Genomic DNA, 47,906 nt, shown 5'->3' on the forward strand with positions numbered 1-47,906 from the left:
GAGCCATTTGAAGAACGAAAAGGGATTATTTCGGTGGTGAGTGGTTATACTGGAGGATTTGTTGAGGATCCGACTTACGATCAGGTCAGTGGAAAGTATACAGGACATACTGAAGCTGTTGAAATTTTATTTGATTCTGATTTGATTACTTATGAAACGTTGCTTGAATTGTACTGGGATTTGATAGATCCGACAGATGCGCAAGGTCAAATTTATGATCGCGGAGATAATTATCGTCCAGTTATTTTTGTTGAAAATGATGAGCAAAGAAAAAAAGCTATCGCAAGTAAGAATAAATTGGAGGCATCAAAAATCTGGAATGCGCCCATTGTGGTACCCATTGAAGATGCACAAGCATTCTGGCCTGCTGAGGAGTATCATCAGGATTTTTATCTGAAAAATCCAAAACGTGCTCAAGGAATGCATAAAGCACGCAAACGCTACTTAACACTAAAAAAATGGCGCGCAAAATGGCCGTTTTAAAACATAAAAAATGCTAGCGTGCTAGCATTTTTATGCGCGTTCACTGAGATATTCCCACCGTTCATATTTGTCTTCTAATTGGGCTGTGATGTCGTCCATCTCTTTTTGGAGTTGAAGCAAAAGCTCGGTGTTTGATCCGTTTTCATTCATTTCTGTATCGATTGCTTCAATGCGAGATTCTAGTGATGCGATATCGTCTTCGATGGTTTCCCATTCTTTTTTTTCCATGTATGTTAATTTTTGTTTTTGGTTTGTGGAGAGTGAGTTTTCATTTTTGTCAGTACTGACAGCTTTTTTTTCGACTTTGTCAGCACTGACAGGAGTTTTTTCTGCCATTTTGATACTCAAATAGTCACTGTAAGCACCGAAATAATGTCCAATGCTCCCATTTTCAAAGGCTAGGAGTTCATTTGACACTTTGTCTTGAAAATAACGATCATGTGAAACGGTCAACACTGCTCCAGGAAATTGGGAGAGGAAATTTTCAAGCACTGTGAGTGTTGCAATGTCAAGGTCATTGGTTGGCTCATCAAGTAAAAGCACATTAGGTTGCAAAAGTAGAATTTTCAGAAGATATAATCGTTTTTTCTCACCACCGGAAAGTTTTGAAATCAGCGTACCGTGCGTACTTCTAGGGAATAAAAACTGTTCTAGTAAATTGACAACAGAAATATTTTCTCCAGCATTGTTGTGCGCAGCGGCAGCGATTTCTTCGAGAAAATTAATCATGCGTTTATTTTCATCAAGTCCCTTGATTTCTTGGCTGAAATAGCCGACATTTACGGTTTCACCAATCTCTAAACTTCCTTTGGTTAATGTTAATGCTCCAGCGATAATATTGAGTAATGTTGATTTTCCAACGCCATTATCACCGACAATCCCAATGCGTGCATGAGGTTTTACAATCAAATCAAACCCATCAAAAAGGGGACGATCCGGATAGGAAAATGCGGCATTTTTTAACTGGATGACCTTTTTTCCAAGTCGTGCACTTGCGATATTCATGTCCATGTCGCCCGAAGTTTTTGTCGTTTTAAGTTGATCTTTTAAATCCTCAAAGCGTGAAATACGGGCTTGTTGCTTTGTTGCTCTTGCTTGTGGAGATTTTCTAATCCAACTCAATTCTGATTTATAGAGTTGATTTGCTTTGTGTAAACTCGCAACTTCACGCGCTTCATCTGCTGCTTTTTGGGCGAGATAGTCTTGATAATTTCCCTGATATTCTGTGAGTTTGGCGTGGTCCAACTCAAAAATTCGGGTGGCGACTTGATCCAAAAAATAGCGATCATGTGTCACAAATAATACAGAGCGTTTTGCATTTTTCAGATAATTTTGTAACCACAAAATCGTCTCGACATCCAAATGGTTCGTCGGTTCATCAAGCAATAATAAGTCTGACGGATTAACGAGGGCTTGTGCTAATTGGACCCGACGTTTTTGCCCACCTGATAAGGTGCCAATTTTTCTTGTCACTTCTGGTAAATTTAATTTGGACAGGACTGTTTTGACTTCAGCTTCAATATTCCAAGCGTCCAGACGATCCATTTCTGCTTGTAATTGTTCAAATTGGCTCATTTTATTTTCTGTCAGTACTGACAACATTTTTTCATAAGCAATGATTGCACGCATCTGTGGAAGTTGCTCATCTAATACTGTCTCTAAAATTGTTTGCGCATCATCAAAATCAGGATCTTGTGTTAAATAGGTGATTGAAAATTGGTTGGGGCGGTCAAAAGGGGACACGTCTCCATCAAATCCTGATTTTCCAGAAATCACATTCAAAAGCGTTGTTTTTCCTGTTCCATTGATGCCCAAAAGCCCAATCCGATCGAGGGGATGAATGATAAAATTAATGTCATCAAAAACTGTTTTTTCCCCGACACTTTTTGTTAAATGTTGTGCGCTAAAATCTGCCATTTTTACTTATTTCCAGTTCTAATCTTCATACTTATAGTCTATTATAGCACATTTCAAGCTTTCTTTGGACATTGCAAAAGACACGTGTTTAGCGTCTTTGTCATCCCTAAAAAATCAAAGCAAATATTTCTAATCAATAAGAAATTTCCTTTAGTAGGATTTTTTTAAAAAAATATCGAGAGTCATGCTGGATTTAGAGTGCATCACTATTTTTGAGGTAAAAAATTGCGATAAGGTGCTTTGTTACTTGAATTTATGGCATTTGAAATCAAAAATTCGGTGTGTTTGATAAGAAAAGACATTCAAATCTTTCATTTGAATGTCTATATTTCGGAATTCGTCTCAAGTAGAGGCTTTTTTCTTGTTTTTGTTTGTTCACATGCGCAAACGATGAGCGTTAAAATGCACAGCAGTGTCACAATAAAAAAGACATAATGGATGGCATTAAGAATGATTCCTTCAATCTTTTCTCTAATCGCAAAATCAAGGGTGGTTGAGTGGTTTGAGCTGATGAGTTGATTTATTTGAGTCGAGTGTAGTGTGGGAAATTGCGCGCGTCCTTGATTGATTCCTAATGAAAAGGCCAAGCCAAAAATACCTGTTGCCATCGCTTGACCGATCGTTCGCCCCAGAACAATCATGGAACTAGCTAATCCAATGTGCGCTTTTGAGACTAAATTTTGTCCGATTAGAGTGGACATGGTCAAAATGATTCCCATACATGCTCCCATAACGGCTGCAATAAGGTAAAATGAGAGCATTGGAAAATTTGCGTTTACAAAACAAAGGGGCAAACTTATCACCGTAAGAAGTGCTGTGAGTCCGAGAAAAAGATGTTTTGTGACGAATTTTCGCATGAGAATACCAACAAAAAAACCTGCAATCATCCACGTGATGGAACTTGGTGTGAGTGTTAATCCTGCGATAAATGCAGGCACGCGATAAATGGCTTGCAGCCAGATTGGGAAATAGACATTATAGCCCATTAAGGCGCCAGATAATAAGAGAGAAATTAGAATTTGAATCGTAAAAGTTTTATTTTTAAAAAGAGATAATTCAAAAATAGGATCCTTTGCTTTCTTTTCACTTTTGATAAACCAAAGGACTGCAAAAACAAAAATTACAAAGAGCACTACTTGCAAGCTCCAATTGATCACAGGCTCACTTAAAAATTGAAAAATCATAAGCAGAGCCATCAACGAAAAAGACAAGCTGATGAGCCCAGACCAGTCCATTTCTATTTTTTTCGTTTTTTGATGAACATCTTTATATCCAAAAGCGGTCAAAATTAACGTCAAAATTCCAAGGGGGACATTGATGAAAAATACCCAATTCCAGCCCAAAACATCAACAATCCAACCGCCCAACAATGGACCAGCAAGTGCTGAAATCGCCCACGCTGTGTTGTTGAAAGCTAAAATATTAGCGCGCTCATCAAATGTAAAAAGATCAGCGATAATCGTATAAGTCAACGGCAGCACAGCGCCTGCTCCGATGCCTTGAATCAAGCGAAATAGAATCAACAAAAGCATGTTTGATGCAAAGCCACATAAAAATGAACCAATAATAAACATAAAAAGTCCAAACATGAAAATCTTTTTTCGTCCAATGTTATCTGATAATTTACCGTAAAGAGGTGTTGTTATTGCAGAAATCAACAAATAAACCGAAAAAACCCAGCTTTGAATCTCAAGACCGTGTAATTCAGAGATAATTGTGGGCATTGCTGTGGTCACAATCGTAACTTCTACTGACGTCATAAATGTAGCAATAAAAATAGCTGCTAAAATCGCAAAGCGTCCTTTAATTTTCATGAAAAAAATCAACTCCTTTTGTGTACTGATAATAAAACAATATTTCTATTTTAACACATTTGTTTCAAAAAAGATAAGGATGAAAAAATCGCTGTCAAAAGATAGCGACTGGATTCGTTTATGATGGATTCATCCTGTGTATTGGGATTTAGGAGATGTCTTGTGCGACAAAATTTTCAAGTGCTTCAATAGCAGATAAAATTTTAGATCCAGTAACGTCGGGATCAATGAGCCGATAAGATTCTTCTTTACTGGCAGCAAAATCTGCAACAGGCTGAAGTTGTATTGCGTCAAATTTTTTTAGATGCAGTGCTTGGAGCTGTGTTGGTAACTCACTTGATTTATAAAACGGCAATAATTTTTTTATTTCTTCAAAATCATTGGTGTAAGCGAGCTGAACAAGGACGCCATACGCGACTTTTGAGCCATGCAATATCTCATGCGTTTCTGTCAGTAATGACAGCCCATTATGCAGTGCATGTGCGCCTGACATCCGTCCATAAGCGCCCGCAAAACCACCAACCGTACCAGATAATTCAATCACAGTATCTGCAATACGTCCGAACGCTGCTGACGCGTCATGATTTTTTAAATCGCTCAAAGCTTGTGCTGAATCTTCAAAGAGAATTTTAAAAATCACTTTAGCGGCAGCAAATCCAAGATGTACAGATGCAGGTAACGCGTTAAGTGTTTCATGACGAATGATGCCTTCCATTTCGTACCATTTTGCCAAAGTATCTCCAATGCCTGCCACCAAGTAATCATGTGGTGTATCAAGAAGAAAGTCATAATCCACAAGCGTCAAATAACTGACACGTGGAAAATAAGCGACTTGATCAAATGTATGATCTGTATGATACAGTGCACCAATCGGAGTGTAAGCAGCACAATTGGATACCAGTGTTGGAATGATGATCAGTTCACAATTGAGCGCACGCGCCGTTACTTTTGCAGTATCAATCAATCGCCCTCCTCCAATCGCTAAAATCGCATCGGCTGATCCGATGGTGTCTGCTAGCGCTTCTCCATTTTCAACGGAGGCTGTGCCATCATAATGATAGATGGGGTAAGGAAGCATTTTTTTGTAAAATTGACTGAACGCAGCAAAGGATTTTTCTCCTGTCAGTACTGACAACGCTTTAAAATCACTCAAATAATTGGGTAAGTCTTTTAAAATATGATTTCCTGAGACATATCGATTGGCACCGGGCCGAACTTCTGTTGCTATTTTCATACAATTCACTCTTTTCTAAATTTATTACTTAGTATCGTATTATAAACTTTTCATTTGATTTTGTCAACTCAATAAAAAAACAACACGAGGTTGTTTTTGTGCTGTTAATCGTTGAAATCATAACGAAGGTTCATGTGCGCTGAGCCTAAGACAACCATCTTTCCTAAAAGCGCTGTTTGTGCTTGAAAAGCAATCGCTGCGAGCTTTTCGTTGGCTTGTGTCAGCTGCTGTGTGCAATCATCATTTTCTGTCAGTACTGACAATTCTTCATCTGTTTGATTTTGAATTGCTCGCAATTTTCCCATCGTTTCAAGGGCAAAAGAATCACGTAAATCTACAAATAAGTTGTAATTTGAATCCCCAAGTACTGCTGTTGTGGCACTCAGCCAGTACATGTTTGTTGGATCGTAGGTTGTTTTTGCATCACGATAACACGCAGGAGTATCAGAAATAGCGGTGTAAAATGGGACAATGTGATTAAATGTATTTGCACCAAAAGCCAGCCACTGTACACCTGCCGCCTGTTTCACCACATGATTTCTGATTTGCAAAATGTGCATGCTGTGATTCCGATTGATCCCAATCGGACGGAATAACTCACCTTGTGCTTTCGTGTTTGTCGTTGAATAAACATCATATTTAGTGTTTTCAAAATGACTCGAAAGAACAAATTTCACATCTTCCACAGAAATTTTACGCGTTGCTTCACAGATAAATGGAAGCTCAGCATTTTGTGGATCATCTGATTTTTCTCCAAGGAAGTTTTGAGCGTACCACGTTCTTGGATTATTATAAACTGAATCTTTAATCGAACTTGAACCAAAAATATGACGCAGATTATAATGCGTTTCATAACCTCCAAAATCATCTGGATTCAAATGGTTTTTTTCAATCAATGCTTTTAAATCGCTCGAACACAAATAATCTTTATTCTCAAAATCAAAAATATCAATGTTCATCCGATTTGGAGCGACAACATAACTATCATCAGGAATCCGTACCGCAGCCCAATGATGACCACCAATCGTCTCCAACCAATAAACATCATTTTGATCTGAAAATGCAATTCCGTTAGGTTCATAAGTGCCATACGTTTCTAAAAGTTCGCCCAATCGCAAAACACCCTCACGCGCACTCCGAATGTAAGGCAAGACCAGTGTGACGATGTCTTCTTCTCCCAAACCATTTTCAACATAAGGATCAAGTCCCAAAACACGTGAATTCGTTGTAATTGTTTCTGTTGCGGACATGGCAACATTTTCTGAGTTGATTCCCGCTGCAGGCCAAATTCCATCTTTTAAATCTGCATTGGGTGTTGCGGTATAGCGCAGTGGATTTTCTGGTAAATCCAGTGACAATCCAGATAACACTGCTGTGTAATGCCGTGGCTGATCTTCTGGATTCACCACAACAAACCGTTGCGGATCAAGTGCTTCGTGTCCATCATCATTTCTTGCAATCATGGTTGATCCATCCAAACTGGCTTTTTTTCCGACTAAAATTGTGGTACACGATCCTTTTCTTCGCTTATCACTATTCATTTTTTCTCCTTTTTCATTTTTCATTTTTTTCTAATTCAGCACGTGCAAATTCAAAAAGTACATTTTTTTCATTTTTTAATTCATTTTGAACGACTTTTTCTTCGATCGTTTTGAGTAATGCGCCTAATTTTGGTCCTGGATGTAGGGCCGAAAATCTCGATAAAAGATCATTTCCTGAAACAACAAGTTCAGATTTATGATGAATCTGTAAGCATGAATCCAATAGTTTCGCACGATTTTTATCCACCGACTGTCCTTGTCCTTCTTTGAGATCATCAATCAGTAAAACACGCGAAAGTCCATAACGATAAAGACTTTCTAAATCCCATTGTTCTTTTTGATACGCTTTAAAAAGTAATGCAACATCTTTAATAAAATCATTGGGAACTTTCCACTGCTTTAAAAACGCTGGGACGTTAATCTTTTGATAACGTGTCAAAAGTGCAGTCCATGCTTGCTTTGAGGACTTAAAATAAAAATCATCCATAAAATCATAGTGCAAGTGATGAAGCGCTTTTTGATCAAGTCCTGGTAAATAGCGCCACGCTCCTGATGTGCTCAGCGCTGACAGCCCTTTTTTATAGCTCTTTTCTTGCAATAGCTTGTCAAATTCAATAAAAATCCGCTCAATCGATATTTTTTTAAGTAGTGGTGCATGTGATTTCATCGCATTAAATGTTTCAGGAGCAATGGAAAAATCAAGACTTGCTGAAAATCGCATGGCGCGCATGATTCGCAATGCATCTTCATTAAATCGCTCATGCGCATCTCCGACAGCGCGAATCCGACGTTCTTTCAGATCCAAAAGGCCATCAAAACAATCAATAATTTCACCATCTGGACCACACGCAAACGCATTGATCGTAAAATCCCTACGTTTTAAATCTTCTTTTAAATCACGTACAAAATCTACCCGATCTGGTCGCCGAAAGTCTGTGTATTGACTCTCTGTCCTGAATGTTGTCACTTCATAATGCTCCGCTTCTGATTTTCCAGCTAATACAAGGACTGTTCCGTGCTCAATTCCGACATCAATTGTGTGCGGAAATAGGGCTTTGATTTCCTCAGGATACGCACTCGTCGCAATATCAACATCATGGATCGTTCTCCCCAAAAGGACATCACGTACTGATCCTCCTACAAAATATGCTTCATAACCAGCATCAATTATTTTTTCTAAAACCGGCAAAGCTTGACGAAACTCTACCGGGATTTTATCTAATTTCATTTCTATATTATACCAAAAAGGAAGAAAAAATGGGCATATGCCCAAATTTCTATTTTATTTAAAGGGATTGAAAAATCTACCGTGATTCAAAAAATAAAGTCCAATCGAAACAATGATTGCAAAAATGGAGCAAAAAATCATGAAGAAATCACGTTTTTGAAGGGGACGCGTTTTATACCAGGTGCGCTTTTTATTTTTCCCAAATCCTCGAAGTTCCATTGCATTTGTGATGACATCAATGCGATCAAGACTTGTGAACACGAGAGGCATAAGAATTGCGGTCATGTTTTTTATTCTACGACTTAATTTTGCTTTCTTACTGGTATCAATTCCTCTGGCTTGTTGGGTTTGCGAGATGTTTCTGAAATCTCTTTGAATGTCTGGAATATAACGTAATGTCAAAGCAACAGCATACGCAATTTTATAAGAAACACCGATGCGATTGAGTGAGGCGGCAAATTCGCTTGGATCTGTCGTCATGATGAAAATTAATGCTAAGGGTAAAACAGCAAAATACTTTAAAATGACATTTAAAATATAAAAAATTTCTTCAAGAGAAAGGCTGTAAGGTCCAAGGATGTGAAATAAAAGATGTTCACTGCCATAAATGACCGTCCCTTGATTGGGCGAAAACAGAAAAATCACGATGGCATTAATTCCCATAAAAATGGCGATAAAAATGAATAAGACTTTGATTTCACTGAATTTTATTTTTGCTAATTGAAACATCACAAGTGACAAAATGACAATACCAATCAAAAATCGTGTGTCATAAGTCATCATCACTGCAATACTCACAAGCAAAACCATTAAGAGTTTACTTACGCCATTGATGGCATGAATTGGCGTTTGTCGCGCCACATATCCAAAACTTTTAGCCATGCTCTACCTCTTTTTCTGCTTTTTCGGAAATGGCGCGCTCACAATCAATAAAGTGACGAATGAAACCAGAAGCATCTTCAATCTCACAGCGTTTTGCAAGTTCATACAAACTGGTCGTTTTTAAATTGGCCGTTTTGAGTAGTGTTGGATGTGAAAAAAGATCTTCTGGTGTCAGATCCGCTAAACATTTTTGATTGCCAAAAACGAGGACGCGTTTCGCATATTCAAGCATGAGATGCATATCATGTGTGATGATAATGATGGTAATACCGCGGTGATTGAGTGACTCCAAAAAAGTCATGATTTCAGTGTAATGCTTATAATCTTGTCCTGCTGTGGGCTCGTCTAAAATCAATATTTCTGGCTCTAATACAAGAATTGAGGCGATGGTTACTCTTTTTTTCTGTCCAAAAGAAAGTGCAGCGATTGGCCAGTTTCTAAATGGATACAACCCACAAATTTTGAGCGTTTGATTCACGCGTTCTTTTACTTGGTCTTCTGAAAGATGACGCGCGCGTAAGCCCATTGCGACTTCGTCAAAAATCATCGCTTTTGAGATCATTTGGTTAGGATTCTGAAGCACATAGCCAATTTTTTGGGCACGCTCAGCGATTGTCAGTACTGACAGATCTTGATTTTCGAGAGTAATCTTTCCAGTCGCACCTTTTTCGAATCCGCAGATTAATTTGGACAAGGTTGATTTTCCCGCTCCATTTTGTCCGACAATCGCAAGAAATTCACCTTTTTGAATGGAAAAATTGAGATCACAAAGGACAGGTTTGTCTGGTTGATAGGAAAAACTCACATGCTCAATGTTTAAAAAATCAGACTTTTTTTCTTGATCAAGCGGTGTATTACGGGTGGAAAACCAGTGCTGCACTGCATTTTTAGTTTCGTCAGTAATGACAAGCGTCTCAAGTTGTTCTGGATGCATACTTGGAGTGATGGGAATTCCTGCATAAGAAAGCGCGGCAAGATAGAGAGGTTGACGAATCCCATGCGTGACTAAAAGTGGACTAGAGAGCAGGTCATCTGCTGACAAATTGGCCGCTACGGTACCATCAGCAATCAAAATGATTCGATCGACATGACGAAAGAGCACATCTTCTAGTCGATGCTCAACAATCACTGTTGTCGTATTTTTCTCGCGTGACAGCTGATCAATCAAAGCAATCGCTTCTTGTCCAGCTGCTGGGTCAAGATTGGCAAGAGGTTCGTCAAATAATAAAATTTCAACTGCATCAATCAACACGCCGGCTAAACTTACCGATTGTTTTTGTCCGCCAGAAAGTGCATGCGGCTCCTGTGCTAAAAAATCCGCCATTTTTACCAAACGACTGCTCTCAAGAACACGTGCTTTCATTTCTGAGGGACTGATCTGATCATTTTCCAAAGAAAATGCGATGTCTTCTGCAACTGTCAATCCGATGAATTGTCCATCTGTGTCTTGTAAAACTGAACCGATGGTTTTGGAGCGCTCAAATAACGCTTGCTCACTCTGAAAAACGTCTTTTCCCTTGATTAATAATTGACCACGCACATGTCCTTTGTAACTGTGCGGAATCAATCCATTGATACAGGAGGTTAAGGTTGATTTCCCTGAACCTGATGGTCCGATAATCAGCACTTTTTCCCCTTCGTAAATCGTGAGATTAATGTGTTTCAAAGTGGGCTCAGCTTGTGCTAAATACTGAAATGAAAAATCTTTAAATTCTATCGCAACTTTGGGCATTTTATTCTTTCTTTAAACTTCCTGGTTTGACAATTGTTTTACTATAAGCCACTAAAAGTAGCGTTCCGATGACACCAGTTGAAATAATATCTCCAATTGATGCAATCAATCCTTGTGTAAAGACTTTATTTGCTGGCTCTGCATAGATCAAAATATCACCAAATGGGGCAATAATTCCCCAACAGATGATGTTTGCAACGATTTGCCACACATTAAATAAAACGATTTTTTTACGATTAAAGGGTTCAGTTGTAATTTTAATGCGATTGACCAAAAGGCCTAAACTTAATCCCAGTAATCCGTCCGCAATGATCCAGCTCCACCAAGGGCCATAAGTTGTGAAATCATTGAGTGCATGCCCAATAAAGGCAATCAAAAAACCTGTAATTGGACCGAAAATAACAGCAAATAAAGCTAAAATACCATATTGCAATGAAATGGTTGTGTTTGCAAATACGGGAATCGCAGCAAAGCGATTTAAAACGAAAAACAGTGCTGCGCCGATTCCTGCAGCGACAAAAGTTTTTATTGTGACTTTAAACATTCAAATTCCTCTTTCTTTTGGGGGATGAAACGAGAGATTCGTTTCAGTAGTAAAAAATGTCTCACACCACTGGTGCATGTTCTCATTTTAAAACTTTGGATTATAAAATACAAGCAGAAATGACGCGATTGTTCTTTTGTTTTAGCTCAGATCGATCCAATAGCGACAGACCATTCCTCCGTCAGCACTGACAGTATTTTCCAGTTTTCCACCACACGCGACAATTGTTCTTTTACTGGCTTCATTGTTCTCGTGAGCTGAAATCATCACCTTTAAAATGCCTTTTTTGCGATACTCTTCCAATGCAAACTGAACCATTTTTCGAGCAAAATGATGTCCGCGATAAGATGGAGCAACGCCATATCCAATATGGCCGCCCCATTCTAAAAGATTTCCTTTTTCTATCTGCCAGCGACAGCTGATATTTCCCACGATATTTCCATCTAAAAAAGCATAATACTTGCTTGCTGTGGACCAATTTTCTTGTGCCACCTCTGTTTCTTGCGCTTTCATTTTGCACACAAAAGCTTCAAAATCATCTTTTGTCAGTGCTGACAATAGTTTTGTCTCATCAATACTAAATTCCCCCTGATCACGCGCCCAGTCATCACGAAACGCACACACTGCCTCCCAATCCGCTGGTGTCAGCGTTCGGATTTCTAATTTATTCATTGTTATTTTCCCTTTTTATTTTCTGTCAGTACTGACAGAAATGTTAGATTATTTTTTGACAAATTATATCATATTCAAAATCGCCTGTCTATTAAAAAAGCAAATGTTCATTTGCTTTTTTCTTATAATTCCAAAAAATGTTCCAAGCCGTATTTTAGCTCGCTTACGCTCATGACTTCACGCACGCCTAGAGCAACACCAGTCATAAAGCTGATGCGATCATAAGAGTCATGTCTTAGCGTCAATCCTTCACCTTTTGAGCCAAAAATAACTTCTTGATGCGCAACCAATCCTGGCAATCTTACAGAATGAATCCGAAGTCCTTCAAAATCTGCACCGCGCGCGCCCACAAGACTTTCTTCTTCATCGGCAGCACCTTGATGATGTGCTTTACGCACCTGCGCCATCAACTCCGCTGTTTTCACCGCTGTCCCACTTGGCGCATCTTTTTTCTGATCATGATGTAACTCAATGATCTCCACATCAGGAAAGTATTTTGCAGCCATTTTAGAAAATTGCATCAACAACACTGCACCCAATGCAAAATTTGGTGCAATCAATCCACCCAAATGCCGCTCTACTGAAAGTGCATGGAGTGTTTGAATCTGGGATTCTGTAAATCCAGTGGTCCCAATGACGGGACGCATCCCATTTTCTAAGGCAAATTTGGTGTGTTCAAACGCAACATTTGGTTGAGTAAAATCAATCCATACATCCGCTTGAATTTTGGAAAGTTCATTTTTGTCAGTACTGACAGAAACGCCAAACGCTTCTTTTTCTTTAGCACTTGGATCTAATAACCCGACCAACTCAAAATCATCCTGTGCTAAAACCATTTGAACAGCTGTCGCACCCATTTTTCCTTGATATCCAGCAACGACTACTTTAATCATCTATTTACTCCTTTATAAAAAACGCTTCTTTTGTGAGATTACAAAAGAAACCGTCATATTTTTAAACTGTCAATCTTTAGTTTCAAATTTTGGAGAAATTGCACAAGCAATCGCCCCAACACCGAGATGTGTCGCAATGACAGGTCCAAATGTCGTCATCTCAACATCATCAAATCCCTGAGCAATCGCAAAATCATACAATTCCTGTGCCCGATCAAGCGCGCCAGCATTTAACACATAAACTTTAAATGCTCCAGTTTTCGTGTTTTCAAGCACTAATCTCTTCATCTCGCTCATTGCTTTTTTAATCGTTCTGACTTTATCATAGACCACAACTTCGCCCCCGTCTGAAAACTGCAGCAAAGGTTTGATATTCATCAATGTCCCGACAAACGCAGAAGCATTTGACAATCGCCCGCCTTTAGCAAGCCATTTTAAATCATCGACCAACATAAACGCATGATCATGATCCCGTTGCCACTCAAAGTGTGTCAAAATTTCCTCAAATGAATCGCCCTTATCTTTCCCATCCAGCGCCGTCTGAACCATGTATCCCAAAGGACTTGACGTAATAAATGTCTCAGGAAAAAGCACAGACATTCCCTCGAATTCATTTTGCAAATAAAATGCATTCGCATAAAATCCAGAAATTCCGGCTGGTAAAAATAGACCAAGCACGTGTGTGTAGGCTTCATCTTTTAATTTTTTTAGCAAAAGGGATAATTCTGCAACAGAAGGTTGTGAAGTCTTTGGCGCATCTTTTGCTGCTTTCATTAAATCAAACCACGCTTCATGCGTCATTTTTGATGGCTCATAATCGACCCCATCAATTGAAATCGGGATCTCTAATACAAATAAATCCTCACGTTTTAAATACGACGCGGCGATATCCGCCGATGTATCCGTGATAATCGCTAATTTCATTTATTTTTAAAACTCCATTTTTGTTTATTCATCCACATCCAATCGCACTTAGAACTCCAATTGAATTCCAGGTTGATCTAATGCGACTTCTGTTGTTTCTTGAACCAATCGTTTCAACAAATCAAATAAAGGTTCAGCCAATTGCGCCATTTCATCTTTATCCAACTCTTCTTGTTCTTTAATTTCACGTCCACGCACATAATTAAGTTGACTCAAAAATCCTGATAATACAATATTTTCAAGTGGAATCATATATGTCAAAATCGCGTGAATACCAGTATCTCCGTCGTTAGCATTTTCCAGCTGCTCAACAGGAATCAATTGAAATTGGACATTCAGTGCTGTTTCTGGTGCTCCATTTTCTTTTTCCCAGTCGTAATTGCGTGCATCATAATGAAATTGATTCACAAACTCATGTTCACGTTCAATAGCTAAAGTCATTTTAGTCACCCCATCATTCAATCGGTTTTTCCGATTTTTCTTAATCATTGAGTGTTTTTGCACTCATTTGCATCTCTTTTGATGCCACACTTCATTCTACCACATCAGTGCTTGCTTTGCTTGAATGACGTAAATCTGCGAGCATTTTTAATGCTTCTGTTGACGCATCGTACGTTTCAAGTAAATCAGGACGTCGTTCAAGTGTTTTTTTCAAACTTTCTTTCAATCGCCATTTTCGGATATTCTCATGATGACCCGACATCAAAACATCTGGTACTTTCATGCCACGAAACATTTCAGGGCGCGTATATTGAGGATATTCCAATAATCCACTTGAAAAAGAATCCTCTTCATAACTTTCTTGCTTTCCCAAAACACCAGGAATCAATCGTGCCACAGCATCAATCATGACAGTCGCTGCAACTTCTCCTCCTGTCAAAACAAAATCCCCTAATGAAACCTCATCGGTCACTAATGTTTTGATGCGTTCATCATAGCCTTCATAATGTCCGCAAATAAACACTAACTGCGTCTCTTTTGAAAACGTTTCCGCCATTTTCTGATCAAATTTTTTTCCAGCAGGATCTAATAAAATCACACGCGCTTGCGAATGAGAAAAAGAATCCATTGCATCAAAAATCGGCTGAGGCATCAAAAGCATGCCTTGACCACCACCATAAGGCATATCATCCACATGACGTTGCTTATTTGTCGCATGCGCTCTAAAATCATGCGTATGAAGATCAATCAATCCCTTTTCTTGTGCTCTTCCAACAATGGATTGATGCAGGGGTGAGAACATGTCTGGAAAAAGTGTTAAAATATCAATTCTCATCTTTTATTTTTCATCCTCATGTGCGTCATCTGGATCATCCAATCCATCCATCACCTCAACATTTACCCGTTTTTTCTCCAAATCAACCCCCAAAATAACCGACGGGATGTACGGAAGAAGCAAATCGCGCTTTCCTTTTCTTTGAACAACCCATACATCATTGGCCCCAGGTTGTAAAATCTCCGAAATCCGTCCAATCAATCGCTCGTTTTCATAAACTTCAAGTCCAATGATTTCGTGATAATAAAACTCCCCTTCTTCAAGTTTTGATTGTTGATTTTCGGCAATTTTGAGCGTCATTCCTTTATATTTTTCAACAGCATTGATGTGATCCAGACCAAAGAATTTCACTAAATACATGTTCTTATACGGTTTTCCAGATTTTACTTTTAATTCAAGAATTTTTTCATCGTTTAAATCAAATAAAGTCAGCACTGAATTTTTTGCAAAGCGTTCTTTTGGGAAATCTGTCGTAACCAGCACCCGAACTTCTCCTTGAAGTCCTTGCGTGTTTACGATCGTCCCAACATTATAGAATTTTGTCATATCCATTATTATATCATAAGATTTCCCATCTTTTCATCGAAAAATAATGGCACTAAGCTTCTTTTATGTAAAAAAACACCTGAATATTCAGGTGCTTTATTATTGATCCACTAAAAGACGCACTTTTTTGCCCTCAACTGGAACAAAATAAACGACGGTCCGAATGGCTTGGATGATCCGACCTTGACGTCCGATAATCCTCCCAATATCAGTCTCTGCGACTTTTAAATGATATTCGGAAAATTCTTCACCATCGACAATCTCAAGTGTGACTTCGTCTGGCTGTGTGACCAGTGGTTTTACAATCGTTAAAACCAAATCTTTAACATCTGTTTGCATGACTTACCTCTACTCTCATCTGATGATTCAGATTCAAAAATGATGTTTTATGGCATAAAAACCGCAAGAAAAGCGGCTTTTATTTTATTTACCAAATTTTTGGTCGTGGAATTTCTTCATGATTCCAGCTTTAGACAAGATGTTACGTACTGTATCTGAAGGTTGAGCTCCGTTATTTAACCACTCCATCACGCGTTCTTCTTTAAGTGTGACTTGGTTTTCAGTGATTAATGGGTTGTATGTTCCAACTGTTTCAATGAACTTACCATCACGTGGTGCACGTGAATCAGCGACGTTAATTCGGTAGAATGGTTTTTTCTTTGAACCCATACGAGTCAAACGAATTTTAACTGACATGTTTAGATTTCCTCTTTAGAATTATTTTTTACATGTTTTAGTATATCATGAATAAAAGGAGGTGTCAAGAAAAAAACTTGACAGAGAAATTTTATTGCGCTAACACTGAGATCCGTGATTTATTGTGTTGCGCTTGTTCTATTTCATCAACCAAAGCAATCGCATAATCAGCGTATGAAATTTGACTTTCATTTTCTTGATTTACTGTGAATTCTTCGCCAGAAAGAAGATATTTTCCAGTTTTTTCTCCATCATAATTAAACGTTGCAGCAGGACTAATAAAGGTCCAATTCACACCACTAAATGTTCTTAAAAGATCAAGTGCTTGAGATTGAGCTTGTGCAAGGGGTTTAAATGCGTCAGGAAAATCAGGTGTTTCAAAAAGTTGAGTCGAATGTTCTTTTGTGACATAAAGACTTCCAGCACCCCCAACAACGATGAGGCGTTGTTTTTTTCCATTTAGTAAAACACTCAGTTTTTCAATCACTTTTGTGTGCAAATGCAATTGTTCTGGGGCATAAGCACCAAATGCATCCACAATCACATCAAATCCATCCAAATCTTTTGCTTCTAAATCAAAAATATCTCGAATGAGTACATTTTCTTTAAATTGAGCTGCTTTGTTTTTGTCACGGATGATTGCTGTCACCTCGTGTCCACGTTTTTGGGACTCATCAAAAATCATTTTTCCTGCTTTTCCGCTGGCTGAAATAATCGCAATTTTCATTTTTAAACCTCTTTTCTATCTAGTATCTTTATTATAACACTTTCGTTTACATTTGTAATCAGATTAGTTTTGAAAATAGAGTGTACTGATGAAAAGAAGTGTCTTACTTCTTTTTTTCTCTGAGTTTTTTGAGTAATGATGCTGCAAGTGCTTGATTCATCTTTTTTTCTTGTCTGAGCAGTTGCGTCAGTGCGCTAACCTCATCACCAGAAGCACCGACAGATAAAGCGAGACTTCTTGCTTGAAGACTCATGTGTCCTTTTTGAATTCCTTCAGAAACAAGTGCACGAAGGGCCGCAAGATTTTGAGCCAGTCCAACAGCTGCGATTGTTTTTGCAAGTGATTGAGCATCTGTAATCTGCATGATTTCAAGTGCTACTTTTGCTTTTTCAAGGACTTTTGTGCCTCCACCAACGGAGGCAACGGCTAGTGGTAATGTGAGCGTCCCAAAGAGTTTGTCAGCACTGACAGACCAGTCGCCAAGACCTTGGTAAGTTCCTGATCTTGCAGCGTAAGCATGTACCGCAGCATTGACTGCTCGACTATCATTTCCTGTGGCAATCACAACGGCTTCAATTCCGTTCATGATGCCTTTATTGTGTGTGGCCGCACGATAAGCATCAAGTTTTGCAAATTGAGAAGCGCGTTCAATTTTTTTGGCGACAGCTAATCCATCTCCTGTTTTTGACAATCGCTCAACTGGAATTTCACACGTGACCGTGACAAGTGATTCTGTTGCGTAATTACTCAGAATGCTAAACAAGATTTTTTCATCAGGAAACCACTCATAAAAAAGCGCTGAAACACCTTCTAAAATCGCATTGACGATATTCGCTCCCATCGCATCTTTGACATCAATTTGAAAATCAATCGACAAAAAACCTGAGTCAAAAAATCGACTGTCAATGTGTCTTAAACCGCCGCCACGTTTGACAATAGAAGGATAAGCTTCTTGAGCTTTTTTGAAAATTGCATCGTGATGCGTTGCTATTTTTTCTGTCAGTACTGACAGATTCTTGACGTCGTAAAAGACGATTTGACCGCGCATTAAGCGCTGTGAAATTTCTGCGACAAAACTTTGTGCCATGCGTGCCCCATTGCTTGCGGCTGCAATGACGGAGGGCTCTTCTGTCGCCATCGGAATCAGAATTTTTTTGTCATTAATGACAAAATTTTGAGCCAGTCCAAGTGGAATCTCAAATTCACTGATTTGATTTTCAATCAAATTATTCGCAACGACAGCATCAAGCGCCGTCTGCTCTAGGATTGCTCTTGAATCCGCTGACAAATTTAGGTGATCAAGACGTTCTTTAAGCGTCATTTGATAAAATTTTTTATTCATTTTTCTTCTTTAAGGGGATCAAAATTTGGATTTTCTATTAATACTGCAAGTCCAAGTCCTCCGCCAATGCAAAGACTTGCAATGCCAAAGTGCTTATTTTCTTGTTTGAGCTGATGCGCTAAAGTGCCGATAATTCGAGCGCCAGTGCTTCCAAGTGGATGTCCTAAAGCAATTGCACCACCGTAAATATTAATTTTATCACTTGGAATCCCTAGTGTTTTTTCAATCACTAGACTTGATGCGGCAAAAGCTTCGTTGATCTCAAATAAATCAATCTCTGAGCACGTCATTTGTGCGCTTTTAAGAACTTTTTGGATGGCTTTAATGGGTGAAATCCCCATATTTTCAGGCTCAACGCCTACTTCTGACGTTGCTTTGATGACCGCAAGAACGTCCAAATGATGCGTTTTAGCAAATGTATTTGACGCAAGAAGGAGCGCAGATGCGCCATCACTCACTGGAGAAGCGTTACCTGCAGTCAATTTTCCATCGGTTTGATAAACCGCACGCAAAGCCGCCAGTTTTTCAAGTGAAGTGTCCGCGCGCGGGCATTGATCAAAATTTGCGTCAGCACTGACAGAAACTAATTCGGCGTCAAATTTTCCTGCTTTTTGTGCAGCAAGTGCTTTTTGATGAGAACGATACGAAAATTCATCCATCGCTTCACGACTAATGCCGTAACGCTCTGAAATAACCTCAACTGTGTTTCCCATCAAGCGATCCGTAAACGCATCTAAAAGTCCATCTCTTGTCATTGCTGACAGCGCTTGTCCATCTTGTGACCATGCAACATCTGGCGTATTAGACATGATTTCGACGCCACCAACAAGTGCCACTTGCGCTTCTCCTAAAAGGATGGATTGACGCGCTAAAATCACCGCTTTCATTCCGGAACCACACACCTCATTGATTGTCATTGCAGGGACCTCAACAGGAAGTCCTGCTGTAATTCCAATCTGACGCGCAATATTTTGTCCTTGTCCTGCTGTGATGACTGAGCCAAAAATCACCTGCTCCACAGCAGCTTTAGCTACTGGATTTTTTTCGAGTAATTTTTTCACCAAAATACTGGCAAGCGTACTACTTTTGTAGTCACTCAAAATTCCTCTATATTTCCCAATTGGGCTACGTAAACTATCTAAAATAACTGTTTCGTTGATCATGATAATGTCTAATTCCTTTTACAATTCACTTCTTTTCTTAACAATTATATCATAGCATAGCGTTTGCTTCTCATTTAAACTTTCATTCAAAAAACCGCGGTGGTGTTTCAAAAGCAAGAAAACGTTCTCCTTTTCGCGCGTAACATTCAAACGCGAACTTCTTAAAAAATCTATGTTATAATACGATTATGGAAAATAATGAATTAAAAGTGGGGATTGACAAATTATCTTTTTTTGTTCCTCATTATTATGTTGATATGAGTGATCTTGCACGAGCACGTCACGTCGATAAAGCCAAATTCCATATCGGAATTGGTCAAGATGAAATGGCCGTTAGCCCTGTCACTCAAGACATCGTGACCTTTGCAGCATCAGCAGCCAATCAAATTTTAGATGAGCAAGACAAAGCTTTAGTTGATTTGGTCATTGTTGCGACCGAATCAAGCATTGATGAATCGAAAGCTTCTGCAGTGATTGTGCATGGCTTATTGGGTATTCAACCCTTCGCACGCTCGATTGAGATGAAAGAAGCATGTTATGCCGCGACTGCTGGAATTGCAAGTGCGGTGGATTATGTTCGCTTGCATCCAGAAAGAAAAGCACTCGTGATTGCATCTGATCTTGCCAAATATGGCCTAAATTCTGGCGGAGAACCCACCCAAGGAGCGGGAGCGGTTGCGATGCTTATCAGCTCAAACCCTAAAATCCTTTTTGTCAATGATGATGCACTCACGCTCACACAAGACGTCTATGATTTTTGGCGTCCCACAGGACAAACCTATCCGAGCGTGGATGGTCAATTTTCAAATGCGGTCTATATTGAATCGTTCAGTCGCGTTTGGGATGAATACGCTAAGCGTACAGCGTCTCAATTCAGTGATTTTGCAGCACTTGCCTTTCACACACCTTATACAAAAATGGGAAAAAAAGCATTGCTTCCAAAACTAGAAAATGAAACAGAATCCGTAAAAACAAGACTTTTAACACAATTTGAACGAGCGATTACTTACAATCGTCGTATAGGAAATCTCTACACAGGATCGCTTTATTTAAGCTTGATTTCTCTTCTTGAAAATTCTGAAACGCTCAAAGCAGGAGATAAAATTGGACTGTTTTCATACGGTTCTGGTGCGGTCGCTGAATTTTACTCGGTCGAACTCGTCTCTGGTTTTGATCAACATCTCAAAAAAAACGAACACGAATTATTGCTTCATCAGCGCGAAAAACTATCAATCCGTGCGTACGAAAAAATGTTCGAAGAAAAAATTGACCTCAATCACAATGAAACATTCTCAGATGAAACCCCGTATGCCATCTCCGAAATCAAAGCCAATCATCGCCTATACCGTCAAAAATAAAAAAATCCTGTCAGTACTAAAATGCCCCAAGAATAAGCAGCGTTTAAAAACACTTATTCTTGGGGCATTTTATTTTGTATTGAACTATTTTCTTTTAGAAAATAAAATTACGGTGTAAAAAGCTTCTAAGAAATTCGATTTTCCAGAAGTATTTACTCCAATTCACGGCTTTTTTTGATTTTGCTCTATCGTTTCCACATCATAAAAAGAAATAGCTCCTATAATCTATAAAAAAGCATTTCTTACTGGTAAAAAATTGACTTTTTTAATCTCTATTTTATTTAGCAATTTTTGGTTACATCACTTTATTTCTCAAGGCATCTCTGACGCCACGCGCATCCCCATTGACATAAAAACGGACACCCAGAAGGCGAACATTGTCGTCTTCTACCAGAACTTCTGATGTATTTAATGATTGAAGTAAATCCTCTTTCCATTGATCTCGCTCTAAAAGTTGCGCGCCTTTAGGTTCGATATAGACCTGTACAATCTCACCAAACGAACCTAGATATAACACAAAGTCAGGCATGAACCCTGCATAATGTCCCCCATCAACCACAAATTCGTGAAGTTTTAGACCATTGCCACGTTCATCATTTCTAATCAGATAAACATCCTCATATTTTTTCTGAAGTTGTTCCACATACCCTTCAATCAAATCAATTAAACGCTCTTCAAGTCCGTCTACAATGGCATCCAAATGTGGGAACCAGTCCTTGCCTCTCATGTCTTTTGCACGAATGATTTGAGAAATAACCTGTCCAGAAACTTGATCACTGAACTTTTTATCATAGTCTTGAACGATTTCACGCACAGGCACACCAATAAAATGATTTGTCCCACGCTGTTTTTTGTAATTCATTAAAATACTACGCTGAATATAAGCCAAATACTGCTCCACAGCTTTGAGTTGTAACTCTGATGTAAATGTCTGTCCCTCTGCCAAAGTTACTTTTAGCTCAGGAATCGCACCCATCCATTCGCCATCTTCTAAAAAACTTCGGATGGATTTTAAATTTGGTAAATAGCCTCTCAGACGATTAAAACGGTAAAAAGGATTACGCGCCATCGCTTTTTTAAGTAAGCGCTTAGATATGCCTGCATTGAGTTTTAATATTTTCGTCGTGGTTTGTACATCCCCTAAAATGACGCCAGCATTCTCCTCAATGACGCTTAATGATAAATCAACCTCAGGAAGTTCCGCCACACGCACACCGTATTTTACAAGTGAATCCCAATCATGAGTCGGAATATCTTCAACGGTATTGTAATAAAGTTTTCCAGATTGATAAACCTTTGTTTTCTTGAACTTTTCTTTCACGCTAGTGGATAATAATTCAAAACTTGAATCATCTTCCACTGGTAAGTCCATCTCATCAAGTGATTTACGGAGATTTTCCAAGTATTTTGGCTCATTAATCGTATGATAATCCAAATATTCCAAGACTGAACAATCACTATCAGAAGCATCAAAACGTCGCGTAAAGGATTTTTCCCCCTCATATTCAAAAGGATAATAGCGTGCACCACGTCCTACGAGTTGGGCTTCCGAGTTGGTTGCTGTTTTAGTTGTTGCTTTTTCAGCTCCTTTTGAAATCCGCACAATATCATAAAGATTGAGTACGTCCCAACCTTCAGAGAGTTTTGCTACTGCAAAAATTACCCGAAAAGGATTATCCGCTTCTTCTAGTGAATTAAGATTTTTCAAGTCATTCAAATCGCCCAAAATTCCATCAGAAGCGGTATCATTGACATTAATTGTATTTAGTGCATTAAAATCTCTTTGTAGCTCAACCACGAGTTCTGCAAGATTTTTAGCTGAGAAATAGCCATAAACCTTCTTCAAAATGATTGAGTTTGTCGACTTTTGACTTTGCTCAATAAAGCTTCTTAACGCTTCTACTGTTAATCCATCTAGCAATTCTAAAAAGTGGTCGCGTGTTGCTTTAGAAATATCAATCTTATTCGATTTAAAAAGGATAACAGGTTTAAAATCAGCGATGTGATTCTCCCGTGCGATATGTTTTCTGTATTGTGAAAGTAACACAGCATTGAGCATCTTCTGCTCATCATCTGCATTTGCCTGCAAATAACGGACTTTTTTAGAATAACCATCTCGTACAAAGCGTGAAAGCTCATATTGAGCCACGATTTTATTCGCATACTTGTTGCGAATAGCTTCATTTTGCAGATCAATCGTCGCGGTAAATTCAAACTGGCGATTAGCTGGATTGGTCTGGCGGATATGATCAAGGACATTTTCCCACGCACGGTCTTTTTTCTCTCCAGCCGACTTCGTTCCTGCCGAGAAATGATGCGCCTCATCAGCTAAAATCACGAGCTTTTGTCCTGCAAGTTCTTCATAAGTCAAGCCATTTTCTCGATAAGAGGATAGCTCATTTGCCAAAGTTTGCACCGTTGTCAAGCGCAGATAAAGCACACCTTTTTCAGGACGATTTGGAAAACGTCTGACTTCACGAATCTCTAGTTTTTCTCCTTCAATCATCAGATTTTGCGAAAAAAGATATTTGGGCGAGCTGCTATTGATGAGATTTTCTCGTGTTTTTGCAACAACGGCATTCGTATTTACCACAAAAAGGAAGTTTTGCATCCCAGCTTCATAATACATATAGAGCATGAGCGCTGCCATGACATCCGTCTTTCCCGAACCCGTCGCCATGTGAAAAAGGAGCTGATTAAACCGACTATTGGCATTACTGTCGTTTTGTGTATAGTTCAAATTACGGATACTGCTTTCTTGATAAGCACGCAAATCGTGTTTGAGGTTTAAGCGGATGTATTCAGGAAGTTGAGGGACGCCAAAAGACCGTCTCGGATCCTCTTGACGGAAAATGTCTTTGTAGAAATCTTCTATTTCTTGTAAAAGAGGAAGTTCGATTTTTTTGGTAATGACTTTCTTTTGTGGCATGGTTTGACTTTCTAGTAGTTATGGTGTACAATGTTAGTACAAACTTTGGAGAGAATAATTATGGAAAATATGATTGAAAAAAATGATCGGATTGCCATTCGCACCAATAAACTATTGAAGGAAAAAGCAACCGCTGTTTTTGCAAAAAATCAGGTGGATTTATCAACAGCTATCAATATGTTTTTGAAACGCGCTGTTGAAGAAGACCGTATTCCACTCGATTTTCGCACACCTGAACAACTTGAGGCTGAATATCAATGGCTAGAAAAGCGACTTTTAGCAGCTGAGGAGCGACGGAAAAATGAGACAGCTGTGTATTACACACTAGACGAAGTAGAGAATATGTTGGACACACGAGCACATCATGCTCAAGTGGTAGAGCCAACCGCGGAGTACAAAGCAGATGATAAAGATTGACTTTGATGCTGAAGCACGAGAGCAAATTTTTGCCATTCAAGATTATATTGCTCATGAACTTGAAAGTCCGCGCGCTGCCTTAAAGAAAGTCAGAGAAATTACTCAAGCGATTCGTTTGCTTGAAACCTTTCCCGACTCAGGCAATCTCCTCACCAACATTTATGAGAAAGAATAACTCTAATTTGAACTATCTGTAAATTCCGGATAGTTTTTTTTATTAAAGATTTAAAAAATTTGTTATAAAAAACTATGCGTTATCTTACCCGTAGTATCATGTACCTGATTTTTTCTTATCTGAGCTTTGTTTATTTTTAAGAGTTTCTCCGTTCACCATAGACTTTCTATATTCTTCAACTGGTTTTTCATAAAGTACAATATATACGAATCCTGCTAAGCAAAATATTAGTGCTAATAGCAATATAAAACCCACCATATTAAACATGAATCCACTAATAGTCCATTGTTCAATAAAATATTGTTTATAAACGCTTGTAAAAAATTTTATTATTTGATTTTTGTTGGTATCAGTCTCAAAAAATTTTCTAAGATGTTCAAATATCAAATAACTAAAAGAAAAGCTGACAATTCCTAATCTAATTAGGTTCCATTGTCGTTTAATTCTAACAATACTATCCTCAGCTTTTCCATCATTTATATACAACTTATCATCATACCAGTTCAAAGCCAGCAAAAGAGCTATAGCCCCTCCCATTACATCAGCAGCATTTAAGTTAAGAAAAACTATAACTGTAAAAAGCAGTACAACACTTATTGATAATACGATAAGACGAGATTTTAAATAGCCTCGAAGAGAGCCTTTTTTTTCTTTTTTTTCTTTTTTGTATTCATTATAATCTTCTATAATTGATTGAGAATCCATACTTAGCATTAAGATAATAATATTTCCAAATAATAATATCATAAACGAGAATACTAAATTATATAGTGAAGTTACAGCTTCTCCCTTTGTACCTATACCAAAGCTTCCCAGTAAGTATAAAATACTAAAACCATTTACCCATAAAAGTGCTGTATAGCTTTTCTTTCTTTTTCCTTTCCCCTTTTTGCTTATTCCTCCAATTTTGTCTTTTCTATATCTTTTTTGCCATAAAAATATTTTCACACAAAAGATAATTTGAATCACTAACTCTGCCAAAAGAAATAGCTTCGTTGTCAAGATTCCTCTTGGTAACACTCTTAGAATTAACAACATTAAAAATAGAAAAGCTATTGGGATAAGTGGCAAATATGATATTTCGATTTTTATTTTATGATTTTTCATTTTAATGCTGTTTGCAAAAATTGAACTAATGCAGTTACTGCTGCTCCAAATTCTACTGTGCCTTTAATCCCTTTTAGTCCTAATAAAGCTGTCCTTATTAGGCTCTTCTTTGGTTTTTCTGGCTCCTGCAGTAATTGAATAGTTTCTACAAAATCATGCACTTCCTCTTGCTCTTCGCTTGTTAAATTTTTAGCAAGTTCCTGTACTTCTACCAGTAATTTTGCTAATAGTTTCGTATCAATTCCATTGTTTTGTGTGGCATTAATGGTGGAACTATCAGCAGCTACATTTACTTGTCCGCCGTTTGCAGTGATATTATATTTTATTGTTTCATCAATTCCCATGTCAATTCCTATCTTCGTCAAATGTATTTCAATATGTGTTATCAGCACCATAACTACCCTAGCATTAAAACTATCCAATTTGTCTTGATATTTATTAGAATTTGAATAGCCAAATGTAATTCCATGAGAGAAATTAATGTCATTTTCCGTACAATATTTAAGCAGATGAAAAATATTAGTTACTTCTTCATCGTTGGAATTACCTAATTCAAAAATACTATCATATAAATTCTGAACAGTTTCGACTTCTGTTTTAACATCATAAGAAGGACTGCCACAATCTTTGATATACTCATAAATTAGTTCGTTTCCCATTAGAAAAGAAATAAACTTCTTCAAATTATTTTCGTAGTCATTAAAATCAGATTTTATTAGCCGATTACAGATACTATTAAAATCATACATAATTTTTCTGAGTTCTTTTTTATTCAGTTCCAAAATCTTTTACCCCACAAAACGGACAATAGCTACTCGTCATTTCTAATAATGGTTTTATTTTTGCAGTTCTGGCACAGCATTGATAAAGACGAACATTCATTGCTTCAATAGTTGAACGTATAGGAACTTCATATTCCTCTGTTGGCTTTTTGCCAGCTTTAAAACTCAACCCACTTCCTGAAAATTCTTGTTCCCACTTTTTCATTTCTTGAAATATCAAATTATTTGCGTAATTTCCCACCTTTGAAAGTGCAAGTTCAATGATATCATCAGTAAGATAATTTTCACTTGATAATCCACAAGCTGGACAAAATATTTGAAGAATTCCATCATCTTCTACATCACTCGGTTTCACTTTAAAGTAGTTTGTACATTTTGGACATTTGAACAATATGTATCCATCATTATCTGTCGGGATTTTTATTTCAAAGTTTGTATCAGTCACAACTGTCCCTCATAAAATTTATCATTAAATCCATAATCCTCATCACTCACCAAATCACGAACATCTGTATCATCTATCTCTGAATATTGATAATAGAGTTGATTTTTATCTATGATTTGGAGGAGGAGCTTTTTGCGGTCGGTGAAGTTCATGTCTTGCGTGTCGGTTTTAAATGTGTCAAGGTCAACTCGAAAATCAAATTCAGCAGTGCCTTCAACCATACGGTCATAGACAACTTCAAGAGCTTGATTGTCTTTTGATGCTAGTATATCTTTGAGATAGCCTTGGTTTTTCTCGAAAAGTTCGGTGTAGATGAAGCTGCCGCCGCCTTGCCAGTTGACTGCTTTGGAAATACCTCCCTGTTCGCCAGCGATAACTTTTTTGAGGCGCTCAACGGAAACGGTATTGATGTAGTCCATCTGCTCAATGCCGATGAAACGGCGGTGCATTTTCATCGCGACGGCTTGCGTTGTTGCGGAACCCATGTGGAAATCAAGAACTATATCATTTTCTTTAGTTGATGCTTGAATAATTGTTTGCAATAATCTTTCTGGTTTAGGATATTCAAATCGTCCGTCTCCAAATAATTTTTTTATCTCCTGAGAAGAATTTGAAGAAAAGCCGTGCTCATTGAGGATTGTCGGCAAAGTCACACCATCACGTACTTCTGACAAATAACGCTTCAAAAATGGTGTACCTGTTTTTTCTCTAAAACCAATTCTTCCCTCAGAAAGATACTGATCTACCTTTTCAGCATTATATAACCAACATTTTCCTTCTGCTGGAAAAAATTCTTCGCCAGTTTTCACATTTTTAATTGGAAATACTAAAGAAGCAACAAATCTATTTCCCTTGCCATTTGCACTTAAATCTGCAGATGTCCAAGAACCATTAGGATCATTATCAGGATTTTTATATTTTGCCTTTGATTCCTCACTTCGTGGCTGAAGATAAAGCTGAATAGATTTCTGATTTTTTGCATAAACATGAACATATTCGTGCATTCTTCCTATTGGTCTATCATTAGGTGCGGTCGTACGTTTACGCCAAATAATGGTTGTATAAAAATTTTCACGTCCAAATACTGAATCCATTAGAACTCTTAAATAGGCTTGTTCGTTATCATCACAACTTACGAAAATTGAACCATTTTCTGACAGTAGTTCTTTAGCAACTTCCAAACGATTTTTAACGAAAGTTAGCCAAGCGGAGTGGTTGAAATTGTCGTTGTAGTTGAAGCTGTCATTCCCCGTGTTATAAGGTGGGTCAATATAAATCAGCTTGACTTTCCCAGCATAGCGTTCCTTGATACTATGCAGGGCAATCAAATTATTCCCTTTGATGATAAGATTATCGTCATCAGAAAAGCTACTGACAGGCGTGCCGTCAGGATTTTCAGTGTCATATTTTCTGGTATTGATAAAAATCTTCGGCTCAAGGAGCATGTCAATCTCGGATTTGGCGATGACTTCATTAAGAAAGGGTTCGTCGGCGTTTTTGTCGTCTTCCTTCGTCATGCCGGCTTTCAAAACGGTATCTTTGAAAGGAAAGTCAAGGACGACATCAGCAGTCTCGTCGATAAACTTGCCGCCAGCGGTGAGTCCAATCTTGTTGGAATACTTGGTATAGCTGTCCTCCCAGTATGCTTTGTAGGTGAACATTTCGATGAACTGGTTGAGCTTGAAAATCGTGGTGTCGCCGATAGCTTCGGTATAAGTCTTTGCTATGAGCGGACTTGCGAGTAGCTCTTTCATGAGAATAGGCGTGTACTTGTCAAGATCTTCGATAAGTTTTGAGCGCTTGAGTGCGCCTGTGTCTTTCAGATAGGTGTCACCAAAGCCTTTCAGAACTTTTTTGACTTCTTGAATGATTGTTGAATCTACGGTCATAAGTCTCCTAATTTTTGTAACTATACTATTTTTTATCCTAATTTTGTAATCATTTTTTCTATATCATTATATCACATCTCATCACTTACTGCGCAAGCGATTGGCAAAAGTCATTGTTGAAAAAGCTGACCCCGATGGATTATCGGAATCAGCTTTTCGTAGCTTGTGTATTTATGTTGTGCTTGACTGGGAGTTCTGTCAGTGCTGACAGAAATTTTTTCATTCCATTATTGGTTTAAAAGACTCGCTGCAGCTTCGTCAGCAATGACAGTCACGTGAGGGTGCTTTTTAAGCAGTGATGCTGGCAAATCAATGCTCACTTCTCCTTCAATCATGCCTTTAAGTGCTTGCGCTTTTTCTTTTCCGTAAGCCATCAAAACAATTTCTTTTGTTTTCATGATCGTCGCAAGTCCCATTGAAATTGCTTGTTTTGGTACTTCTGCTTCATTTTCAAAAAATCTTGCATTGGCTTTAATCGTCGAAGGAGTCAAATCAACCACATGAGTGGTCACCGTTTCTTTTGTTCCTGGCTCATTAAATCCAATGTGTCCATTTTGTCCGATTCCAAGAATTTGCCAATCAATCGGGTGATTTGCGATCACTTGATCGTACGCTTTCACCTCAGCATCAAGATCAAGTGCCTTTCCATTTGGAAGAAAATTTTCTTTGAACGGTTTTTCATCAAACAAATGCTTATTCATAAAGTAGCGATAAGATTGCTCATTTGAACCATCAAGTCCAACATATTCATCCAAGTTCACAGAAGTCATCTCAGAAAAATCAAGTGATGAATTGACGACCTGATTGTAAAATTCAACTGGCGTTGAGCCTGTCGCAAGTCCAAGCGTTTTTGCTCCATTTTGCATCGCTTGACTTAAAAGTTTCAATCCTGCTTTACCGCCTTCAAGTTGGTTTTTAACAATGATAAGTTCCATAATGATCATTCTCCTTTGAATGTGATTTTAATTGGTATATATCAATTTCTATATTCTAATTATAGCACAATAAAATACCTTGTCAAGACATTTTACTCTTTTTTTAAAAAAAAATGAAAAAAATGAAGTAAAAAGAACTCATTTTTAAGTTTAATTTATCTTTCTTTGGTATAATAGGAGTAAAATGGAGTAAGTGAATCCAGTTCTCCCACTAGAAAGGGCATTAAGTATGATAAAAGTATTTGTAAAACCTGGTTCTGGAAGTTGCCGTTCTGCAATCAAGTGGTTTAAAAAATTGGACATCCCATTTCAATTAATTCAACTCAAAGATTTATCAAAAGAAGATCTGATTCATATTTTATCATTGACTGATCAAGGCGTAAACCAGCTCATCACACAAAATCGAGGAAATTCCTCGGCAAAAGGATACCAAGTAAGAAAACACATGGATGAATCCGCATCGTTTGATGATCTTCTTGAGCTGATTCGTGCACATCCAGAAACTATAAAAGCACCAATCATCACAGATGAACACAAGCTACTCATTGGATATAATGATGAAGAAATCAGAACCTTTATTCCCAGAATAAAACGCGATCTTCAATGGCAACAATTTTTACATTAAGAACCCAACTCCTCTGATTTTTTCAAGGGAGTTTTTTGATGAAATCATCAAGAAAATCCGTTATCTTTTTTTAAATATGCTATAATAAAAACTGTCGTATTTCTAAAAAAACAAGTAAGCCCGTGTTTTTTCTAAGAAATCTCGCAGGAAATGATGAAAAGAAAGGAATTCTCCCATTGCTCAAAATGAGAGAATCATTTGAAATGAATATTAATGACTTTAAATATGAACTTCCAGAAGAGCTTATTGCTCAAACCCCTCTTGAAAAGCGTGATCAATCAAGAATGCTTGAAATTGATCCTTTGACGCATGCCATGCGTGATTTACATTTTTCTGATATTTTAGAAGAATTTGAACCTGGAGATGCCCTTGTCCTTAACAACACACGTGTTTTACCTGCACGCTTACACGGTGAGCGCATTGAGACACATGGACATGTCGAGCTACTTTTGCTCAAAGATAAAGGAAATAAAACGTGGGAATGTCTTGCAAAACCAGCACGTAAGATGAAAGTGGGCGAAAAAGTCAGTTTTGGAGATGGACGCTTAATTGCAACGGTCGTTGAGGAAAAAGAAGAAGGCATTCGAGTGGTTCAATTTGATTTTGACGGGATTTTTCTTGAAATTTTGGAGCGTTTAGGTGAAATGCCACTTCCTCCTTACATTCATGAGCAACTCAAAGATCAAGAACGTTATCAAACCGTTTACGCAAAGGAACAAGGTTCTGCTGCTGCTCCAACCGCTGGTTTACACTACAGCCCAGAATTACTTGACGCAATCAAAGCAAAAGGCGTACATATTGTCGAGGTGACCTTACACGTTGGATTAGGTACCTTTAAACCATTGACTGATGACGCGATTGCCTCAGAACACCTGCACTCCGAGTTTTATCGCTTGAGTGAAGAAGCAGCTGAAACGCTACGACAGGTCAAAGCATCTGGACATAAAATCATCGCTTCAGGAACCACGTCGATTCGAACACTAGAAACAATCGGAACCAAATTTAACGGCGACATCAAAGCAGACAGTGGATGGACAGACATTTTCATCATGCCAGGCTATGAGTGGAAAGTTGTAGATGCGTTTAATACCAATTTCCATCTTCCAGAAACAAGCTTGGTGATGCTTGTTGCCGCATTTGCTGGACGTGATTTCGTCCTTGAAGCTTATCATCATGCTGTTGATGAACGCTATCGCTTCTTTAGTTTTGGAGATGCGATGTTTGTAAAACCTAGAAAATAAAAAGGATCAAAAAGAGCGGATTTTTGTTTTTTATCCGCAGACATCGATTAAAAAAAATTTGCAGAATCTCATGTCAAAGCGAGTGTTGCTCTTTTTAATGGGAAATTTGCAGTTGTGATTTTTATACGCATTCCATCTGTAAATTTGCATCCTGGAAGCTTACTTCGTGCGATTTCTGAGATGAATCCAATTCTTGCCCAGCGCCTTCACGATTTTGAAAAAAAGGCCTGCCCAAACGAAAAGTTTTACCTACAAATCCCCCACAAGTCGAATACACGCTGACAGGAAAAGGAACTGCACTTAAACCAATTTTTGATTTGCTCAATTTGTGGCATGAAAAATATCACGCATAAAAACGAGGTCATCATGAGTTTTGTCAATCTTGTCATTACTGACAGTTTTATTTCTGTCATCTCTGACGGACAAGTTACTAAAAATAATGAAATTACAGCGTCGCATTTTAAAAAATTTGAGACCAGTCAAAATGGATATGTGATTGCAAGCACTGGTTATGAAAAAATTACAAATGACATCCGAAAAAAATTTTATTATCAGCCTCATCTCACTTTTGACGATGCTCAAATGCTTTTGTTAGAAAGTATAAAAAAATATCAAAATAAGTCTGTTCACTTTTCAAAAAAAGTCTCGTACAATGCTATTATCGCAGGATTTGTCAGTACTGACAATAGCCAAATTACGCCTTTTTCTACTGCTGTCAGTACTGACAATACCACAAAAAACAGCAGCACTCCTTCACATCCATCAAAAAAACGGCCCGTTGCTTACTGTTATCACGTGGCAGATGGAAAAATAACGCGTACCTTTTATGATCACGCGCTTTGCCTTTCTTTGATTCCAGACGACATTGATTTCAATCCCAATTTGCTCTTATCGACCGCCCTTAAAAAATTACCGCATCACAACGCTCTCCTATCCATTCAAGCCCTTCAACGCAGTATCCTCTATCAAGTAGCCCAAAAATCAAACACTGTCAATACCGTAATTTTTCAAGCGCTCATCAAAAAAGACTGATTACTCAGCCTTTTTTTCTTCATTTTTTTCATTTTTCGCAACAGAAGACAAGCGTAATTTTCCATTTGGATTATACTTTTTTAACAATGCATCAATTTTTGCATCGTCCCAATAATCCGCAGAAGCAATAAAATTTCCCGCTTCATCCCGATTTGAAATGATCTTAAACCCCATATCTCCTCCTTAATTATGACAAAATTGTATTTATCTTTTAAATCACACCTTCACACACTTGCGCAAAACCGCCTTGACATCGCGTTTAATCCACAAATTCAAATTCAAATTTCTCAATCCGAACCAAATCACCGTCCTCAGCACCAGCACTCCGAAGTGCTTCATCCACACCCCATCCACGCATTTGACGCGCAAATTTCATCGCAGATTCATCATGTTCAAGATTCGTCATTTTATAGAGTTTGATTAGTTTTTCGCCCGTCAAACGATAAGCGCCATCCGGATCACGCTCAATTTTAAATGGTGCCTCTTCTTCTTCAAATCCATAATATGCTGCTTGTGATGCCAAATCTTCTTCATCATAAAGTGGAAATTCTGGGGTTTGACTCAGCATTTCACTTGTCATCGCAAGAAGGGGCTGTAATCCTTCTTTAGTCAGTCCGGAAACTGGATATATCAATGGCATTTCTTGATTGACTTCTAAACTTTCAGCTAATTTTTTCTTGAATGTCTCCAAATTTTCTGCTGCTTGCGGCATATCCATTTTATTGGCCACAATAATTTGTGGACGTTCCATCAAACGTAAATTATAAGATTCTAACTCATCATTAATGGTTTGATAATCTTCAAATGGATCTCGCTCCTCAAGTCCGGACATGTCCAGTACATGAAGCAAAACACGCGTCCTTTCAATGTGGCGTAAGAATTGAATGCCAAGTCCAGCCCCAGAGTGTGCGCCTTGAATCAATCCTGGCATATCTGCCATGACAAAACTATCCCCAAATCCAATTTGAACCATCCCAATATTTGGCGTGATCGTCGTAAAATGATAAGCCCCAATCTTAGGACGCGCATTTGAAACCACCGAAAGCAACGTGGACTTGCCAACAGATGGAAATCCAACAAGTCCAACATCAGCAAGCACACGTAATTCTAGCATGAGCATCCGCTCTTCTCCGGGTTCTCCATTTTCGGCCACCTCAGGCGCTGGATTTTTTGCAGTCGCAAATCGAATGTTTCCACGTCCACCGCGACCACCTTTAGCCACAACAAATTCCTGATGATTTTCAATCAAATCTACTAAAACAGTTCCTGTCTCAAAATCCTTTACTGTCGTTCCTTGAGGAACTTTTACAATCAAATCTTGAGCGCCACGACCGTGCATCCCTTTCGTCATCCCTTTTTCACCAGGTTTCCCACGGAAAATACGATTATATCGAAAGTCCATTAACGTCGTCATTCCTTCATCCACCTTAAAAATAACAGAGCCGCCACGTCCACCGTCGCCTCCCCAAGGTCCTCCATCTGGAACAAATTTTTCACGTCGAAACGCAACTGCACCGTCTCCACCTTTTCCAGCTCTCACTTCAATTTTTGCTGTATCTAAAAACAGACTCATTCTATCTTTCCTCTAATTTTCAATTTATTTCGTCGTTATTTTCATGATTTTTTGCGCATCAACCTACCAAAAAGCGCATGAACTCTCCTTATTCTACCATATTTTACACGATTTCTCAAAACCTACTTTTTTTATTGATTTTTAAGTTAAATTTTTAATCATCCAAACGTCCATTGTCGCGTGTTCACTTTCAGGCAATGGAGCCAAACGTTGCTCAAATCCATAGCGCTCATAAAGCATTAATGCACTTTTTAAATCATGATGCGTTTCAAGATAAATCGCTTGATAATCCTTTTTTGCAGCACTCAGCACCTGATTCATCAGTAATTTCGATAAGCCTTTTTTACGATAGTTTTGATCAATGTACAACTTTTGTAACTCACAAATTCCCGTCGAAATCGGAGCAAATCCTGCTCCCCCCACAATCTCCCCCGCTTCATTTTCAATGACAAAGTAATCTGCAGGCTGATGCGTCGCATAAAAGTGACTTAATTGTTTTAAATTTTCATCAAAATACGCTGTTCCTGGAATATCCAGATGTTCAGATTTCAACACCGCCCTAATCAACTGATAAACTGCAGTATTATCTTTTTCTTCAATTGGTCTTATCTTCATTTAGTGTTCCTCCCTATACATTCTTGTTATTTTAACATATTTTTTAAAAATCTGGTATAAAAATTTGATTACCGAATTTGATCACATTTTAAATCCGAATCATTTTTTCATGAAAAAAAATGCCTGAGGCATTTTTTATTTATAAAAAGCAGTTTTGATGTAATTAATCGCTTGTTTATTTTTAGGGACTTGGTCATGCTTTGTGTAGGGTCCTTTAAAAATATAATACGATACTGGGTTTTCATTTTTCACCAAAAAATGATAAACCGAGAAAGTGTCTGCCCAAGGAACGGTTCCATCTGTCTCTTTTGCAGCATCATAATCTCCTGCTAAAAATGTCACTTGAATATTGGAATCTAATTTTTTATAATTCTCTTCCCAATATTGATAAAATTTCGTTTTAATTTTTGGACCATTTTTTAAAACATCTTCCATCGTTTGATTCGGCTGAGCTGTTGAAGCATTGTATTGTCCATCAAGCGAGACAAACTTCTCAACAAATGGCAGACTTGAATCATCTGCGTACTGTAATAAATACCGATAAACGCCTGAGCCACCTGCAGAATAGCCTAAAACATTCACATAAGGAATCCGATAATGCTCTCCCAAATAAGTCATGACTGATTTGAGTGCTGCCTCGTATTTCAGACTATTATTTGTTCCTTCTTCCATCCCGACTTCAATGGTTGGATAGTGATTTTTTTCGTCAATTTTTCCAGAAACTTTCAGCGTATTGTCTTTATTCACAACAATGTCCAGACCTTTTTTTGCTTTTGTTGTCTTATCTGAAATTACACCTTGAACAATCGGGTCAATAGATGAAATTTTTCCACCTGATCCTGTGATATAGATGGACGGATAAATTTCTCTTGAAGAAAACATATCATTTTGACGATGCTTCACTTTCTCCACTTGACTTCCAATAGCAAAACCAATGAGCCCTGCGAGAATTATTGCAACGCCAATAGAAAATTTGATCCATTTTTTATTTTTTATCAAAATAATCCTTTCGTTTGTTGAAAATAATTAATTTTATAGAAATCATACCTTATTTTCTTGAAATTTGCAAGGATTTTGTAATTAAAAAACTAGATTTCAACCGTTTGAATCTGGATTATGGCGTTTGAGATGAACTTTGGGACGTCGAACTTTGAGTGGTCGAAGGTGATGTGCTAGATTGAGTGGAGGAATCTGCATCAGCTTTTGCAGTTGACGCGGATTGTGCTGCTGCTTTCTCACTGGCTAAATTGCTCAGATCTTTTGCGTAATCGGATTGACTTTTGGCATAAATTCCTGCTTCCATATCAATCACTTGTGGTGCTTTGACTTGTTTTGCGATACTAGGATAATACGGGAGTTTTTCTGACATCTGACTTAAGGGAACACGAACTTGATTTCCATCACTCATTTGTAGGGCGATAAAATCCTTCGTCGCATCCGTTGGCGTTTTTGTCACTTTTTGGATCAATTGCCGTAAGCTAGGCGTTAATGTTTCAAATGCTTTAATAAACGTTTGAACTTCTTGATCTGAGAAATCTAGCAAAAGAGGAATTTTTTGAGTCTGTGCAGGTATAGCTTTTGAAGTTTTTACGATGTAGCCGTTATCTAAAACAAGAAATGTTCCATTTTTTTGCTGAACAGCGGCTGTGGTTTGATGTTCTCTGATTTTCATTTCAATGCCATTTGGAAAGTGAAATTGAATGTTCGCTTGAGCTATTCTAGGAAATTTTTGCTCAATTTTTTGATTGATGCTCTTGCGATGCTGATAAATAGAGTATATCGAATCTCCTGTTTTCAAGCCGGAGGTCAATGCAATTTGCTCAGACGTTTCATTTTGATTGCCAGAAACTGAGAATCGTCCGATTTTGCTGATGGGCGTAATGAAATAAAGGGAGATCAGAAAAACGAGACCTGCCAAAAATAAGGGAATCATCATTTTCTTTAAGACTGGACGATAAATCGGGATAGGTTTTGGGTGTTCTGGAATTTCTTCTTGAACGGTACGCGCTTCGTTTTGTGCATTAAATCGATCATATTCATCTTCGTAAGCGTCATTTTCATCACTCTCATCATTGATTTCTTCAAAATCATCTGCCCTATCAAAATCAGTTTCAGAATTGTTAAAGTCATCTGAGTCATTAAAGGCGTTAAACTCATCTGTATCATCTGAATCATTTCGGTCATTTGAGCTGTCAGAAAATGTGACGTCATCTTTTTGAAATGAAAAGAGGTGATCATCGCGTGTTTCATCTGCTGTGTTTTGAGACGTTTCTTCTAAATTTTCATTAAAAAACTTACTCACACTAAAACGATCAGATGGTCCACGATAATGGCGCTGTTCTGATTTTGGAGGACGGAAATTGGAATCATTTTGTTCCCAAGATGTTCGATTGTTGTTCTCTTCACTCATGTTGTTATTTCTTTCACCAGTTGATATAAACGTTCGCTAGCATCAGGAACTCCTGCTAATCGACTGTTTTGAGACATTTCTTTATAGCGCGCTTCATCAGCAAAAATACTTGAAATCGCCTCAACCATGACTTCTCCTGTCAAATCACGATCCGCAATCATTTGTGCTGCATTAATGTCAACAAGTGCTTGTGCATTTTTTGTTTGATGGTCTGCCGTTACGTTAGGGCTGGGCACAAAAATGGTCGGAAGTCCCAATGCTGTCACCTCCGCAATGGTTGTTGCGCCAGCACGACAAAGCACCAAATCGCTTGATGCAAAAACTTCGAGCATGTTTGAGATATAGGGACGAATTGCAATGTTTTCACTTGCTTGATAAGCTTCAAAAATAGCATGATCTTCATCATAATAGATTTGTCCAGAAGCATAAATCACTTGATAATCTTCTTTTTCAAATAAAGGAAGCGCTGTTTTTACTGCCTCATTAATCGTCATCGCACCGCGGGATCCGCCAAAAATCACAACCGTTTTTTTATCTTTTTTCAAGTGATATTCGGTTTCTAAAATGGAAGTCGCTTTTAAGTTCGCCACTTCTTGCGCGCGGGGATTTCCTGTAAAAATTGTTTTTTCCTTTGGAAAATATGGCTTTGCTGCTTCAAAAGCAACAGCGATTTTTGTGACGCGCGAACTTAAAAATTTATTTGTGATTCCAGGAACTGAATTTTGTTCGTGAATAAGTGTGGGAACATTTAATTTTTCAGCGGCATAAAGGACTGGTCCTGCAACATATCCTCCAGTTCCTACGACCACATCTGGTTTAAACGCTTTGATGATTTTTTTTGCAGCTTGTGTTGCTGACAAAAATTTTGTGATGGTTTTTAGATTTGATAATGAAAGTGAGCGCTTAAAGCCCTGCACGTCAATCGTTTTAAATGCGATTTTTGCTGCGGGAACAATTTTACTTTCAAGTCCACGCGCTGTTCCAACATATAAAATTTCTGAATCTGCTTCAACAGATTGGATGTATTTGATGAACGCAAGCGCTGGGTAAATGTGTCCGCCAGTGCCGCCTCCCGTTAAGATTATTCTCATTATTTTTCTTTCTTCGTTCGTTTTGATGCGTCAAAAACAGCCGTCAATCGTTTTGTCAGCGCTCAGCGCTTTACTTTTGTCTGAAACAGGCTTTTTGGACCGCTGTCAGTACTGACAGAAATATAAAACGCTTATTTCATTTTCTCAAAAGCTGCAATAAAGCGATCGCCACGCTCTTCAGCACGTGTATATTGTCCCCAACTTGCACAAGCTGGACTAAGTAAAAGTGTGTCTCCTTCTTTCGTCAGTGGAAAGACCTTTTCCATCCCGTCTTCAACATAATCTGATACGAGATAAGGAATGTCATACTTTTTAGCAATTGCGACAAGTTTTGGAGTCGTTTCGCCTGAAATGACTAATCCTTTAACGTCTTTAATTGATGCTTCAAGCGCTTCAAATCCATTGCCACGATCCAATCCGCCGATAAATAACCACAATTTTTGATGATCAAAACCAGTTAATGCTTTTTTCGTGGCTTCAATATTCGTCGCCTCAGTATCGTTGTATGCCCGTCTGCCTTTTGCTAATCCCAAGTATTGTAAGCGATGACGTACACCTTCAAAGGTGGTCAAAACAGAAATAATTTTGTCATTACTGACACCACATCGTTTAGCCACACAAATCGCCGCTAAAGCGTTCTCGATATTGTGTTCACCTGGTAATGACAATGCTTTTGTTGCCATGAGATGCTGATTTTTAAAGTAAATTTCTCCATCAAGAACATAAGCCCCGTCTGTCACTTCGCGCGTCGAAAATGCAAGAACAGAAGCGTTCGTTTTTTTTGCGTAATCTTTCATTTTATCTTGATTAAAATTCAAAATCAAAACATCATCTGACGTCATATTTTTTTGTAAATTCCATTTCGCTGCTTCATAATTCGCTTGAGTCCCATGATAGTCCAAATGCGTCGAATAAATATTTGTGATCACAGCAATTTTTGGATGAAATTGATCAATTCCCATTAGTTGAAAACTTGACGTTTCCATCACGATGGTATCCGTGCGATGCGCAGTCGTTGCAACAGTTGACGCAGGAAAACCGATATTTCCAGCCAATTGTGGCGATTGTCCGCCTGCTTTCAAAAGTGCGCCAATTAATGTTGTCGTTGTCGTTTTTCCATTGGTTCCTGTGATGCCGATAATGGGAGCTTCAGATACCAAATAAGCTAATTCAATTTCTGTCAGTACTGACAGCCCTAATTCTTGGGCTCTCACGACCATTGGATTGTCGTATCTGATCCCAGGATTTTTGACCATCAGCTCAAAATCTTCATCCAACAGCTCCACTGGATGTCCTCCAGTGACCACTTTGATTCCTTCTTCGAGAAGTTCTTGTGCTTCAGGATTTTCATCAAACGCTTTAAAATCATTCACTGTAACGAGCGCTCCAAGTTTAAATAATAGTCGTGCTGCGGCCATTCCTGATTTTGCTAATCCAAGAACCAAGACTTTTTTGTTTTCAAAAGTTGTAATTTTTTTCATGTGAGATTTCTAACTTCCTCTAAGAAGTTGGTCGTGCGACCAATTGATTGTAATGATGATTAAATAAAGGACATTTGTCCAGCTTTAACTCTTCTATTTTACCGCTAATTGCGTTTTTTTTCAATAGTCTTGAAAGTTAAAGAAAAAAAGCCATCCAGAGATGACTTAAACGAAAATCGTTTTTAAATTACAGTGCGGGTTTAACTTTTGGAAATTTCAAGATAAAGTCTGATCCTTCACCCAATTGCGATGTGACTAAAACTTCCCCATTATAATTTTCAACCAGTTGACTGATGATGGACAATCCCAGTCCCGTCCCACCGATTTGGCGATTTCTTGCTTTATCAGCTCTAAAGAAACGCTCAAAAACGTGTTCTAAATCCTCAGGTGAAATGCCCATTCCACAATCTTTGATGCTCGTGATAATATAATCGTCGTCTTCTGATAAGGTTAAAGTGATGGCTTTTTTATCTCCTGGAGAATATTTTGCCGCATTATCAAGTAAAATGAGTATCCCTTGCTCATAATGATTGGCATGAATTTTTGCGTGACCATTTCCTGTAAGCTGATTGACTAATTTCAACTCAAAATCCTCATGAATCAAATGGAAATTTTTCAGTGTCGTTTCAGCAATTTTAAGGAGATCCGTATCAATATTATGGATATCCAGCTCATCATTTTCAAAACGAGACAAAGCAAGCATCTCTTCGAGCATTGATTTCATTCGACTGATTTCTTCACGACTTGCACTCAACGATTCATCGAGAATTTTAGGATCATTTTTTCCCCAACGATTGAGTAGATTGATATGTCCATCAAGGACTGCAAGCGGTGTTCTTAGCTCATGTGAAACATCCGACACTAAGCGTTTTTGCTGATCCAAATACCGATGTGCTTTTTGCATGATCTCATTATACACCTCTGCTAAATCTTCGATTTCATCATTGGTTTTGATTTCAACTGGTTGATAAGCAATTTCTTTTGATATTGCCACTTTTTTCATGGCTTTATGCAATTTTTCAAGCGGAGTCATGAATCGAGACACCATATAAAACCCGATGATTTGTGCTAATATCAGCACCACAATCTCTAAGGCAGCCAACGTCAACATCAAGCGGCGATTAATATTATAATAAAAACTAATGTTGTAAAACGCTTGAATATATCCAATCGCTTGTCCTGTTGTTTTTGAATAAATCTTTCGTTGTACAATGTATCCAGGAATATTATTGTGGGTTTCAACGATTCGATTGTTTGGACTGTCTTTTAGTGGAATCGAGTAGCGAGACGTTGAATATAATAATCGCTTGTCATTATCAAAAATCATGAACGCGCGACGATGTCCAATCATACTACTTAAATTGCGCGGGGCATCACTTTGCACTTTTCCCCAATCTGTTGATTCTGGTGTAAACGCGATGAAATTATGAATATTGCTCAAGCTCAGTGCATTTTGAGACTGACTCAGCTCATCTTCAACCGTATCCATCGCAGAGAGAATCCCACTTTTTTCTTCACTGATATAAGTCGATACAGTCACTTGATAAATCAAAACTGAAAAAATAGTAAACACAATAAAACAAAAAATCGTGTTCGCAAAGGCCCACCGTAAAACAATACTTCGACGTGCAGGTGTTTTTTTGACATTTTTATGCGTTTTATTGACCAAATTTCTAATTTTTATCACTGTCGTCCCCTATATTTATTTCTTAGAAAAAAACTGTCAGTGCTGACAGTATTTTAATTTCACAAAATTAATTTGTCCGATCACGCATGACATATCCAAGTCCTCGAACCGTTTGAATATAGCTTTCTTTTCCGTCCACATCAATCTTATTTCTCAGATAGCGAATATACACATCAACCACATTGGTTTCTGTCCCTTCTTCATAGCCCCAAACTTCAGAAACAAGATGTTCACGTGTGACAACATCTCCTGTATTTTTCATTAGTGTTAAAAGAAGATCATATTCACGACGTGTCAAATCAATGACTTTCTTTCCACGATGTACCGTACGATTGGTTTTATCAATCACCAAATCACGAAAAGCAGTATTTTCAGCTTCTTCAACTTGATGCGCATGCTCTTCTCTGCGGAAAAATGCGCGCACACGTGCTAATAATTCCTCAATTGCAAAAGGTTTTGTAATATAATCATCTGCACCAATATCAAGTCCAGCAACGCGATCCATCGTAGAATCACGTGCGGTCATCATAATGATTGGTGTTTCTTTTTCTTTACGAAGTCGGCGTGCAACCTCAAAACCGTCTAATTCTGGTAACATTAAGTCCAGTAAAACCAAATCGTACTCACGACTGAGTGCTTCATCAAGTCCAACTCTTCCGTTTTCCTTGATTTCTGTCAGATAACCTTCGTGTTCGAGCTCAAGTGAAACAAAGCGAGCAAGATTTTTTTCATCTTCAATGATTAAAATTTTCTTTTGGGCCATGTTTTTCTCCTTTATTTTAAAGTCTCATCGACCATAACCTTATTATAATATAAAATTTACATTAAAGCGAATCATTTACTCATTTTTTTCTTATTTTTTACTCATAAAGTTATATTTTAAATACATTTTATTCTTTTTAATCAAAAAGACCATCTAATTGAGCAAACGGTGATTTTTTTTCGGCTTCTTTTGCTTCATTTTGTGTCCGATAAGTTTCCTCGCTCATGACGCTCCAAAACTGACCTGCTGGAAGTTTTTCTTCTTCTTGCTCATCTTTTGCAAGCACTTGAAGTGGGATCTCAAGTAAAATGTTATCTTCGATCGACTCATCTAAATCAATCCCATCTTTTTCTAATGGAATGATCAGTTCTTCTTCCATTAATGCCTCAGTCATCAAATTCCCATCGGGTTTTGCAAAAGCTTCATTTACAACTAGCGCAATCGGATACTCTACCGGTTTTAAACTTCTTGATGAGGGTAAGATTAACGTCGTGTGGATCTGATAATCCAGTAAATAAATCTGATCATCATAAGAGACTTGTCCAATCGCTGAGATCTCTTTTACATCAATGATTTCTTTTGCACGTGCTTTGAGTGCAGCTGATAAATCCAACGTTAGCTCAAAATCAATCTTTTTTTTCTTTGAAATTTCATTAAGTGACCATTTCATTTTTTGTTCTCCTTCACATGATTCATCTTATTTTAACTTATTTTTAATATTTTTCAAAAAATAATCCTCTCAATGTGAAGATTATTATAAAATAAAAACAGCTTGCGCTGTTTCTTATTTCCCATATTTTTTGTTGAACTTGGCGATACGTCCATCTGCTGCTTGGAATTTTGCTTTTCCAGTATAGAATGGGTGTGAATCTGAAGATGTTTCAACACGAATCAATGGATAAGTGTTGCCTTCAAATTCAACTGTTTCTTTCGAAAATTTAGTTGAACCGCTCAAGAACTTGAAACCAGTTGTTGTGTCCATGAAGACCACTTCTTGGTATTTAGGGTGGATTCCGTTTTTCATTTTAGAAATTTCCTTTCTGCCTTGGACTGTTTGCCAGACCAAAGTTGTACGAATACTTATCTATTTTAGCAAAATCACGCGTATAAATCAAGTATAAAAATTAACTTGTCAAGAAAAAAACTTGACATTCATTCAAAAGCGCAGGGGGAGTATTTTATTTATTGAAATTGTCCATAAGGTCCATAAAATTTAGCTTAAATATAAAGATATAATATAGGTTAAAACATTGATATAATAGGATATATAAGCATAAAAAAATTTTAATAAAATCTATTAATATATAAAAGTTTAATACTTATGCCCCTTTTTTGCCCCCTAATTTTATAATATACTATCTTGCTTTTTCAGCTTAACAAGCAACTCTTTCAAGTTCATTTTTAATATTAAAATTGTGTTAAAAAATAAACTGGTAATGACTTTATTTTGTGACCATCAAAAATGTCGGGAGCAAACCGCTGGAAACCGCGTAACTTCAAATTTTCGTGACATCAGTAATAATGTAAACCCGTCGAATTTCACGGGTTTGGGTTTTTGGCAATATATTGACAGCAAGAAATGATCGTGCTATAATTTAATTGACCAAAGATATACTTTAAAAGTGCTTTCGAATACAATTTATAGGCTTGAACTCGGTCAGTTTGAGCTTTTTTTGTTGCTTTTTTATAGGGAAAACAAAAAACGCCCCAGTTAGGAGTGGGACGCTTAGGATAAACTTATGAAAAGTTTTTTTGGGATAAGAACATTATATAACTTTCCGTTTTCTTTGTAAAGAAAAACGCCCCAGTTAGGAGAGGGCGTTTAAGAGTATTTAAGAAATTTATACTCGTGGCATAATGCATTATAGAACTTGTTTCTTAAATTAAACAAAAACAGCCCCAACGAATGGAGCGGATATAAACAAATAATATGAAAGGTATCTTTATTATAACATTTTAATTTATATTTGCAAGCAGTATCAAAGAAAGTTTTTCTCAGATTAAATGCCTCAATCTTTTCTGTTTGTCCATACCAAAGTCAAGCCAAAAACTAGACCAAGTATCACTCCTATAGCTAGTTTTTGAAATAATAAGCCAAAGAGTACTCCCAAAATTAAACAACCTACAATATTTAAAGCATTACTGTTCTTTTTCATGATTGGACCTCCTTAATTGAATTATAACACTTATGAAAAATAAAAAATACCACCGAAGCGATAATTTTATCAAAAATATAACAAACAAAAACGCCCCGAAGGGCGGCGGCCTAAGATAAGTATTGAGATTTATATTTTTTAAACTTCCCATTGATTTGATCAATCATCAGATTAAGTTTATAAGTGTTTTCATTTTCATCAATTTTATTATAATTAACCAAAAGGAACATTGAATAAACTGTTTCTAAAATTTGTACTCCTATATTTATTACTCTATTATATTCATCCGCACTTTGGTTATTTTCGAAGTCAATAATATTATTGAGATAATGCGCTACCTCAATTTGTTGCCTCATTCTTCCATGTATAAAATCCGAGAGTTCCTTGTATAAATATTTCATATTTTCTGTAAAATTCTCGTTAATAAAAGTTTTATGGTTTTTTTTGGCTTCATTGCTAGTCAAATGTACTTCATTTTTTACTCTTACATTTTTCAATACTTTCTCTACATTATTAGAAAATGAATTTGTCTCTAAAGAAAAATCCAGACTTCTAATCATGCTTCTAGCAAATATATCTAATCCGTTTCTTAAGGATGCAATTGATGCTTTATACCTCCCAGTATATAGTAACCAAATAAATTCAATAAAATCACTAGTCGCATCATTTAAAGGTTGACTTATTCTCTCGTCTTCTTGGACATTAGAAACAACTATTAATTCTCGTAAAATATATAATCTCATATGATATTTTTTTAATGACTCAATATCAAAATCTTGTTCTTCAATACATCTTAAAGTTCCGAATTTCTTTGTCAAATTGTTTAATGTATTATCAAAATCTTTATCTATTTTTTCAAAATAATTCATCGAACTGTTTTCTCGCTATTAGAACGTATCATATCTTCAAGTAAAGACGACTCTGATTTTTTTGTGCTCTTCTTTTTATCAGAATAACCTACATATTTTTCAATAAAATCTATATGTTTATCAATCATAAGTCTAATCAAATCAGCATTAACTTCTTTATTTAAAAGGTCTTTTATGACTCTCGAAGCTAACATGGTTCTAGATTTATACAAGTAATCACGATATGGAGTTAATTTCATTAAATTCTCAAATATATGTATATACTCATGCAAGTCATTATTTTTAGTAAATAGTTCTCTACTAAAAATAGTTTCCATAACTACACCTATAAAAATATATCTTTTTTCACGCATCAAATATTTGCTACTCTTCAAAGTATTTATAATATTTTTAGTGTCCAATCAAACTTCCTCCTTTACTTCTATCCTAGTCATAATTTCGTTAACTAATTCCTGTATTCTTTCCAAAAGTTCTGGGTACTTTTCGTGTGTTTTGTATATTACTGAAGAAGTCGCGATGGCTTGTTTATTATAAATAACTGTCTGAAATTGATTAACTGACGAATTAACTTCATCACTCATTTCTGTAAAATATGACTCTAAAGTTTTTTTAAAGGGTCGATTTCTGCGAGCTATACCACTTTCTGCCGTCGTCTCATTTAGCATCATGTAAACTACGCCTAAACATTTGAGTTTGCCCTCCATTGCAGCCACTTTCTCAGATAACTGCTGAGAAAGAATTGTTATTCCAATCGTAGAAAATTCATCCAATTTTGTTGGTATTAAATAGTAGTCAGAAACTGTAAGAGATATTGATGTTAATTCTCCCCATGTAGGCGGACAATCTATCACAATAAAGTCAAATTGTTCTCGTAACTTTTGTTTATAGAAAAATGCCTTCAAACGATCAGCCGTTGAAGCATTTATATCAACAATTAAGCTGAGATCTCCTGGTATGATTGATAATCCTTTTTGAGTGAAATCACTTTTCTGCACATCTTCAAAAGTATAAATTGCGTTATTATCTTGAGAAGTCAATTCTTGCGCAATATCAGAATTTCTATGATTAGAACTAAAAATAGATTTGATAGTCAAGTTATGCTCTCTCAAGTCGTTATATTTATCAACACTCCCTGTATAATATTTAAATAAAGTTTGCGTAGTGTTAAATTGAGGATCAGAATCAACTACCAGTACTTTATATCCTCTATCTGCTAGCTCTATTGCCAGATTACAAGACAAGGTTGTTTTCCCAACTCCACCTTTCATATTTAATACAGAGATGACTTTAGCCTGTTTCATAAAAACTCCTATATTTTTATACATTTTTATTCCATTATATCAACTATACACCTTAAAAACAATCTATAATATTATTTTAATCATATATTTCATTGACTAATGTTTACTATTATGTTATTAAAAACAAAAAAACGCCCCTTTCGGAGCGCGTGATTGTTATTTCCAAGCTATTTCTGGTGCTTTCTGGTTAATTGCTTGCATGAACCGAACGTACCAAGGAGCGTCAGTCCGCCAACTATATTGCTTCAAGTCCTTGCCAGTCGTATCTTTGTAAATTTGGCGCACAATCTTGAGCTGGTCTTGATGTGAAAGTGCTACTACTTTATTTCCATCATAATAATAGATAGTACCTTGTGATTTTCCTGTTTTTGCATCAATAATTTGATATGTAAATTTCATGAGTTCGTCATCCTCCAAGTCTGATGTGGTGTAATTTGTGTTGTTTTCCGATTTTCCTGCAACTCCTGCCATTTCTTGCCATTCGTCTTCTGACAAGTAAGCAAGGTTTAGGTCAAGCTCTCCGTCCCAATTATCAAGGCTACCCGTTGAGGTGTACTGATAAATAGTTGGGCGATTCCAAGCGCCGTACGAGCTATTTCCCCTCCAAGGCTGTGATTGATAGCCTGTGGGTTCTGTGCTAGCGTATTGAGCCAACCATAATCCATATTTGCTTGCTGTACTTGTCCAGTCGAACTCACGAGCCGTCGCAGCATTCATGTAAATTACTGGTCTACCGTTCGTCCGAGCGCTGACATAATCAAGCCATACTTCTGCTTGCACTCGATGCGCAAGCGTGATATATGGTATTTCGTTGCCAATTGTTCCAGTTTCAAAGTCAAGCGCTAAGATGGCTTGATTGGCATAGTTTTTAGCTACGTTCAAGAAAAAGCTAGCCTGTTCAATGACTGAATCGTTCGTAATGAAGTGATATAGTAGTAGGTGTTTTCCAGCTGATAGGGTCTGCTTAACTTGCGTCTCCCACGTTGGATTAATATATCCTATCCCTTCTGTCACTTTAATCCCAACGAAGTCACTGGGAACGCTAGCAGGGTTTAAACTTGACTGAACCGAGCTAATATCGTAACCGTTCATATTAAATTCCTTCTGTTCCGTTAATAATTGGTGCGACTAATTCAGCCACTTTTTCAGCGTTGTCAAACACTTCATTCGTTACTTCTTTAGCTTCTTTGACTGTCCCGACTGGGTCACGTTGCAAGTTTGCCAGTGAGGCTTCAATTTGAGCTTCAATTTGATGTGGCGTTGCTTTGAGCTTCAATTCTTTAGCGCCTTTTGTCACATACTCGATCGCAGCACCGAGCTTTTCAGGATTAGTCGCATAGTTCTTCTCTACCCATGCGACACCTTGATTTGCAAGCTTTGCGAGTGCGTCGATATTCTTTACATTGCTGTT

Annotated in this window: 50 protein-coding genes (1 of these 50 only partly in view); 8 read left to right on the forward strand and 42 right to left on the reverse strand. The window is 37.6% G+C overall.

Annotation, left to right across the window (positions count from 1 at the left end):
• Positions 1-483, forward strand: partial view of a peptide-methionine (S)-S-oxide reductase MsrA gene (gene msrA / locus GHI93_RS04715; RefSeq protein WP_153495914.1) — the 3' portion only. It extends 48 nt beyond the left edge of the window; the window shows 483 of its 531 coding nt (coding positions 49-531); the start codon falls outside the window, past its left edge; the stop codon is at positions 481-483.
• Between the two features lie 30 nt (positions 484-513).
• Here msrA and GHI93_RS04720 read toward each other — a convergent pair whose 3' ends face one another.
• The 19 genes from GHI93_RS04720 to GHI93_RS04810 all read right to left on the reverse strand — a co-directional run bounded on the left by GHI93_RS04720 (position 514) and on the right by GHI93_RS04810 (position 19,611).
• Entirely contained in the window at positions 514-2,400 is a 1,887-nt protein-coding gene (locus GHI93_RS04720; protein WP_153495915.1) for an ABC-F family ATP-binding cassette domain-containing protein, read from the reverse strand.
• Positions 2,401-2,723: 323 nt separating this feature from the next.
• Positions 2,724-4,214: an MFS transporter gene (locus tag GHI93_RS04725; RefSeq protein ID WP_153495916.1), complete on the reverse strand. Its 1,491-nt coding sequence runs from the start codon at positions 4,212-4,214 to the stop codon at positions 2,724-2,726.
• A gap of 148 nt (positions 4,215-4,362) precedes the next feature.
• A complete protein-coding gene (locus GHI93_RS04730; protein WP_153495917.1) occupies positions 4,363-5,448 on the reverse strand; it encodes an iron-containing alcohol dehydrogenase family protein in 1,086 nt (361 codons plus the stop codon).
• Between the two features lie 104 nt (positions 5,449-5,552).
• Complete coding sequence (locus GHI93_RS04735) at positions 5,553-6,989, reverse strand: C69 family dipeptidase (RefSeq protein ID WP_153495918.1); 1,437 nt, start codon at positions 6,987-6,989, stop codon at positions 5,553-5,555.
• A 13-nt stretch (positions 6,990-7,002) separates the two neighbouring features.
• On the reverse strand, positions 7,003-8,217 hold the full coding sequence (locus tag GHI93_RS04740) for a CCA tRNA nucleotidyltransferase (RefSeq protein ID WP_153495919.1): 1,215 nt from the start codon (positions 8,215-8,217) through the stop codon (positions 7,003-7,005).
• 54 nt (positions 8,218-8,271) lie between these two features.
• Positions 8,272-9,099 (reverse strand): energy-coupling factor transporter transmembrane component T family protein, encoded by an 828-nt coding sequence (locus tag GHI93_RS04745; RefSeq protein ID WP_153495920.1) that lies wholly within the window; start codon positions 9,097-9,099, stop codon positions 8,272-8,274.
• Complete coding sequence (locus tag GHI93_RS04750) at positions 9,092-10,831, reverse strand: ABC transporter ATP-binding protein (RefSeq protein WP_153495921.1); 1,740 nt, start codon at positions 10,829-10,831, stop codon at positions 9,092-9,094. Before GHI93_RS04750 ends, GHI93_RS04745 begins: the two co-directional genes overlap by 8 nt.
• A 1-nt stretch (position 10,832) precedes the next feature.
• On the reverse strand, positions 10,833-11,375 hold the full coding sequence (locus tag GHI93_RS04755) for an ECF-type riboflavin transporter substrate-binding protein (RefSeq protein WP_153495922.1): 543 nt from the start codon (positions 11,373-11,375) through the stop codon (positions 10,833-10,835).
• A gap of 141 nt (positions 11,376-11,516) precedes the next feature.
• Positions 11,517-12,047, reverse strand: a complete 531-nt coding sequence (locus GHI93_RS04760; protein WP_153495923.1) for a GNAT family N-acetyltransferase — start codon at positions 12,045-12,047, stop codon at positions 11,517-11,519.
• A gap of 122 nt (positions 12,048-12,169) precedes the next feature.
• Positions 12,170-12,940 carry a 4-hydroxy-tetrahydrodipicolinate reductase gene (dapB, locus tag GHI93_RS04765; protein WP_153495924.1) on the reverse strand — a complete coding sequence of 257 codons (771 nt, stop codon included), beginning with the start codon at positions 12,938-12,940 and terminating at the stop codon, positions 12,170-12,172.
• 69 nt (positions 12,941-13,009) lie between these two features.
• Positions 13,010-13,864 (reverse strand): DegV family protein, encoded by an 855-nt coding sequence (locus tag GHI93_RS04770; RefSeq protein WP_153495925.1) that lies wholly within the window; start codon positions 13,862-13,864, stop codon positions 13,010-13,012.
• Positions 13,865-13,912: 48 nt separating this feature from the next.
• Positions 13,913-14,305 carry a DUF1149 family protein gene (locus GHI93_RS04775; RefSeq protein WP_153495963.1) on the reverse strand — a complete coding sequence of 131 codons (393 nt, stop codon included), beginning with the start codon at positions 14,303-14,305 and terminating at the stop codon, positions 13,913-13,915.
• Positions 14,306-14,396: 91 nt separating this feature from the next.
• The gene (trmD, locus tag GHI93_RS04780) at positions 14,397-15,140 is read right to left on the reverse strand and encodes a tRNA (guanosine(37)-N1)-methyltransferase TrmD (RefSeq protein ID WP_153495926.1); all 744 of its coding nucleotides are present in this window, start codon (positions 15,138-15,140) and stop codon (positions 14,397-14,399) included.
• Positions 15,141-15,143: 3 nt separating this feature from the next.
• Positions 15,144-15,686, reverse strand: a complete 543-nt coding sequence (rimM, locus tag GHI93_RS04785; protein WP_153495927.1) for a ribosome maturation factor RimM — start codon at positions 15,684-15,686, stop codon at positions 15,144-15,146.
• Between the two features lie 99 nt (positions 15,687-15,785).
• On the reverse strand, positions 15,786-16,025 hold the full coding sequence (locus GHI93_RS04790) for a KH domain-containing protein (protein WP_153495928.1): 240 nt from the start codon (positions 16,023-16,025) through the stop codon (positions 15,786-15,788).
• Positions 16,026-16,109: 84 nt separating this feature from the next.
• Positions 16,110-16,382, reverse strand: coding sequence for a 30S ribosomal protein S16 (gene rpsP, locus GHI93_RS04795; RefSeq protein ID WP_153495929.1), 273 nt, complete (start codon positions 16,380-16,382; stop codon positions 16,110-16,112).
• A 91-nt stretch (positions 16,383-16,473) separates the two neighbouring features.
• Positions 16,474-17,109 (reverse strand): NAD(P)-dependent oxidoreductase, encoded by a 636-nt coding sequence (locus GHI93_RS04800; RefSeq protein WP_153495930.1) that lies wholly within the window; start codon positions 17,107-17,109, stop codon positions 16,474-16,476.
• A gap of 103 nt (positions 17,110-17,212) precedes the next feature.
• On the reverse strand, positions 17,213-18,451 hold the full coding sequence (locus GHI93_RS04805; protein WP_153495931.1) for a hydroxymethylglutaryl-CoA reductase, degradative: 1,239 nt from the start codon (positions 18,449-18,451) through the stop codon (positions 17,213-17,215).
• Positions 18,448-19,611 carry a thiolase family protein gene (locus tag GHI93_RS04810; protein WP_343030314.1) on the reverse strand — a complete coding sequence of 388 codons (1,164 nt, stop codon included), beginning with the start codon at positions 19,609-19,611 and terminating at the stop codon, positions 18,448-18,450. Before GHI93_RS04810 ends, GHI93_RS04805 begins: the two co-directional genes overlap by 4 nt.
• Positions 19,612-19,802: 191 nt before the next feature.
• Between GHI93_RS04810 and GHI93_RS04815 the strand changes: the two genes are divergently transcribed.
• Positions 19,803-20,972, forward strand: coding sequence for a hydroxymethylglutaryl-CoA synthase (locus tag GHI93_RS04815; RefSeq protein WP_153495933.1), 1,170 nt, complete (start codon positions 19,803-19,805; stop codon positions 20,970-20,972).
• Between the two features lie 295 nt (positions 20,973-21,267).
• On the opposite strand, the gene GHI93_RS04820 is transcribed toward GHI93_RS04815, so the two are convergent.
• Entirely contained in the window at positions 21,268-23,901 is a 2,634-nt protein-coding gene (locus GHI93_RS04820) for a DEAD/DEAH box helicase family protein (protein ID WP_153495934.1), read from the reverse strand.
• A 60-nt stretch (positions 23,902-23,961) separates the two neighbouring features.
• On the opposite strand from GHI93_RS04820, the gene GHI93_RS04825 reads away from it, so the two are divergent.
• Together GHI93_RS04825 and GHI93_RS04830 are read left to right on the forward strand one after the other, a co-directional pair.
• A complete protein-coding gene (locus GHI93_RS04825) occupies positions 23,962-24,318 on the forward strand; it encodes a type II toxin-antitoxin system RelB/DinJ family antitoxin (RefSeq protein WP_170272390.1) in 357 nt (118 codons plus the stop codon).
• The gene (locus GHI93_RS04830; protein WP_153495936.1) at positions 24,305-24,493 is read left to right on the forward strand and encodes a type II toxin-antitoxin system RelE/ParE family toxin; all 189 of its coding nucleotides are present in this window, start codon (positions 24,305-24,307) and stop codon (positions 24,491-24,493) included. The genes GHI93_RS04825 and GHI93_RS04830 overlap by 14 nt, the downstream gene beginning before the upstream one ends.
• A 96-nt stretch (positions 24,494-24,589) precedes the next feature.
• On the opposite strand, the gene GHI93_RS04835 is transcribed toward GHI93_RS04830, so the two are convergent.
• From GHI93_RS04835 to GHI93_RS04855, 5 genes are all read right to left on the reverse strand, one after another.
• Positions 24,590-25,495 (reverse strand): hypothetical protein, encoded by a 906-nt coding sequence (locus GHI93_RS04835; protein ID WP_170272391.1) that lies wholly within the window; start codon positions 25,493-25,495, stop codon positions 24,590-24,592.
• A gap of 101 nt (positions 25,496-25,596) precedes the next feature.
• Positions 25,597-26,382: a hypothetical protein gene (locus GHI93_RS04840; protein ID WP_211368878.1), complete on the reverse strand. Its 786-nt coding sequence runs from the start codon at positions 26,380-26,382 to the stop codon at positions 25,597-25,599.
• Positions 26,369-26,827: a TFIIB-type zinc ribbon-containing protein gene (locus GHI93_RS04845; RefSeq protein ID WP_211368879.1), complete on the reverse strand. Its 459-nt coding sequence runs from the start codon at positions 26,825-26,827 to the stop codon at positions 26,369-26,371. Before GHI93_RS04845 ends, GHI93_RS04840 begins: the two co-directional genes overlap by 14 nt.
• Complete coding sequence (locus tag GHI93_RS04850) at positions 26,824-28,716, reverse strand: site-specific DNA-methyltransferase (protein ID WP_153495938.1); 1,893 nt, start codon at positions 28,714-28,716, stop codon at positions 26,824-26,826. Before GHI93_RS04850 ends, GHI93_RS04845 begins: the two co-directional genes overlap by 4 nt.
• A 227-nt stretch (positions 28,717-28,943) precedes the next feature.
• Positions 28,944-29,651, reverse strand: a complete 708-nt coding sequence (locus GHI93_RS04855; RefSeq protein ID WP_153495939.1) for a glucosamine-6-phosphate deaminase — start codon at positions 29,649-29,651, stop codon at positions 28,944-28,946.
• 229 nt (positions 29,652-29,880) lie between these two features.
• Between GHI93_RS04855 and GHI93_RS04860 the strand changes: the two genes are divergently transcribed.
• From GHI93_RS04860 to GHI93_RS04875, 4 genes are all read left to right on the forward strand, one after another.
• On the forward strand, positions 29,881-30,276 hold the full coding sequence (locus tag GHI93_RS04860; RefSeq protein WP_153495940.1) for an ArsC/Spx/MgsR family protein: 396 nt from the start codon (positions 29,881-29,883) through the stop codon (positions 30,274-30,276).
• 203 nt (positions 30,277-30,479) lie between these two features.
• A complete protein-coding gene (gene queA, locus GHI93_RS04865) occupies positions 30,480-31,517 on the forward strand; it encodes a tRNA preQ1(34) S-adenosylmethionine ribosyltransferase-isomerase QueA (protein WP_153495941.1) in 1,038 nt (345 codons plus the stop codon).
• Positions 31,518-31,795: 278 nt separating this feature from the next.
• A complete protein-coding gene (locus GHI93_RS13070; protein WP_246177032.1) occupies positions 31,796-31,870 on the forward strand; it encodes a hypothetical protein in 75 nt (24 codons plus the stop codon).
• A gap of 13 nt (positions 31,871-31,883) precedes the next feature.
• Positions 31,884-32,549 (forward strand): hypothetical protein, encoded by a 666-nt coding sequence (locus tag GHI93_RS04875; RefSeq protein ID WP_153495966.1) that lies wholly within the window; start codon positions 31,884-31,886, stop codon positions 32,547-32,549.
• Here the strand turns inward: GHI93_RS04875 and GHI93_RS12810 are convergent, their stop codons facing one another.
• The 17 genes from GHI93_RS12810 to GHI93_RS04950 all read right to left on the reverse strand — a co-directional run.
• Positions 32,550-32,723: a hypothetical protein gene (locus tag GHI93_RS12810; protein WP_170272392.1), complete on the reverse strand. Its 174-nt coding sequence runs from the start codon at positions 32,721-32,723 to the stop codon at positions 32,550-32,552.
• Between the two features lie 85 nt (positions 32,724-32,808).
• Complete coding sequence (obgE, locus tag GHI93_RS04880) at positions 32,809-34,122, reverse strand: GTPase ObgE (RefSeq protein ID WP_170272393.1); 1,314 nt, start codon at positions 34,120-34,122, stop codon at positions 32,809-32,811.
• 141 nt (positions 34,123-34,263) lie between these two features.
• Positions 34,264-34,737 (reverse strand): GNAT family N-acetyltransferase, encoded by a 474-nt coding sequence (locus GHI93_RS04885; RefSeq protein WP_153495942.1) that lies wholly within the window; start codon positions 34,735-34,737, stop codon positions 34,264-34,266.
• Between the two features lie 135 nt (positions 34,738-34,872).
• Positions 34,873-35,736, reverse strand: a complete 864-nt coding sequence (locus GHI93_RS04890) for an alpha/beta hydrolase (protein WP_246177029.1) — start codon at positions 35,734-35,736, stop codon at positions 34,873-34,875.
• 115 nt (positions 35,737-35,851) lie between these two features.
• Positions 35,852-37,147, reverse strand: coding sequence for a cell division protein FtsQ/DivIB (locus tag GHI93_RS04895; RefSeq protein ID WP_153495943.1), 1,296 nt, complete (start codon positions 37,145-37,147; stop codon positions 35,852-35,854).
• Entirely contained in the window at positions 37,144-38,238 is a 1,095-nt protein-coding gene (gene murG, locus GHI93_RS04900; RefSeq protein WP_153495944.1) for an undecaprenyldiphospho-muramoylpentapeptide beta-N-acetylglucosaminyltransferase, read from the reverse strand. The genes GHI93_RS04895 and murG overlap by 4 nt, the downstream gene beginning before the upstream one ends.
• A gap of 131 nt (positions 38,239-38,369) precedes the next feature.
• Positions 38,370-39,719 carry a UDP-N-acetylmuramoyl-L-alanine--D-glutamate ligase gene (murD, locus tag GHI93_RS04905; protein WP_153495945.1) on the reverse strand — a complete coding sequence of 450 codons (1,350 nt, stop codon included), beginning with the start codon at positions 39,717-39,719 and terminating at the stop codon, positions 38,370-38,372.
• Between the two features lie 187 nt (positions 39,720-39,906).
• Positions 39,907-41,406: a HAMP domain-containing sensor histidine kinase gene (locus GHI93_RS04910; RefSeq protein WP_343030312.1), complete on the reverse strand. Its 1,500-nt coding sequence runs from the start codon at positions 41,404-41,406 to the stop codon at positions 39,907-39,909.
• Positions 41,407-41,473: 67 nt separating this feature from the next.
• Positions 41,474-42,169 (reverse strand): response regulator transcription factor, encoded by a 696-nt coding sequence (locus tag GHI93_RS04915; protein WP_153495946.1) that lies wholly within the window; start codon positions 42,167-42,169, stop codon positions 41,474-41,476.
• A 136-nt stretch (positions 42,170-42,305) separates the two neighbouring features.
• Positions 42,306-42,839, reverse strand: a complete 534-nt coding sequence (locus GHI93_RS04920) for a YceD family protein (protein ID WP_153495947.1) — start codon at positions 42,837-42,839, stop codon at positions 42,306-42,308.
• 114 nt (positions 42,840-42,953) lie between these two features.
• Complete coding sequence (locus GHI93_RS04925; RefSeq protein WP_153495948.1) at positions 42,954-43,193, reverse strand: type B 50S ribosomal protein L31; 240 nt, start codon at positions 43,191-43,193, stop codon at positions 42,954-42,956.
• A 985-nt stretch (positions 43,194-44,178) separates the two neighbouring features.
• Entirely contained in the window at positions 44,179-44,325 is a 147-nt protein-coding gene (locus GHI93_RS12815) for a glycine zipper domain-containing protein (protein WP_170272394.1), read from the reverse strand.
• A gap of 110 nt (positions 44,326-44,435) precedes the next feature.
• Positions 44,436-45,194 (reverse strand): hypothetical protein, encoded by a 759-nt coding sequence (locus GHI93_RS04930; RefSeq protein WP_153495949.1) that lies wholly within the window; start codon positions 45,192-45,194, stop codon positions 44,436-44,438.
• Positions 45,191-45,595 carry a hypothetical protein gene (locus tag GHI93_RS04935; protein ID WP_153495950.1) on the reverse strand — a complete coding sequence of 135 codons (405 nt, stop codon included), beginning with the start codon at positions 45,593-45,595 and terminating at the stop codon, positions 45,191-45,193. The genes GHI93_RS04930 and GHI93_RS04935 overlap by 4 nt, the downstream gene beginning before the upstream one ends.
• A complete protein-coding gene (locus GHI93_RS04940; RefSeq protein ID WP_170272395.1) occupies positions 45,596-46,495 on the reverse strand; it encodes a ParA family protein in 900 nt (299 codons plus the stop codon). It lies immediately after the preceding gene.
• Positions 46,496-46,651: 156 nt separating this feature from the next.
• Entirely contained in the window at positions 46,652-47,587 is a 936-nt protein-coding gene (locus tag GHI93_RS04945) for a GH25 family lysozyme (protein ID WP_153495952.1), read from the reverse strand.
• 1 nt (position 47,588) lies between these two features.
• Positions 47,589-47,906 (reverse strand): phage holin (locus GHI93_RS04950; RefSeq protein ID WP_153495953.1); only part of this gene is annotated, 318 nt, incomplete at its 5' end.

Origin of the sequence: Lactococcus hircilactis (assembly GCF_009601015.1) — a bacterium.
In the GTDB taxonomy this organism is placed as follows: domain Bacteria; phylum Bacillota; class Bacilli; order Lactobacillales; family Streptococcaceae; genus Lactococcus; species Lactococcus hircilactis.

Coding starts and splice junctions, on each gene's coding strand:
- GHI93_RS04720 (WP_153495915.1), bottom strand. CDS start 2,400: ATGGCAGATTTTAGCGCACAACATTTAACAAAAAGTGTCGGGGAAAAA.
- GHI93_RS04725 (WP_153495916.1), bottom strand. CDS start 4,214: ATGAAAATTAAAGGACGCTTTGCGATTTTAGCAGCTATTTTTATTGCT.
- GHI93_RS04730 (WP_153495917.1), bottom strand. CDS start 5,448: ATGAAAATAGCAACAGAAGTTCGGCCCGGTGCCAATCGATATGTCTCA.
- GHI93_RS04735 (WP_153495918.1), bottom strand. CDS start 6,989: ATGAATAGTGATAAGCGAAGAAAAGGATCGTGTACCACAATTTTAGTC.
- GHI93_RS04740 (WP_153495919.1), bottom strand. CDS start 8,217: ATGAAATTAGATAAAATCCCGGTAGAGTTTCGTCAAGCTTTGCCGGTT.
- GHI93_RS04745 (WP_153495920.1), bottom strand. CDS start 9,099: ATGGCTAAAAGTTTTGGATATGTGGCGCGACAAACGCCAATTCATGCC.
- GHI93_RS04750 (WP_153495921.1), bottom strand. CDS start 10,831: ATGCCCAAAGTTGCGATAGAATTTAAAGATTTTTCATTTCAGTATTTA.
- GHI93_RS04755 (WP_153495922.1), bottom strand. CDS start 11,375: ATGTTTAAAGTCACAATAAAAACTTTTGTCGCTGCAGGAATCGGCGCA.
- GHI93_RS04760 (WP_153495923.1), bottom strand. CDS start 12,047: ATGAATAAATTAGAAATCCGAACGCTGACACCAGCGGATTGGGAGGCA.
- dapB (WP_153495924.1), bottom strand. CDS start 12,940: ATGATTAAAGTAGTCGTTGCTGGATATCAAGGAAAAATGGGTGCGACA.
- GHI93_RS04770 (WP_153495925.1), bottom strand. CDS start 13,864: ATGAAATTAGCGATTATCACGGATACATCGGCGGATATCGCCGCGTCG.
- GHI93_RS04775 (WP_153495963.1), bottom strand. CDS start 14,305: ATGACTTTAGCTATTGAACGTGAACATGAGTTTGTGAATCAATTTCAT.
- trmD (WP_153495926.1), bottom strand. CDS start 15,140: ATGAGAATTGATATTTTAACACTTTTTCCAGACATGTTCTCACCCCTG.
- rimM (WP_153495927.1), bottom strand. CDS start 15,686: ATGACAAAATTCTATAATGTTGGGACGATCGTAAACACGCAAGGACTT.
- GHI93_RS04790 (WP_153495928.1), bottom strand. CDS start 16,025: ATGCAAACAGATGTTAAAGATTTGGTTTTAACGATTGTAAAACCACTG.
- rpsP (WP_153495929.1), bottom strand. CDS start 16,382: ATGTCAGTTAAAATTCGTTTGACTCGTATGGGTTCAAAGAAAAAACCA.
- GHI93_RS04800 (WP_153495930.1), bottom strand. CDS start 17,109: ATGAAAATTGCGATTATTTCAGCCAGCGGAAAAGCAGGAAAAATGATT.
- GHI93_RS04805 (WP_153495931.1), bottom strand. CDS start 18,451: ATGAATAAAAAATTTTATCAAATGACGCTTAAAGAACGTCTTGATCAC.
- GHI93_RS04815 (WP_153495933.1), top strand. CDS start 19,803: ATGGAAAATAATGAATTAAAAGTGGGGATTGACAAATTATCTTTTTTT.
- GHI93_RS04820 (WP_153495934.1), bottom strand. CDS start 23,901: ATGCCACAAAAGAAAGTCATTACCAAAAAAATCGAACTTCCTCTTTTA.
- GHI93_RS04825 (WP_170272390.1), top strand. CDS start 23,962: ATGGAAAATATGATTGAAAAAAATGATCGGATTGCCATTCGCACCAAT.
- GHI93_RS04830 (WP_153495936.1), top strand. CDS start 24,305: ATGATAAAGATTGACTTTGATGCTGAAGCACGAGAGCAAATTTTTGCC.
- GHI93_RS04850 (WP_153495938.1), bottom strand. CDS start 28,716: ATGACCGTAGATTCAACAATCATTCAAGAAGTCAAAAAAGTTCTGAAA.
- GHI93_RS04855 (WP_153495939.1), bottom strand. CDS start 29,651: ATGGAACTTATCATTGTTAAAAACCAACTTGAAGGCGGTAAAGCAGGA.
- GHI93_RS04860 (WP_153495940.1), top strand. CDS start 29,881: ATGATAAAAGTATTTGTAAAACCTGGTTCTGGAAGTTGCCGTTCTGCA.
- queA (WP_153495941.1), top strand. CDS start 30,480: ATGAATATTAATGACTTTAAATATGAACTTCCAGAAGAGCTTATTGCT.
- GHI93_RS04875 (WP_153495966.1), top strand. CDS start 31,884: ATGAGTTTTGTCAATCTTGTCATTACTGACAGTTTTATTTCTGTCATC.
- GHI93_RS12810 (WP_170272392.1), bottom strand. CDS start 32,723: ATGGGGTTTAAGATCATTTCAAATCGGGATGAAGCGGGAAATTTTATT.
- obgE (WP_170272393.1), bottom strand. CDS start 34,122: ATGAGTCTGTTTTTAGATACAGCAAAAATTGAAGTGAGAGCTGGAAAA.
- GHI93_RS04885 (WP_153495942.1), bottom strand. CDS start 34,737: ATGAAGATAAGACCAATTGAAGAAAAAGATAATACTGCAGTTTATCAG.
- GHI93_RS04895 (WP_153495943.1), bottom strand. CDS start 37,147: ATGAGTGAAGAGAACAACAATCGAACATCTTGGGAACAAAATGATTCC.
- murG (WP_153495944.1), bottom strand. CDS start 38,238: ATGAGAATAATCTTAACGGGAGGCGGCACTGGCGGACACATTTACCCA.
- murD (WP_153495945.1), bottom strand. CDS start 39,719: ATGAAAAAAATTACAACTTTTGAAAACAAAAAAGTCTTGGTTCTTGGA.
- GHI93_RS04915 (WP_153495946.1), bottom strand. CDS start 42,169: ATGGCCCAAAAGAAAATTTTAATCATTGAAGATGAAAAAAATCTTGCT.
- GHI93_RS04920 (WP_153495947.1), bottom strand. CDS start 42,839: ATGAAATGGTCACTTAATGAAATTTCAAAGAAAAAAAAGATTGATTTT.
- GHI93_RS04925 (WP_153495948.1), bottom strand. CDS start 43,193: ATGAAAAACGGAATCCACCCTAAATACCAAGAAGTGGTCTTCATGGAC.
- GHI93_RS12815 (WP_170272394.1), bottom strand. CDS start 44,325: ATGAAAAAGAACAGTAATGCTTTAAATATTGTAGGTTGTTTAATTTTG.
- GHI93_RS04930 (WP_153495949.1), bottom strand. CDS start 45,194: ATGAATTATTTTGAAAAAATAGATAAAGATTTTGATAATACATTAAAC.
- GHI93_RS04940 (WP_170272395.1), bottom strand. CDS start 46,495: ATGAAACAGGCTAAAGTCATCTCTGTATTAAATATGAAAGGTGGAGTT.
- GHI93_RS04945 (WP_153495952.1), bottom strand. CDS start 47,587: ATGAACGGTTACGATATTAGCTCGGTTCAGTCAAGTTTAAACCCTGCT.